A 57,671-nucleotide genomic window follows, 5' to 3' on the forward strand; every position below is an offset into this window, starting at 1 on the left:
GCGATATTGGCCACCATGTCCCCGATGAAAGGCGCCAGCCTGGGCGCTTGGGCCAGCACGGTGATGTCCGCGTTGCCCAAGGTAAAACCGGCCTGTCTGACGCGCTCGAACACGTCGCGCAACAGGATACGGCTGTCGATGCCGGCATAGGCCGCATCGGTATCCGGAAAATGGCGACCGATATCGCCGGCGCCGATGGCGCCGAGCAGGGCGTCACTCAGGGCGTGCAGCACCACATCACCGTCGGAGTGGGCCAGCAACCCCTGTGTATAGGGCACCGCTACCCCGGCCAGGATACAGGGCCCCTGACCACCAAACTTGTGCACGTCGAAACCGTGTCCGATTCGCATCATATCTTGCTCTCATTCATCTGCTGCAGAAAAAAACCCGCCAGGCCAAGGTCTTCCGGGCGGGTTATCTTGATATTGTCGGCACGCCCTTCCACCAGCCGGGGATGAAAACCGGCCCATTCCATGGCCGAAGCCTCGTCGGTAATGACGCAACCGGCCGCCAGGGCATCGCTCAACACCTGCCGCAAGGGGACGGTGGCAAAGCATTGTGGCGTCAGCGCATGCCAGAGTTCGTCCCGGGACACACTGGTGCTGATGGCTCCCTCACCGTCGCCCCGCTTCATGGTGTCACGTACCCGACAAGCGAGCACGGCGCCCTGAGGCTGCTGCCCCGCCGCCAGCACCGCATCGAGATCGAGCCGATGCAGGCAGGGCCGGGCCGCATCGTGTACCAGCACCCAGTCGGTCTCGACATGAGCCAGCGCATTGAGCACCGAATCGGCCCGTTCACGCCCGCCGGTCACTCGCAATATCCGAGGGTGGCGGGCAATAGCCAGCTGTTCAAACCAGGGGTCCTGCTCGGCGGTGGCCACGATAATGCGGCCGATGGCCGGGTGATCCAGCAGCCGGGCCAGGGTCTGTTCGAGCACGGTACGACCGCCCAGCGACAGGTATTGTTTGGGGATGTCGGCCGCCATGCGGCTGCCGATCCCGGCCGCGGGCACCACGGCGGTAAAAGACAGGTCAGAAATCATGGTGATGATGGTTCTTCCGCCAGCAGCAAGCGGTAAAAGGTCTCTCCGGGTTTGATCATGCCGAGGTCGTTGCGAGCCAGTTCTTCCACCGCCGCCAGGCCCTTGTTGAGATCTTCGATTTCCCGGTACAACAAAGCGTTACGCGTGACCAGTTGTTCATTATCGGTCATCTGGCGGGCAACATTGGCCTTGGCTTCGTTATATTCGGCCAAGCCGTTCTTGCCCCACCACAAGTGGTATTGCAGGGCGCCTAACAGGGCGAGCAGTATCAGCGTCAGGGTGCGCATCAATCCTCCAAAGGTAGCGCGCTAGTTTCCCATATTCGGGAGCCGAACAAAAGAAACCCCGCACGGGGCGGGGCTTCTGTTTCATTCAAGTCAGGTCGGCGGATTAAGCCTGGCCTTTCACCTCGGACAGACCGCGGTACGGAGCCTTGGCACCCAGCTCTTCCTCAATGCGGATCAGCTGGTTGTACTTGGCAACCCGATCGGAGCGGCTCATGGAGCCGGTCTTGATCTGGCCGGCGCAGGTGCCTACCGCCAGATCGGCGATGGTGGCATCTTCGGTTTCACCGGAACGGTGAGAAATCACCGCAGTGTAACCGGCGTCCTTGGCCATCTTGATGGCGTTCAGGGTTTCGGTCAGGGAACCGATCTGGTTGAACTTGATCAGGATGCTGTTGGCAATACCCTTGTCGATACCTTCTTTCAGGATCCTGGTGTTGGTGACGAACAGGTCATCACCCACCAGCTGGATCTTGTCACCCAGGATCTTGGTCTGGTAAGCAAAACCGTCCCAGTCGGACTCGTCCAGTCCGTCCTCGATAGACACGATCGGATACTGCTTGGTCAGCTCTTCCAGGTAATGGCTGAATTCCTGGGAAGAGAAGACCTTGCCTTCGCCTTTCAGGTTGTAGTTACCCGCTTCCTTGTCGAAGAACTCGGAGGCGGCGCAGTCCATGGCCAGCGTCACGTCTTTACCCAGCACGTAACCGGCCTGCTCTACCGCTTCCTTGATCGCAGCCAGGGCGGCAGCGTTGGACTCCAGATCCGGCGCGAAGCCACCTTCGTCGCCCACGGCGGTGCTCAGGCCCTTGGCCTTCAGTACCTTGGCCAGGTTGTGGAACACCTCGGCACCGATACGCAGGGCTTCCTTGATGTTTTTGGCGCCGACCGGCTGGATCATGAATTCCTGAATGTCGACGTTGTTATCGGCGTGCTCACCGCCATTGATGATGTTCATCATCGGCAGCGGCATGGAGTACTGACCGGGGGTGCCGTTCAGTTCGGCGATCCAGGCGTACAGAGGCAAGCCTTTGGCGGCGGCGGCAGCTTGGCAGTAGCCAGAGACACGGCCAGGATGGCGTTGGCGCCCAGGGTCGCCTTGTTGTCGGTGCCGTCCAGGTCAATCATGATCTGGTCGATTTCGGCCTGTTGGGTTGCATCCTTGCCTATCAGAGCGGCGGCGATCTGGTCGTTGATGTTGGCAACGGCAGTCTGCACGCCCTTGCCCAGAAAGCGGGACTTGTCGCCGTCACGCAGTTCCAGCGCTTCGCGGGAACCGGTAGAAGCACCAGAGGGTGCCGCGGCGCGGCCCATGAAACCGCCTTCCAGGAACACATCGGCTTCTACGGTAGGGTTACCACGAGAGTCGATGATTTCACGACCGATCACTTTAACGATCTTAGCCATTCTCTAACTTCCTCTTAGTTGAAAGGTAAAAACGAGATAAAGCACTAAAAATACGGCCAAGCCCTGCAGGCTCAGCCGTGGTGTCAGATTACTCCAGCTCGCCCTGCTGGTATTGTCCCGCCGCCTTCACGAAACCGGCGAACAGGCCGTGGCCATCGCGCGGGGTAGAGGTGAATTCCGGATGGAACTGGGCTGCCACAAACCAGGGGTGATCCGGGTTTTCGATGATCTCCACCAGTTTCTTGTCGGCGGAGCGACCGGTCACTTTCAGGCCGGCTGCTTCCATTTTGGGCAACAGGCGGTTGTTGACTTCATAGCGGTGGCGGTGACGCTCATAGATGGTATCCGAGCCGTACAGGGCGTGCACCTTGGAGCCTGGCTCCAGATGACACAGCTGGGCGCCCAGGCGCATGGTGCCACCCAGATCGGATCCTTCGTCACGCACTTCCACATTGCCTTCTTCGTCAACCCATTCGGTGATCAGACCCACCACCGGGTAAGGACTCTTGGGATCGAACTCGGACGAGTGGGCGCCTTCCAGGCCCGCCACGTTGCGGGCGTATTCGATCAATGCCACCTGCATACCCAGGCAGATGCCCAGATAAGGCACCCGGTTTTCCCGCGCATAACGGGCGGCCATGATCTTGCCTTCGACGCCGCGTTCACCGAAACCGCCGGGCACCAGAATGGCATCCAGACCTTCGAGCAGCCCCAGTCCTTTGCTTTCCAGATCCTGGGAGTCGATATATTTGATGTTGACGGTCAGCCGGTTTTTCAGGCCACCGTGCTTGAGTGCCTCGTTCACCGACTTGTAGGCATCGGGCAGCTCGATGTATTTACCAACCATGCCGATGGTCACTTCACCCATGGGGTTGGCTTCTTCATAGATAACCTGCTCCCACTCGGACAGATCCGAGGGCGGACACTCCAGACCGAAACGCTTGACCACCAGTTCGTCCAGACCCTGAGAGCGCAGCAGCGCCGGGATCTTGTAGATGGAGTCCACGTCTTTCAGGGAGATAACGGCCTTTTCGGACACGTTGCAGAACAGCGCTATCTTGCTGCGCTCGTTGGCAGGAATGGCCCGGTCGCTGCGGCAGATCAGGATGTCGGGCTGAATGCCGATGGACAGCAGTTCTTTGACCGAATGCTGGGTCGCTTGGTTTTAACCTCGCCGGCCGCCGCCATGTAGGGTACCAGCGTCAGGTGCATGAACAGGGTGTTTTCCCGGCCCACGACCACCGCCAGCTGGCGCAACGCTTCGAGGAACGGCAGCGATTCGATATCACCGACAGTGCCGCCGACTTCCACAATAGCCACCTGATGCCCTTCGGCACCGGCAATCACTCTGTCCTTGATGGCATTGGTGATATGCGGGATCACCTGAATGGTTGCTCCCAGGTAGTCGCCACGTCGTTCCTTGCGCAGCACATCCGCATAAACACGGCCGGAAGTGAAGTTGTTGCGGCGAGTCATCTTGGTACGGATGAAACGCTCGTAATGGCCAAGATCCAGGTCGGTTTCAGCACCGTCATCCGTCACGAAGACTTCACCGTGCTGGGTCGGGCTCATGGTACCCGGATCTACGTTGATGTAAGGATCCAGCTTCATAATGGTCACATTAAGACCACGAGCCTCGAGGATGGCCGCCAGGGAGCCGGCAGCAATGCCTTTACCCAGAGAGGAAACAACCCCACCAGTAACAAAAATATATTTAGTCGTCATGCAGAACCTGAAGAAAGCTAGGGAACGAATGAAATGTGGAATTCAAGACGGGGTAAAAGTATACGCAAGATGGCCGATAACGACAACGAAACAATGTACGGGTGCCGGCCGCGGAGTGATTATTCTTTGCCATTTTTCCCCCTTGTTCCCATGTGAGCGTTCATTCGAACCGGTTGACGACGACAGACTGGACGTCACTATAGCCGCACTTGTTGTTTTATTACAACAAAAAGAAAAGTTGAACCCTGACGCCCAACTGCTTACTCACTCTCCACACCATAACTAAGTCACTAATACAATTAAAGTTATAAGCCAGACAGTGTGAATTTCGGTGTGTGTGACATGGTGCAGCCCGCGCCACACACTTCGTTAACATACTTAACAATGACACGAGATGAGCTCTACTTCAGTGGTGTTAAACTCGACAACCCGCCACCATGGCGCGCCGGTATCGCGCACAATCTGTACACCGGATCGGCGACGGCCGCCTCACAGCATGCTTTTCAGCTCCGGCAGCACTTCGAACAGATCGGCGACCAGACCATAATCGGCCACGTCGAAAATGGGGGCTTCGGCATCCTTGTTGATGGCCACGATGATCTTCGAGTCTTTCATCCCCGCCAGATGCTGGATAGCGCCGGAGAGGCCCACCGCAATATAGAGTTCGGGCGCCACTATCTTGCCTGTTTGTCCCACCTGCATGTCATTGGCGGCAAAGCCCGCATCCACCGCCGCCCGGGTGGCGCCTACCGCTGCGGTCAGCTTGTCGGCCAGTTGCTCCAGCAAGGCAAAGTTCTCTTTCGAGCCCATTCCCCGACCGCCGGAAATAACCACCCGCGCCGCGGTCAGCTCGGGTCGCTCGCTGGTCGCCAGCTCCTCGCCGACAACGCGGCTGCCTCCGGGGCCAGCCACCGGCGTCAGCACTGCAAGTTCCGCCTGTCCGTCACCCGGCACCATGGCCTCGAAAGCGGTGGCACGCACCGTCAGTACCTTGACCGGGTCCAGCGACTGCACCGTGGCGATGGCATTGCCCGCATAAATAGGGCGGCGGAAGGTATCGGCTGTCTCGATGGCCATCACGTCCGACACCATGCCCACATCCAGCAGCGCCGCCACCCTTGGTAGCAGATTCTTGCCCTGGGTGGTGGACGCCGCCAGCACATGACTGTAATCACCGGCCAGCGACACCACCAGTGCGGCGCAGGGCTCGGCCAGCTGATGTTCGTAGCCGGCATCGTCTGCCAGCAACACCTTGCCGACAGCGAAGCCGGTACCGGCTTCGGCCACCGCCCGGCAGCCATGGCCCATCACCAGCAGATCGATCTCGCCACCCAGCTGGGTGGCGGCCGTCAGGGCATGCAGGGTGGCGGGTTTGAGGCCGGCGTTATCGTATTCTGCTATCACCAGTGTCGCCATCAGATCACCTTTGCATCGTTTCTCAGTTTATCCACCAGCTCGGCCACACCCTTGACCCGGATGCCCGCCTTACGCTCCGGAGGCGCCGTCACCTTCACCAACCGGGTATGAACCCGGGGTTCAACCCCCAGCTGCTCGGCGGTGAGGGTGTCCAGCGGTTTCTGTTTGGCCTTCATGATATTGGGCAGGGAGACATAACGCGGCTCGTTCAGCCGTAGATCCGTGGTCACCACCGCCGGCAGCGTCAGCGCCAGGGTCTGCAGACCACCATCCACCTCGCGGGTCACTCTTACCTCGTCGCCATCCCGTTCGATACGAGAGGCAAAGGTGCCCTGAGGCCAGCCGGTCAGTGCCGCCAGCATCTGGCCCACCTGGTTGTTGTCGGTGTCGATGGACTGCTTGCCGAGCAACACCAGCCCGGGCTGCTCCCGCTCCACCAGCTTTGCCAGCAGCCTGGCCACCGTCAGTGGCTCGACCACGCCATCGGCGGTCACCAGCAGGGCCCGGTCGGCGCCCAGCGCCAGCGCCAGGCGCAATTGCTCCTGCGCCGCCTGCGGACCGATGGACACGGCGACGATTTCCGATACCCAGCCCGCCTCCTTCATGCGCACCGCCTCTTCCAGCGCGATCTCGCAGAAGGGGTTGGCTGCCATCTTCACATTGCCCAGATCCACGTCGCTCTGATCGGCCCGCACCCGCACCCTGACGTGGTAATCGATAACTCTCTTGACCGTGACCAGCACCTTCATCCTTGCCTCCGGACGCTTTCGGATCTGCTTTAATATTACTCCATGAGCCCAGATCCTGCCGTTTTCACCTTTGTTAAATATCACAACCAATACAATACTTTAGCCATAGGTCAATCTGAACCATACCCAACACGAGCGGGGCCGGATGATGCAACGGGAATCGATGGAGTTTGATGTGGTGATAGTGGGAGCCGGCCCCGCCGGGCTGTCTGCCGCCTGCCGACTGATGCAACAGGCCGCCGATGCCGGCCTGACCCTCAGCGTCTGCGTGGTGGAGAAAGGAGCCGAGGTCGGCGCGCATATTCTGTCCGGTGCCCTGCTCGACACCCGCGCCCTGGCCGAGTTGTTTCCGGACTGGCACGCCCGGGGTGCGCCGATACACACCGCTGTGAACGACGACCGCGTCTACATGCTGACCAGCGACACCGGCGGCATCGAGCTTCCCTCCGCTCTGGTACCCGCTCCCATGCACAATCAGGGTAATTACATCATCAGCCTGGGCAACCTGTGCCGCTGGCTGGCGAGCCAGGCCGAGCAGTTGGGAGTAGCCGTCTTCCCGGGCTTTGCCGCCCAGTCACCGCTTTACGATGAGCAGGGGGCGGTATGCGGTATTCTCACCGGCGACATGGGGCTTGGAGCAGATGGCCACCCCAAGCCCAACCATGTGCCGGGCATGGAGCTGCGCGCCAGATACACCCTTTTTGCCGAGGGCAGCCGCGGTCATATCGGCAAGGAGCTGATTGCCCGTTTCGAGCTCGACCAGGGCCGGGATGCCCAGCATTACGGTCTCGGCATCAAGGAGTTGTGGCAGGTGGCGCCGGAACGCCACCGGCCCGGTCTGGTGATACACGGCAGCGGCTGGCCACTGGAGGACGCCCGGGGCGGATTTTTCATGTATCACGGCGATGACGGCCAGGTGGCGGTAGGCCTGATCGTGGATCTCGACTACAGCAACCCCTGGCTCAGCCCGTACGAGGAGTTTCAGCGGCTCAAGCATCATCCGCTGCTGGCTCGTCACCTTTACGATGGCAAGCGTCTCGCCTTTGGTGCTCGCGCCATTACCAAGGGTGGCCTGAACTCGCTACCGAGCATGACCATGCCCGGTGCCCTGCTGCTGGGCTGCGATGCCGGCACCCTGGATGGCGCCAGGATCAAGGGCATTCATACCGCCATGAAGTCCGGCATTCTGGCCGCCGACACCCTGGTGCAGAGCCTGGCCGGCGGCGACGCGGGTGCCAACATCCTCACCGATTTCGAGGCCGCCTTCAAAGACAGCTGGCTTTACCGGGAGTTGAGCCAGAGCCGAAATTTCGCTCCCGCACTGCATAAACTCGGTCCCTGGCTGGGCGGCGCCTTCAATTATCTGAATCACAACTGGCTGGGGGGGAAACTACCCTTTACCCTGCACGACAAGCGCCCCGATCACGCGACCCTGACGCCCGCCGACCGGGGTCGAAAAATCAGCTACCCCCGGCCCGACGGCCAGCTGTCATTCGACCGCTTGTCGTCGGTGTATCTGGCCAATACCGGTCACGACGAAGATCAACCCTGCCACCTGCTGCTGGCCGACCCCGAACTGCCGCTGCGCGACAACCTGCCGCGCTTCGGCGAGCCGGCCCAGCGTTACTGCCCGGCCGGGGTCTACGAAATCATCGATAATGCCGGCGAACCGCAATTTCAGATCAATGCCGCCAACTGTGTGCACTGCAAGGCCTGCGACATCAAGGATCCGGCACAGAACATTCGCTGGACACCACCGGAAGGCGGCAGCGGTCCCAACTACCCCAACATGTAACAAGCGGATATAAAAAAACCCCTAAGGCCGTGATCCCAATAACCTGTCGGAATCAATGCCTTCGGGGGATGGCAAAGCTTGTTATTATTTTTTGTCATTGGCTCTGTTGTAACGCAGGGGCACACCGGTTGCGTGTTCGTGTATGCACTGCAAAAACTTTACGCCCGGACTCCTCGTTACACAAGTCAGACTTTAGTCCTACAGCCGCAGGCCGCCGTCCATTTCCAGCACCCGGCCATGAAAATACTCGTTGTCGATAATGTACTGCAGACTGTGCACCAGCTCGTCGGTCTCGGCCAGGCGCCCGAGGGGAATATTTCGGGTGATACGCGCCATCGCTTCCGGTTTCATCTGTGCGGTCATGGGAGTGGCAATCACCCCGGGGGCAATACCCGCCACCCGGATGCCATAACGGCTCAGCTCGCCGGCCCAGCACACCACCAGCGACGCCACCCCGGCCTTGGTGGCCGCATAATTGCTCTGGCCGCGATTACCGGCCCGGGCCACCGAGGAAATATTGACGATAAGACCGCCCTCGCCCCGTTCGGCCATGATAGCCGCCGCCTCCCGTCCGCAGAGAAAAGTGCCGGTGAGGTTGACATCCACCACCTGCTGCCACTGTTGCAGGCTCATCCTGTTGACCACCTTGCCCTCTTCCAGCTTGACCAGCAGGGCATCGCGCATCAGCCCCGCATTGTTGACAAGTACTTTCAGGCCGCCCAGCTCCCGTACCAGATGACCGAAGGTTTCCGTCACCCGGGTTTCATCGGTGATATCACACAGATAGACCCCCACCCGGCGCCGGTGGCCGCCACCATTTCGCCGCTTTTGGCAGATCCTTCTCGTTGTTGTCGATCAGCGCCAGCGTCGCGCCCTTGCGAGCCAGATGGTGCGCCATCGCCTGCCCCAGCCCCCGGCCCGAGCCGGTAATCGCCACTACCTTGCCTTTGATGTCCATGACTACTCACCTCCCTCGATCGGCCGGAATAACCTCAGCAGGCTGGAAAAATCCAGTTCATCAAAGCCCGCCACCTGATGCAGGTTGAACAAGGCTCTGGCGGCCGACCCCATGGGAACCGGAGAGCCGCTGCCCTGGCTAAGCTCCATGGCGAGATTCAGATCCTTGCACATCAGCCGAACCTGAAAGCCCCCCTGATAACCACGGGATGCCGGCACCTTGTCCATCACCCCCGGCACCGGGTTATACAACTGCAGCACCCAGTTGTTGCCCGAGCTCTGCTTGATGATCTCCGACAGCACCTTGGGATCCAGGCCGTTGTTGACACCCATGTTGAGCGCCTCGCAGGTGCCCGCCATCTGCACCGCCAGCAGCATGTTGTTGCAGGCCTTGGCTATCTGGCCCGCCCCGTGTTCACCCGCATGCAGGATCTTCTGCCCCATCTGGCTCAATATCGGTTCGGCCCGGGCAAATTGCCCTGCCGTACCACCGACAATAAAGGTGAGGGTACCGGCCTCGGCGCCGGCCACCCCGCCGGAGACCGGCGCGTCGATAAACTCCAGCCCATGGGTCATGGCCTGGGCGGCCGTGGCCCGGGCGGTGGCCGCATCGATGGTAGAACAGTCGATCACCAGGGTGCCCGCCGCCAGATGATCGAACAGGGGATCCGGACCGCTCACATAGAGGGAGTCTACCTGAGTGCCGCTTTGCAGCATGGTGATCACCACCTCCGCCTGCTGCACCGACTCGGCGGCAGACCCGGCCGCCATGGCACCCTGCCCGGCAGCCCGGTGAACGGCTTCGGGTTGCAAATCGTATACCCGCACCCGATGCCCGGCCCTGAGCAGGTTCACCACCATGGGGCTGCCCATGTTGCCCAGACCGATAAATGCGATGCTTGCCATAATGCCTACCTCCGTTACAGACTCGTCAGCGGATTGACCGGCCAGGGTGATTCAAACAACGCCGTCAATATCCCTTCGTCCACCTCATCCAGGCTGCCGAAAGTCCAGTCGGGCCTGTTGTCCTTGTCGATCAGCCGCGCCCTTACCCCCTCGGCAAACTCCCGAAACCGACACAACTGCACCGACAGCGCCAACTCCTGGCGAAACACCTCTACCAGCGAACTGTGCCGGCTACGATGCAGCTGCCCGGCAATCACCGCCATGGCCAGCGGGCTGCCCGCTGCCAGGCTTTGCCGGGCCTTGTGATACCAGGGATCCTCACACTCGGCCTCGAGTATCGCCGCCACCTTCTCCTTCAGACTGTCTTTGTCCAGCAGACGGCGGATCCGTGGCTGATACTGCCGCAAGGGGGACGGCAACCCGGCGAAAGCTCCCACCGAGTCAACCTCCAGCTGGCGCAGCACGGCATTCACCGCCGCCGCAGGATTGCTCCAGTCCGCCACCGCCAGCAAGGCCGGCAGCAACTCGCCCCGCTTGCCGGCGGCGATGGCTCTGTTGCCCAGTCCCAGCCAGTGGGCGTCGTTCCCGTTGATGGCGCACCCGGTCAGGGCGATAAATTCCCCCAGCCCCGGCGGTAAACGATTGAGAAACCAGCTACCGCCCACATCCGGATACAGCGCTATGGTCACTTCCGGCATCGCCAGGCGGCTGGTTTCGGTGACGATGCGGTGCGAGCTGGCGCTGAACAATCCCATGCCGCCGCCCATCACGATGCCCCCCCCCCAGCACAACACCGGCTTGTCGAAGGTATGCAGCAGGTAATCGAGCCGGTATTCCTGCTCGAAGAAGCGCGCCGCCAATTCGGGAACCGGCGTCAGCCCCCGTTCATCGGCAGGCCCGGTTGCTCGAATGGCATGATACAGACTCACCACATCACCGCCGGCGCAGAAGGCTTTGTCGCCGACGCCATCGAGCAGCACCGCCACCAACTGCGGATCCTGCTGCCAGGCGCTCAGGGTCGGCAGCATCTGCTCGATCATCTCCAGCGTCAGGGCATTGAGACTGCGCTCGGCATTCAGCCTGATATGACCGATACGTCTGCCACCAGTGGTTGGATACTCATCAATGATCAGGCCACTCATGCATTCTCCTTATACCGAAGCTTCAGAGGCCACAGGGCCACCTCCCCCGACACGCTGCAAGTACATCCATGTAAGCTCACCCATGCCATCCATGGCATGTGATGGTCGGCTGAGGCAATCCCTGTGGCCTCTTGAACGACTTGGAGCTGTCTGTTGAAGGTGCCATCCGGAGACTCCGCTGTCCCGAGGAGGACAAAGGGATCTGCTCCGACGACCTTCCGTTTCAGGGACGAAACGGAGAGCGTACATGGACGTATCCACAGCGTGTCGGAGGATCAGACCCTTTGTCCGACTGACGTCCCCTTTTCCACAACCGCCATCACAACTCCCCACTCCCTTCCGCCAGCACCCGGCGGGCGATCAGCAATTTCATGATTTCGTTGCTACCTTCCAGAATACGATGCACCCGGGTATCGCGCAGATAACGCTCCAGCGGGTATTCCCGGATATAACCGTAGCCGCCATACAACTGCAGCGCCTGATCGCACACCCTAAACCCCACATCGGTGGCAAACCGCTTGGCCATGGCGCAATAGGTGGTGGCGTCCGGGTGGCCGGCATCCAGCCTGCAAGCGGCCAGTCGCACCAGCTGGCGGGCCGCCACCAATTCGGTGGCCATGTCGGCAATGGTAAATTGCAGCGCCTGAAACTCGGCCAGTTTACGGCCGAACTGACTACGCTCCTGCAGGTACTGCCGCGCCTTGTTCAGTGCCTGCTGGGCCGTGCCCAGCGAGCAGCTGGCAATATTGACGCGCCCGCCATCCAGCCCCTTCATCGCTATCTTGAAGCCCTCTCCTTCCCGTCCCAGCAACTGCCCGGCCGGTACCTTTACCCCCTCGAAAGTAACGGTGCGGGTCGGCTGGCTGTTCCAGCCCATCTTGTCCTCGGGCCGGCCATAGCTGATGCCCGGGGTGTCGGCATCCAGCGCGAAGGCGGAAATGCCGCCGGCGCCCTCGACACCGGTACGGGCCATCACCACCAGCACCTGGGTACTGCCGGCGCCGGAGATAAACATCTTGCTGCCGTTGAGCTCGTAATGATCACCGACCCGACGGGCACTGGTTTTCAGGGCGGCGGCGTCGGATCCGGCATTGGCTTCGGTCAGGCAGTAGGATCCCAGCAGGCGGCCACTGACCAGTCCTTCGCCCCAGCGGGCCCAGCCGTCCTCTGCTCCGAAGCTCGCCACCATCCAGGTGACCATGTTATGGATGGTGAGGAAGGCGGTGGTGGAGGTGCAACCCGTGGACAGGCGTTCGAAGATCAGGCTGGCGTCGAGCCGGCTCAGACCCAGGCCACCGGCCGACTCCGGAGTGTAGAGGCCGCAGAAGCCGAGCTCGCCGGCCTGTTGCAGCACCTCGACCGGAAAGTAATGATCCCGATCCCAGTCGGCGGCATGGGGCTCCAGTTCGTTACGGGCAAAGTCATCGGCCAGCTCGACGAAGGCGCGCTGTTCGTCACTCAGTTCAAAGTCCATAAGCTCTCCCTCCGGTCAAAAAAAGATGCTGGCTTGTCGAGCTCAGAGGCAGCAGGGTTGCCTCCTCCGACACGCTACAAGTACATCCATGTAAGGCTCACACATGTCATCCCTGACATGTGATGGTCGGCCGAGGCAATCCCTACAGCCTCATTTTGAGCCCGAGCTAACTGTTGGCATCACAAACAAGCGATGCCGGGTTTCAGGGAGGACAAAGGGATCTGCTCAGCCGACCATCCGCACCATGAATGGTGCGGCTGAGCCCCCTGGGCTGGGTTCACGGCGTGTCGGCGGAGCTGGCCCTTTGGCCTAAGTGCAAACATTGAGCTAAAAACCAAGCTGTTCTCCTAATCTGGATATGTGACCAAGGGACAGACTTTGCTGTCATTTCAGGTGAATCGACATATTGGGGTCGGCCACGACGTCGTCGTCGAACCAGCGAGCGGTGATGGTCTTGGTTTCGGTGTAGAAACGCACCGCCTGCTTGCCGTAGGCATGCAGGTCGCCGTAGAAGGAATTGCGCCAGCCGGTGAAGGAAAAGAACGGCAACGGCACCGGTATGGGCACGTTGATGCCCACCTGACCGACCTGGATCTCGTGCTGGTATTTGCGCGCCGCCGCCCCCGAGGCGGTAAAAATCGAGGTGCCGTTGCCATAGGGGTTGGCGTTCACCAGGGCGATGGCCTCATCCAGCTGTCCGCCGTCATCACCAACAGCACGGGGCCGAAGATCTCTTCCTTGTAAATGGTCATGTCGGTGGTCACGCCTCTGAACAGCGTCGGCCCCAGCCAGTTGCCGTCCGGGTAGCCGCTGACCTGAACCCGGCTGCCGTCGAGCAGGCAGTCGGCCCCCTCGCTCTTGCCCCTAGCGATCAGCTGCAATACCCGCTGTTTGGCCGACGGACTGATCAAGGGGCCATAACCGGCCTTGGGATCGATCCAAATGCCGGGATGCACCTTTTCCATCGCCGCCTGCAGCTCGGGGATCAGGCTATTGGCTTCCCCCACCAGCACCGCCACCGAAATGGCCATGCAACGCTGACCGGCAGCACCGACCGAGGCCCCGACCAGGTTATTGACCGCCTGCTGCCGGTTGGCATCGGGCAACACCACCATGTGGTTCTTGGCGCCGCAGAAGGCCTGTACCCGCTTCAGATGGTCGGTGCCGGTGCGATAGATATGCTGGCCCGCCGCCACCGAGCCGACGAAGGAAATGGCGCGCACATCCGGGTGCACCAGCAGCAAGTCGACCACCTCCTTGCCCCCGTGTATCACCTGCAACAGGCCGTCGGGTGCCCCCGCTTCCATGAACAACTCCGCCAGCCGCATCGGCACCAGGGGATCCTGTTCCGAAGGCTTGAGCACGAAGGTATTGCCGCAGGCAATGGCCATCGGAAACATCCACAACGGTATCATGGCCGGAAAATTGAACGGCGTGATCCCCACGCAGACCCCCAGCGGCTGGGTAACGCTGTAACAGTCGACCCCGCGCGCCACGTTTTCCTGGGTTTCCCCCATGCTGAGCGAGGCGATATTGGCGGCCTGCTCCACCACCTCGATACCGCGCCACACATCACCTCTGGCATCCTCGAGCGTCTTGCCGGTATCCTGGCTGAGCAGCCGGGCAATTTCATCATGGTGTTCTTTCAGCAATGCCTGATAACGCAGCATCAGACGGCCCCGCTCCGGCACCGGCGTTTCTTTCCAGTCAAGAAAGGCGGCGCTGGCCGCCGCCACCGCCGCCGCCACTTCTGCCCCGGTGGCACAAGGCAGAAGAGCAATCACCTTCTGGGTGGCCGGATTATTCACCTCCAGCCACTGTTCGGTGCAGCTGGCCACCATTTTACCGTCAATAAGCAGTGGAACCTGATATGCCATGGCGTTACTCCCTCCGGATTCAATAAGCTCTGGGTTCGATAGGCTCCAAGGTCAAATCAGCTCCAGTGCCACCGCCGTGGCTTCCCCCCCGCCGATGCACAACGCCGCCACACCTCGTTTCAAGCCCCGCCGACGCAGGGCGTGGAGCAAGGTCACCACAATGCGGGCACCGCTGGCACCGATGGGGTGGCCCAGGGCGCAGGCGCCACCGTTGACGTTCACTCTGGCTGCATCGAGCCCGAGCTCGTTGATCGCCAGCAGGGTCACCACCGCAAAGGCTTCGTTGATTTCATAAAGGTCCACCTCGTCTGCCTGCCAGCCCACCTTCTCGAGTACCTTACTAATGGCGCCAACCGGTGCCAAAGTGAACTCTGCCGGCAATCGGGCATGAGTGGCGTGCGCCAGCACCCGGGCCAGGGGGGCAAGTCCCAGCATCCGGGCGTGCTCGGCGGTGGTCACTACCAAGGCGGCGGCGCCATCGGAAATGGAGCTGGAATTGGCGGCCGTTACGGTGCCGTCTTTGGCGAAGGCCGGCCTGAGCTTACGGATTTTATCCGGCTTGGCCTTGCCCGGCTGTTCGTCTGTGGCCACCGCCACCGTGTCGTGCCGATGCTCGACCAGCACGGCGGCAATTTCCTCGGTGAAGGCCCCCTCGGCCATGGCGCGCCGTGCCCGGCTCAGAGACTCGAACGCGAAGTCATCCATCGCCTCCCGGCTAACGCCATACTGGTTCGCCGTCTGCTGGGCAAAGCTGCCCATCAGGCCCCCTTCGTAGGCGTCTTCCAGGCCGTCGAAAAACATATGATCGAGCAACTGGGCGTGCCCCATGCGCAAGCCTGCACGCGCCTTCGGCAACAGGTAGGGCGCCAGGCTCATGCTTTCCATGCCGCCGGCTACCATCAGTCCGGTGCTGCCCGCCCTGAGCTGATCATGAGCCAGCATCAGCGCCTTCATGCCGGAACCACACATCTTGTTGACCGTGGTGCAACCGGTGCTCACAGGCAATCCCGCCGCCAATGCCGCCTGCCGGGCCGGCGCCTGCCCCAGCCCTGCCGCCAGCACGCAGCCCATCACCACTTCATCTACCTGCTCCGGCGCCACTCCGGCCCGTTGCAGGGCGGCGGCAATGGCTGCAGCCCCAAGCCGGGGGGCTGGCACCGTACCCAGTTCTCCCTGCATCGCCCCCATCGGCGTGCGGGCCGCGCCCACTATCACTATCTCGCTGTTTGTCATGCTGGCTCCATCCACCTAATCCCCTCACCCCGAATACTTATTCAAGCTTAGCCAACCCTCGCCCATCTCATTGCACTATAGTTAATGCGGCAATATCGGCAGCAAACGAGGCCAAAACCTCCACAGCTTCACCCGAGACCATCCCTTGAAGAGGAGGACGCCATGACCCCCTACTCGCCCCTGAATATCGGCCTGGACGACACCCTGACCATGCTGCAAGAGCAGGTGGCGGCCTTCGCCGGGCACGAAATCGCCCCCCTGGCCGACGCCATCGACAGAGACAACCGCTTTCCCGCCGAACTCTGGCCCAGGCTGGGTGACATGGGGCTGTTCGGCATCACGGTGGCGGAAGAGCATGGCGGGGTGAACATGGGCTATCTGGCCCATGTGCTGGCGATGGAAGAAATCAGCCGGGCCTCGGCGGCGGTGGGATTGTCTTACGGCGCCCATTCCAATCTGTGCGTCAACCAGATCCACCGCCACGGCAGCGAAGAGCAGAAACAACACTACCTGCCGCCCTTGCTGAGCGGCGAACACGTCGGCGCCCTGGCCATGTCCGAGCCCAACGCGGGATCCGACGTGGTGTCGATGAGTCTGCAGGCCCGGACGGATGGCGACCACTTCGTGCTGAACGGCACCAAGATGTGGATCACCAACGGTCCCGAAGCGAACGTGATAGTGGTCTACGCCAAGACCGAGCCTAAGGCCGGGGCCCGCGGCATCAGCGCCTTTATCGTGGAACGCGACACGCCCGGCTTCAGCCATGCCCAGAAGCTCGACAAGCTCGGCATGCGCGGCTCCAGTACCTGCGAGCTGGTGTTTCAGGACTGCCGTGTGCCCGGAGCCAATCTGCTCGGCCCTCTGAACGGCGGGGTGGAAGTGCTGATGAGCGGCCTCGACTACGAACGGCTGGTGCTGGCCGGTGGCCCGCTCGGCATCATGCAGGCGGTCATGGATCTGGTGCTGCCCTATGTACGGGAGCGCAAACAGTTCGGCCAGGCCATCGGCGACTTTCAGCTGGTACAGGGCAAGCTGGCGGACATGTACACCAGGATGAACGCCGCCCGCTGTTATACCTATATGACTGCGATGGCGGCAGACCGGGGCCAGCTGTCCCGCAAGGATGCCGCCGGTGTGATACTGCTGGCCTCCGAAAGCGCCACCCAGATGGCATTGGACGCCATTCAGCTGCTCGGCGGAAATGGTTATATCAACGAGTTCCCCGCCGGCCGCCTGCTGCGGGATGCCAAGCTGTACGAAATCGGCGCCGGCACCTCGGAGATACGCCGCATGCTGATCGGCCGGGAACTGGTACAGAATCGGTGAGGGCAGAAATGCGGCTAAAACAATTAACCATAAATGTGAAACACAGCTCCAGCGAACATCGGCAAAAGGGCCAACTTTGCGACTCGCCGTGAACCCATCCATGGGGGCTCCGCCGCGCCATCCCTGGCGCAGAGGGTCGGCAAAGTCGATCCCTTTTACCTCTCTTTCTGCTCCGAGTTATCTGCCTGGGAGTAAATAATGACTATTCTGCCCAATAACATTAATCCCGAATCGGACCGGTTTCAGGCCAATCATGAGGCCATGGCCGCCGAGGTGGTGGCAATGCGTGAACGGGTGGCAGTCATCGAGCGGGGCGGCGGCGAGAGCAGCCGAAAACGACATACCGACAGAGGCAAGCTGCTGCCCCGGGAGCGGGTACGCCAGCTGCTGGACCCGGGGGCGCCCTTTCTCGAGCTGTCCCAGCTGGCGGCCCTGGATGTCTACGACGACGCCGTGCCGGCGGCGGGGCTGATCGCCGGCATCGGCCGGGTCAGCGGGGTCGAGTGCATGATAGTGGCCAACGACGCCACGGTAAAAGGTGGCACCTACTACCCGCTAACGGTCAAGAAACACCTGCGCGCCCAGGAGATTGCCGAACGTTGCCGCCTGCCTTGTATTTATCTGGTCGACTCGGGCGGCGCCCACCTGCCCAGCCAGGCAGAAGTATTCCCGGACCGGGAGCACTTCGGACGCATCTTCTTCAATCAGGCGCGGATGTCCGCCGCCAACATTCCCCAGCTGGCGGTGGTGATGGGGCTCTGTACCGCCGGCGGCGCCTATGTGCCGGCCATGGCGGACGAGTCCATCATAGTGCGCCATCAGGGCACCATCTTCCTGGGGGGGCCGCCACTGGTACGCGCCGCCACCGGCGAGGTCGTCAGCGCCGAAGAGCTCGGTGGCGCCGAGGTGCATATCCAGACCTCGGGTGTGGCGGATCACGCCGCCGAAGACGACGCCCATGCGCTCTGGCTGGCTCGTCGGCTGGTCGCCAACCTCAACCGTTCGCCGTTACCCGCTCCGCATCATGCTCCGCAGCCGCCCCGGTACCCCGCCGAAGAACTCTATGGCATCGTCGGCACCGACTTGCGCAAGACCTTCGAAATACGCGACGTCATCGCCCGGTTGGTGGACGACTCGGCCTTCGATGAGTTCAAGCGCGACTATGGCACCACCCTGGTGACCGGCTTCGCTCGCCTGCACGGCTATCCGGTCGGCATTGTCGCCAACAACGGCATCCTGTTCAGCGAATCGGCCCAGAAAGGCGCCCACTTCATCGAATTATGCTGCCAGCGCCGGGTGCCGCTGCTGTTTCTGCAGAACATCACCGGCTTCATGGTGGGCAAAAAATACGAGGCCGAGGGCATCGCCAAGCACGGCGCCAAACTAGTAATGGCGGTGGCCTGCGCCAATGTGCCCAAGATAACCCTGATCATCGGCGGCAGCTTCGGCGCCGGTAACTACGGCATGTGCGGCCGGGCCTATGATCCGGACTTTCTGTGGACCTGGCCCAACAGCCGCATCTCGGTGATGGGCGGCGAACAGGCCGCCGAAGTGCTGGCCCGGGTGAAACGCGATGCCAGGGAAAAGGCCGGTGAATCCTGGAGCGACGCCGACGAGGCGGCCTTCAAGGCGCCCATCGTCGCGCGCTACGAGCAGGAAGGACATGCCTGGCATGCCAGCGCCCGGCTGTGGGATGACGGCGTCATCGACCCCATAGACAGCCGGACTGTGCTGGCCATGAGCCTGGCACTGGCCCTGAACCGGCCCATGGACGAGCCCCGCTTCGGGATCTTTCGCATGTAGGAGGCCTCATGAGCGAGTCCGTACAGCTTGAAGAGCGCAACCCCGGTATCTGGGAGCTGATACTGAACCGGCCCGAGCGCCATAATGCCTTGGACGAGCGTCTGATTGCCGCCATGAGCGAGCGGCTGGACCAGGCCGCCCACCAACCTGGTCTGCGCCTGCTGGTGCTGCGCGGCACCGGCAAACACTTCGGCGTAGGCGCGGATCTGGGCTGGATGCAACGAGCTGCCACCCTCGATGATCAACAGAATCTGGCCGATGCTCGTCAATTGGCGCAGCTGTTACGACAACTGGATACCTTCCCCCACCCGACTCTGGCACTGGTGCAGGGCGCGGCCTATGGCGGCGCCCTGGGGCTGATCGCCTGCTGCGATCTGGTGGTGGCGACAACGAATAGTCGCTTCTGTCTCAGCGAGGTAAAACTGGGCCTGATCCCCGCCACCATCAGCCCCTATGTGCTGCGTGCCCTGGGGCCACGCCAGGCCCGCCGCTACATGCTCACCGCCGAGGTCATGGATGCCGCGGTGGCCGAACGGCTGGGGCTGGTCCATCTGCTGGCCGCCCCCGACCAAAGTCTGGATGAGGCGGCGGAGCCCCTGATCCGGACGATAATCCGCAATGGCCCCCATGCGCTCACCGCCGCCAAGCAGCTGATACGGGACTTCACCGGACACACCATCGACGAGACGCTGATAGACAGCAGCGCCCGTCGCCTCGCCCGGCTTCGCCTCGGTGCCGAGGCCCGGGAAGGGCTCGCCGCCTTTCTCAACAAGCGCCCGCCGGCCTGGGAGGACAAGGATGTTTAACAGGATACTGATCGCCAACCGGGGCGAAATTGCCTGCCGCATCATCCGTACCGCCCGCCGGCTCGGCATCGAGACGGTAGCGGTCTATTCCGACGCCGATGCCCGGGCGGCGCATGTGGAGCTGGCCGACGAGGCCTGGCGTCTGGGGCCGGCCCCGGCCGCCGAGAGTTATCTCCGCCAGGATAAGTTGCTGGATATCGCCAAGGCCTGTGGTGCCGAGGCCATTCATCCCGGCTACGGCTTTCTGTCGGAGAATGCCGGCTTCGCCCACGCCTGTGCCGAACAGGGGCTTGTCTTTATCGGCCCGCCCGCCACCGCCATCGAAGCCATGGGTTCCAAGTCCGCCGCCAAGGCACTGATGGCCGCCGCCGGGGTGCCGGTGGTGCCCGGTTATCACGGTGCCAATCAGGACGCCGAACAATTGCGCCGAGAGGCGGAACGATGCGGCTTTCCGCTGCTGCTGAAGGCGGTGGCCGGCGGCGGCGGCAAGGGCATGCGGGTGGTACATGGCATCGATGAGTTCGACGAGGCACTGGCGGCGGCCCGCCGCGAGGCCAACGCCGCCTTCGGTGACGACGCCATGCTGCTCGAGCGCTACCTGCCCAAGGCCCGCCATGTGGAGGTGCAGGTGTTCTGCGACCAGTTCGGCCACGGCATCTATCTGTCGGAACGGGACTGCTCGGTGCAGCGCCGTCACCAGAAGGTACTGGAAGAAGCCCCCGCTCCCGGCCTGTCGCCACAAATCCGGCTTGCCATGGGCGAAGCCGCGGTCAAGGCGGCGTTGGCCATCAACTACCGGGGCGCCGGTACCCTGGAGTTTCTGTACCAGGCCGACGGCCGCTTCTACTTCATGGAGATGAACACCCGCCTGCAGGTGGAGCACCCGGTCACCGAGCTGGTCACCCACCTGGATCTGGTGGAGTGGCAGTTGCGCGTCGCCGCCGGTGAGCCACTGCCACTGACTCAGGAACAGGTGAAGATCCGGGGTCACGCCGTGGAGGCACGGGTGTATGCCGAGGATCCGGAGCACGACTTCCTTCCCGCCGCCGGTACCCTGCACCATCTGCACGAGCCCGCCACCGGCGCCGATATCATACCCGGTGCCATAATACGACTGGATACCGGCGTGCGTCAGGGCGACGACGTCGGGATCTTCTACGACCCGCTGATCGCCAAGCTGATCGTCTGGGCCGAATATCGAGATCAGGCCCTGCGCCAATTGACCCGCTCTCTGGCTCAGTATCGCATCGGCGGGGTGCGCACCAACCTGCGCTTTCTTCATGCCCTGGCCGGGTCGGCGCCGCTGCGGGCCGCCGAGCTGCATACCGGTTATATCGAACAGCATGGTGAGTGGCTGTTTGCTCCGCCCGGCCTGGAACCAGCCCGGCTGCTGGCGCTCTGTGCCGCCTTTGTGCTGCTCAGCGAACCGCAACCGGCCCCCTCCCCCTTTGCCGGCCACCGGGGCTGGTGGCTCAACCTGCCGGCCCGACGACAACTGGCATTCGAGTATGAAGGCGAGGCTCATCGACTCGATATCAGGAGCGAGTCCGATGAGTATTTGATAACGCTCGACAACCGGCAGCACCGCCTCACCGCCGAGTTACAGTGGGAACAATTACAGGCGGTGATCGACGGCATGCCGCTGCGTTGCCACCTGGCCCGACATAATGACCAGCTATGGCTGTTTTATCGCGGCGAGCGTTTCGACGTACGGCTGCACACTCCCGATTACGAACAGCAGTCAACACATCATGGCGGCGGCCTCTGTGCCCCCATGCCCGGGGTGATCAGCCAGCTCAAGGTGGCGGTGGGCGACCCAGTTGTCGCCGGCCAGACCCTGTTAATCCTGGAGGCGATGAAAATGGAACACCCCATTGTCGCCCCCACCGCCGGTCGAGTGGCCGAACTGTATTACCGGGAAGGTAGCCAGGTTGGTGAAGGCGCCGAGCTGCTGCGACTGGAGCCCGAACAGGATCGAGAGCAGGAGCAAGAGGCACCATGAGCAACAAGGTCAGGCTGGTGGAAGTCGGCCCCCGGGACGGGCTGCAGAATGAGCCGGGTTCGGTGCCATCCGCCATCAAAATCACGTTGGTCGAGCGGCTGGCCGACTGCGGCCTGTGCCATATCGAGGCCGCCAGTTTCGTCTCGCCCAAGTGGGTGCCGCAGATGGCCGACGGCCACGCGATACTCACCGGCATTCGACGCCAGCCTGGCGTGATCTACAGCGCCCTGACCCCCAACCTCAAGGGACTGGAGGCAGCGATAGCCGCCGGTGTTGACGAAGTGGCGGTGTTTACCGCCGCCTCCGAGTCATTCTGCCGGCGCAACATCAACTGCTCCATCGACGAGAGTCTGGCCCGCTTCACCCCACTGCTGGCAAAGGCCCGGCAACACCGGCTCAAGGTTCGCGGCTATGTGTCCACCGCGCTCGGCTGCCCCTATGAAGGCAACATTGCCCCCGCCGCCGTGGCCCGGGTAGCCGGCGCCCTGTATCGGATCGGCTGCATGGAAATCTCCCTCGGCGACACCATCGGCACCGGCACGCCGAACCAGGCCTGCGCCATGCTGGCCGCAGTACGTCAGGAAGTGCCCATCACGCAGCTCGCCGTGCATTTTCACGATACCTACGGCCAGGCTCTGGCCAACATTTATGCAGTGCTGGAACAAGGGATTCGCATCATCGACAGCTCGGTCGCCGGCCTCGGCGGCTGCCCCTACGCCCCCGGCGCCTCGGGCAACGTCGCCACCGAAGACGTGGTTTATCTGCTCAACGGGCTGGGCATAGATACCGGGGTGGATCTCGGCCGGCTGGTGGATACCGGCCGCTGGATAAGCCAACAGCTGGGTCGGCCCAACGGTTCAAAAACAGGCCGCGCCTGGAAGAATGAGAGCTGAAAGCATCGTAATACGAAGCAGCAGCACGGTTGCGCTACGCCGACACGCTTCAAGCCCATCCATGGGACGCTCGGCAAATGTCATCCATGACATTTGACGGTCGGCTCCGGCAATCCCCACTGTTGTTTCGAACAACTTCGACGCCGCCAGGAAGCTGTCAGTCAGTAGTGGGGCCTCAACAATGCCGGAATTCGCGATGCTCATTCCAGCCTGCGCCCCTCTGGTCCCTGCTCCCAAGTCCCCAATCCCTGCTTTCAAAAACAAAAAGGGAGCCGAAGCTCCCTTTTTCACCGGAACGAATTCGAACCTTACTGGTTGACGAACTCGACACCCTTGACGATATCGCCTTTCAGGGTTTCCAGCATGCCGTCCATCGCGGCCTGTTCGAAGGCGCTGATGTCGCCGTAAGGCAGCACTTTTTCCACGCCGTTCTTGCCCAGCAGCACAGGCTGTGCGAAGAACTGAGCGTGCTCGCTGCCGCCGTCGACATAGGTGCATTCAACCACGTTGGCTTCACCCTGCATGGCCTTGACCAGAGACAGCGCGAAACGACAGGCAGCCTGACCCATGGACAGGGTGGCGGAGCCGCCGCCGGCCTTGGCTTCAACGACTTCGGTACCGGCATTCTGGATGCGGTAGGTCAGCTTCTCGATTTCTTCATCGGAGAAAGAAGCGCCTTCAACCTGAGACAGCAGCGGCAGTATGGTCACGCCGCTGTGGCCACCGATAACCGGCACCTTGACGTCGGACACGTTCAGGCCCTTGGCTTCGGCCACGAAGGTCTCGGCGCGGATCACGTCCAGAGTGGTGATACCGAACAGCTTGTTCTTGTCGTAGACACCGGCTTTCTTCAGCACTTCGGCGGCGATCGGCACAGTGGTGTTCACCGGGTTGGTGATGATGGCGATACAGGCCTGAGGACAGGCAGCAGCGGCTTTTTCGATCAGGTTCTTGACGATACCGGCGTTCACATTGAACAGGTCGGCACGGTCCATGCCCGGCTTGCGGGCTACACCGGCGGAGATCAGCACGATGTCGGCGCCTTCAAGCGCAGGAGTCGGATCTTCACCACCAAAACCAACAACGCTCACTGCGGTCGGGATATGGCTCAGATCGGCGGCAACACCGGGAGTTACGGGGGCGATATCGTACAGGCTTAATGCAGAACCGGCAGGCAGGTTGTTTTTCAACAGCAGGGCCAGAGCCTGGCCGATACCACCGGCGGCTCCAAGTACGGCAACTTTCATGACTGAACTCCGTTATTATTGGGTTATTAGGCGTTTCCTAGGGCTTAAGCAACATAGCGAAAGCGCCACAGAAAAACAATGATTAAGGGATGCCGAATATGCCGTTCTGTGAGACAGCGCCGCTCATCCCTGAGTCTGGAACACCAGTGCCCGCCGTTCCAGCAGACGGAACAAAAAGGTCAGCAGGCCATTCAAGGCAAGATAAATGGCGCCCGCCATCCCGAACACGGCCAGGGTATCGTAGGTCTGTCCATTGAGTCGCTGGGCCAGTCCCATGATTTCCATGATCGAGATGGTACTGGCCAGGGAACTGCCCTTGAGTACCAGCACCACTTCGTTGGAATAGGCCGGGATCACCCGCCGTCCGGCATGGCGCAGCTTGACACTCAAGGTCTGCCAGCCATTCATGCCCAAGGCCTGGCAGGCCAGGGTTTCACCTCTCGGCACCGCGTCCAGCGCCCCCTTGAACAACCGGCAGGTATAAGCACCGGCATTCATGCCCAGAGCCAGAATGGCGCAGAACATCGGCTCCCGGAAATAGGTCCATGCCCAGCTGTTTTTCATCCAGTCGAACTGGGCCGGCCCGTAGTAAACCAGAAAAATCTGTACCAGCAGCGGGGTGCCGGTCAGCAGCAATAAATACCCTTCCGTCAGCTGGGCCAGCACCGGCACCCGACGCTCCAGGATCCAGGTCAGCACCAGGGCAATCACCAACCCCAGCAACAGACCGGCGCCGGTGATGCTCAGGGTGATTTTAACCCCTTGCAGCAGGGTCGGCAGGTAGTCGAGCCAGTTAGTCATAATGGGTTACTCTCGCACGCAGCCGCTTCACCTTCTGCCCGCAGGACAACGGCAGATAGTCGAGTCATATCAGTCATAACGGGTTACCCTCGTTTTTAACCGCTTCAGCCCCTGCTGGCTGAGCACGGTGATCGCCAGATAGATCAGTGCCGCGATGCCATACCAGGTGAAGGGTTCATAGGTACGAGCGGCAACCGCCTTGGCCTGATACATCAGGTCGTGCACCCCGATCAACGACACCAGAGCGGTATCTTTCAGCAGGATCAGCCACTGGTTGCCGAGCCCCGGCAGCGCATGGCGCCAGGTTTGCGGCAGCACGATCCGCATAAAGGTGTACAAGGGTGGCAACCCCAACGCCTGGGCCGCCTGCCGCTGTCCCTGAGACACCGCGTTCAGCGCTCCGCGCAGGGTCTGGGCGGAATAGGCGGCAAACAGCAGTGACAAGGCCGTCACCCCACACCAGAAGGGACTGAATTCAAGGTACTCGCCGGTCAGCAGAAACAACAGCTGGGTGGAGCCGAAATAGATGAAAAATACCACCAGAATTTCGGGCAGGCCGCGTAATACCGTGGTCAGCAACGTCGCCGGCCAGCGCAAGGCGGCAAAGCGGCTCATCTCGGCCCCACACAGCAACACGGCCAGCACCAGGCCGGCCGCCAGTGACGTCAATGCCAGCCCCAGGGTCATCAGGGCGGCATTCATCAGATGGGTCAACATATTACTGGGGGAAATACTTTTGGTAGAGGCGGTCGTAGCTGCCGTTGGCCTTGAGCTCGCTCAGGCCCTGGTTCAGCTTGTCGAGCAGTTCCTGATTGCCTTTGGTTACGGCGATGCCGAAGCCGGTGCCGAAGTAATCATTATCGGTGATACGCTCGCCCAGTACCGCATAACCGTCATTCTTGCCCAGCCATTCGCCTACCACGGCGGTATCCGCAAACACGGCGTTCAGACGACCGTTGGTCATGTCCAGCAGCGCATCCTGCACGCTCTGATAGGGGCGAGACTTCAGGCCTTCGCTTTCCAGCTTGTCCTGAACGTATTTCTGGTGCGAGGTGCCGTTCTGCACGCCCACGGTCTGATCGTTCAGCTCGTCGATGCTGTCGAACTTGCCGGTCGGGGCCACGAATACCGCGGAGTTTTCATAATAGATATCGCTGAAGTCAACCTGCTCGGCCCGCTCCGGGGTAACGTCCATGGCGGCGATGGCGGCGTGGTAGCGACGGAATTTCAGACTCGGGATCAGGCTGTCGAAGGCCTGGTTATGGAAGCTGCACTCCAGTTCGGCCACGTCACACAACGCCCGGGCCAGATCGAGATCGAACCCCTGCATCTCGTTGTTTTCGTCAACAAACTCGAACGGAGGGTAGGCCGCATTGGTCACAAACTTCACTTCTTCTGCCTGAGCCGTGCCGAACGCCGCGAGCAGTGCCAGGGATAACAGGGTCTTGTTCATGATGATGTCCTTGTAGTCATTAATGAGTCAGAAACTCGGCCAGCCGCCGAGTCTGGGGATGATCGAGCAGTCCGGCATCGCCGTATTCCACCAGGCGGCCCTGTTCGAGATAGGCCACCTTGGTTGCCACCCGCCGGGCGAAGCCGACTTCGTGGGTCACAATCACCTGGGTAATGCCGGTTTGTCCCAGTTGCAGGATGATCTCCGCCACTTCCTTGGTAATCTCCGGATCCAGCGCCGCCGTCGGTTCGTCGAACAGCAACACCGAAGGATTCATCATCAGCGCCCGGGCGATGGCGACCCGCTGCTGCTGACCGCCGGACAGGGAACCCGGCCAGGCGTGACGCTTGTCGGCCAGCTTGAGCTGGCTCAACAGGTAACCCGCTTTATCCTGCGCCTGTTTCTTATCCATGCCCAGCACCTTGAGCGGTGCCTCCAGCAGGTTCTGCTCAACCGTCAGGTGCGGCCACAGATGATACTGCTGAAACACCATGCCCACCTTGCCGCGCAACTGCTGTGCGCGTTTCTGCAATTGGCCCGTTTGGGTGTCGGGAAAGGAAAAGGTTTCTCCGGCAATGGTCAGCTGGCCGGAATCCGGAATATCCAGCAGGTTCAGTAGCCGTAAAAGAGAACTTTTTCCTGCGCCGCTAGGACCAAGTAGCACTAATGTCTCTCCGGCATCGCATTTAAGCGAAACCTGGCTTAAAATTTCCTGACCAGCCCAGGACTTGCAAATGCCGCTGAATTCTATGCCCATGCGCTATGTTCACATCATCTGTCAGAGTGTTCGGCTGATTTTATTTTGCATTGATGTTAATGCAAGCTAATTTTGCATCCTTATGCAAAATAAATGACTAATCCTTGATAAAATATGGCCACGGATAGACAATATGCACCATTCAACCACGCTCAGTCGGCTGCAAAAAATGAACGAAAAGCAAGAACAACTGATCAAGGCCTTCAAAGCCCTGCTCAAGGAAGAACGCTTCGGCTCCCAGGCAGAGATTGTGACTGCGCTGCAGGACCTCGGATTCGATAATATCAACCAGTCCAAGGTCTCACGCATGCTGAGCAAGTTTGGCGCCGTGCGTACCCGCAATGCCAAGATGGAAATGGTCTATTGCCTGCCGGTCGAACTGGGCGTGCCTACCAGCAGCAGCCAGCTGAAAAACCTGGTGCTGGATGTGGGTCACAACAGCGCGCTTATCGTCATTCACACCAGTCCCGGCGCCGCCCAGCTGATTGCCCGCATGCTCGACTCGCTCGGCAAGGCGGAAGGTATTCTCGGCACCATCGCCGGCGATGACACCATTTTCATCACCCCCACCAAAGATACCCCGATCGAGACCCTGTTCCAGAGCGTACTGGAGCTGTTCGAGCAATACGTTTAAGCAAAAAAACCGGCGAGGGGGTAAGGCGAGAGCAGCAAGCAGCCCCCTACCCGCCGTGTTTATTTCCCCCCCTCGTTACTCATCCTTCACGCCTCACCACCGATACTTTTACAGATCTCCCTGTGTTGCCAGCCACTCTTCCGACGGCGCGAAGAAAGCGGCCCCGGTTTCAGCCTGGGTAAACAGCGTCAGATGATCGAAAGCTCCGGCTTCGTCGGGCTGAAACATGCTCTCCAGCATGCGACTGAAATGTAAGGGAGTGTTGCAGCAGGAAATAAACACCAGTCCCTGCTCTGCCGCCGAGCCCCAGGGCATGCTCTGGCGCAGAATCTCCATGCTGTTGCCGGCGGCATCCTTGAGACTGGTTCTCTTGGTGTGGGCAGTCGGGGCCTTGTGGGCCGACTCGTACTCGATATTGTCGGACTTGGTGCGGCCGTAGATGTCTTCCTGAGCCTTTAGCGCCAGCTTCTGCCACCGGGCCATCTTGTGCTTGTAGCGCTGCACATGAATATAACTGCCGTCGGCAAAGCGACCTTCCGCCACCAGCGCCACGGCGGCCCGGTTTTCACCCTGAGGGTTTTCGGTACCGTCCACGAAGCCGGTCAGATCACGGCTGTCGAGATAGCGAAAGCCCTGGCGCTCGTCTTTCAGCTCAACCTTGCCTGCCAGCCGCGCCATGATTCGCTGTACGGCGATATAAGCCACGTCCAGCCGATCGGCCCGCAGCTGAAAAAAGAGATCGAAGGGCGTTTCGGGCGCACTGCGCTGGCCTTCCTGCTGAGCCGGAAAAGGTGCCAGCTTCGCCGGCCGGGCGCCGGGGTAGAGCTCATCCCAGGCCTCGTTTCCTACCGCGACCAGGCCGGAGAAATCGGCATCCGGGTACTCCTGACACAGGCTCTGCCACAAGGCGGGCACCTCGGCAAGGGCGGCGCGAACCGCCTCGAAAGCATCTGGCTTGATGTCGAACATCAGATAATAGGCGTGAAGATTGGGTTCGGCGCAAATGCCGGCTTGTGCTGTCATCGTCTGCTCTTCCATTGCTTCGAAAGAGGCCAGTATAACGACAAAAACGGGGACTGGGGACTGGCTTTTACGAGTCCCCAGTCACGAATCCCCGGTCCCCAAGGTCAGGCCACGGCGCGCTGGCCTTCGGAGTCGGGGAAAAAAGTCAGTGCATGGGGCACCACCTTCACATTGACCTGGCTCACCGCCGGCAAGGGTTCGTTGATGCTCACTTCCAGCCGCAGGTTCTGGCACTCGACCACGCAGCGGGTATGGGTGCCGAGAAACTGCTGCTCCAGCACCCGGCCATTGCCCTGCTCGGTGAGCGACAGCTGAATCTGCCGCGGACGCAACATCAGCTGGCCACTGGTGCCGGGGGCGGCATCGAGTGCCGCCTGACTCACGATGGGGCCCATGGCGGTGAGCAGGGTGCACTTGTCGAGCACGCTGGCGGGCACGTAATTGGCCTGACCGAGAAAATCGGCCACAAAACGGCTTTGCGGATGCTGATACAGGGTTTGCGGCCGCCCCACCTGCTCGATGTGACCGGCGCGGAACAGCGCCAGCCGGTCGGAAAAGGCGAACGCCTCTTCCTTGCTGTGGGTCACGAAGATGGCACCGATCCCCTGCCCCTTGAGCAGGGCGCGAATTTCGCCGATCAGACGCATCCGCACCTGGGTGTCGATATTGGAAAAGGGCTCGTCGAGCAGCATCAGACCGGGCTGGCAGATCATGGCTCGGGCGATGGCTACCCGCTGCTGCTGTCCACCCGACAGCTGATGCGGATAACGAGCACCCAGCTCGGCCAGATTCACCAGTTCCAGCACCTCGGCCACCCGCGTATTGATGCGGGCCTTGTTGCTTTCCTTGCTCTGCAGGCCGAAGGCCACGTTCTGCGCCACATTCAGATGCGGAAACAGGGCGTAGTCCTGAAAAATCATGCCGATGTTACGCCGCTCGGGCACCACTTCCACCCCACCGCCGTTCATCTTCCGGCCGTGGATATGGATCTCGCCCCGGGTCACCGGCAGCAAGCCCGCCACCGCCTTCAGCAGCGTGGTCTTGCCGCAACCGCTGGCGCCCAGCAGGCACATGATTTCGTTCTCGGCCACCTGCAACGACAGGTTATCCAGTATGGCCTTGCCGTTATAACTACAGCGAATGCCGTTTACATCCAGTGCCGCCATCAGTGATGCTGCTCCAGTGATCGGTTCAGGAAAATCAGCGGTATCAGTCCCACCAGCACGATGACAATGGCGGGCAGGGCCCCCACTTCCAGTTGCTCGTCGGACACAAACTGATATACATAGGTCGCCAGGGTCTGAAAGTTGAAAGGCCGCAGCAACAGGGCCGCCGGCAGCTCTTTCATGCATTCGATAAACACCAGCAGGGCGCCGGCCAGCATGCCCTTGCGGATCAGCGGCATATGCACCTTCATCATCATGGCGCCCGGGCCATAGCCCATGGTCTGGGTCACCATGTCCAGCGACGGCGACACCTTGCCGAGGCTGCTTTCCACGGCCCCGATGGCCATGGCGCCGAAACGAACCAGATAACCGAAGGCGATGGCGGTCATGGTGCCGGTCAGCAACAGGCCCGGCTCGCTCAGTCCCAGCCACAGCGCCAGATCGTTGATGGCAAAATCGAGACTGGTCAGCGGCACCAGCACACCAATCGCCAGCACGGTTCCCGGCAGGGCATAGCCCATGCTCGCCAGCCGCATGGGCAGCGCCGTGTAGGTTTTGCCGGTCAGTCGGTGGGTCATGCCCAGTAACAGGGCGATCATCAGCGCCAGTCCCGCTACCAGCGCCGACAGTACCAAGCTGTTCATGCTGTACTCGAAGAAGCGTGCATTCCAGGACTGCTCGAAGTAATGGATGGCGTGATAACACAGAATGACGAAGGGCAGCAGGAAGCCCAGCACCACCAGCCCCCAGCAATACGCCAGCGCGCCCCATTTCGACACCCCATCGAGCCGATAACCGATTGCCTGTTCGTGCCCCATGCTTTTCTGGAACATCTGCTGTCGCTTGCGACTGCTGCGTTCCAGACTCAGCAACAGCATCACCACCAACAACATCATGGCGGCAATCTTGGCGGCGGCATTGAGGCTGCCATAGCCCAGCCAGGTATCGTAGACCGCCGTGGTCAGGGTGTTGACCGCAAAGAAGTTGACGGTACCGAAATCGGCCAGGGTTTCCATCGCTACCAGCGACAGCCCCACCGCGATGGAGGGCCGCGCCAGCGGCAAACTGACGCGTTTGAAACTCTGCCAGGGGGTGCAGCCCAGCAGACGGCTGGACTGGATCAGACTGGTGGACTGCTCCAGAAAGGCGGTGCGCGCCAGCAGGTAGACATAGGGATACAACACCAGCCCCAGCATCAGGGCGGCGCCGCCGAGGGTACGGATAGGCGGAAAATAATAATCGGCGGACGACTGCCAGCCAAACCACTGTCGCAATGCGGCTTGCACCGGGCCGGAAAAGTCCAGCAGGTCGGTATAAACGAAGGCAACAATATAGGAAGGCATGGCCAGCGGCAGGATCAGTGCCCACTGCAGCCAGCGCTTGCCGGGGAGTTCACACATCGCCATCAACCAGGCGGCGGGCACCCCGCACAACAGGCTGAAGACCATGACCAGCAGCACCAGCCAGAAGGTATTGCCGATATACGCAGAAAGCACCGTGCCCCACAGATGACGAAAGAGATCTTCTGCGGGTAACAGTGCTTCATAAATCAATGCCATCACAGGCAAGGTCAGCAACAGAGCCAGGGCCCAACTGCCGACCGTCCAACCAGGTCTTTTCATCTACAGCTCAAAACGGGGGACAGACCCCCGTCTTTTTACAGATCGTATTGGACTTCGTCCACCAGTTGCACCGCCTGTTTGGCATGTTTTGCCACATCGGTCAGCGGACGCGGGTCAGACTTGAAGTCACCCCAGCCCTTCACCAGCTCGGACGGCTCCACGCCGGGCTTGACCGGATACTCGTGGTTGGCAGAGGCGTACAGGTGCTGCGCTTCGTCACCGGACAGGAATTCCATCAGCTGAACCGCCGCATCCTTGTTCTTGGCATGCTTGGTCAGCGCCACGGCGGAGATGTTGACGTGAGTGCCGCGATCATTCTGATTGGGGAAGTTGATATAGGCAGACTCCGCCCACTCACGCTGCTTGTCATCGGTCAGCATCACGCCGTAGTAGTAGCTGTTGCCCAGCGCATAGTCACAGACGCCGTCCTTGATGGCCTTGACCTGATCCCGGTCACCGCCCTGAGGCTTGCGTGCCAGGTTGGCCTTGAGACCTTCCAGCCAGGTCTTGGTGTACTCTGCACCGTGCTCGTCAATCATGGAGGCCGTCAGTGCCACGTTGTAAGGGTGCTTGCCGCTGCGGGTACAGATCTTGCCCTTGTACTTGGGATCGGCCAGCTCTTCATAGGTAATGTCGTCACGCTTGCCAACCCGCTCTACCGAGCTGTAGATGGCACGGGCCCGGGTGGTCAGGGCAAACCATTTTCCGTCTGCATCACGGTACTGGGCCGGAATGTTCTCTTCCAGCACCTTGCTGTCAACGGACTGGGTCAGATCCTTGTCGACCACATCCATCAGTCGGCTGACGTCGACGGTCAGTACCAGATCGGCCGGTGACAGACGCCCTTCACGCTGCAGACGCTCACCCATACCATCCTTGATGAAGACGACATTGACGTCGATACCGGTTTCTTTGGTAAAGGTGTCGATGATCGGCTTGATCAGAAAGTCCTGGCGATTGGAGTAAACATTGACTTCTTCGGCCAAGGCCTGGCTGGTGAAGCTGGTCACCAGCAACGCCGCCGCCGACAGGAAAAATTTGTTAGACATCATCCAGATCCATTTAGTTGAGTGAGAATAGTTACTGTTCAGGAGTATACCTAGACGCGACTCGGAATCAACAAGCAACCGACATCTAAATAATAAAAATTTTCATCTGCAATACGATACCAGAGGCTGCCGCACTTTTTTTGAGCCGGATCGGTTCACCCATAAAAAAGAGAGAGCCCAGGCTCTCTCTTCACAATACGCGACAGTGTTATCCGCGAGAGGCTCAGCTCCGCTTCAGGCTCACGAACTCGGGATAGGCATCGACACCGCAGTCGATCATGTCCATACCGGACTGCTCTTCGTCTTCGCTGACACGAATACCCATGACCTGCTTCAGCACATACCAGACCAGCAGGCTGGCACTGAATACCCAGCCACCGATCACCAGGATACCGGCCAGCTGTGCCCACAGTGTGGCATCGGCATTGGCCACCGGTACCAGCAGCAGACCGAAGATACCGCACACGCCATGCACCGAGATGGCACCGACAGGATCATCGATACGCAGCTTGTCCAGAGAGATGATGGCATACACCACCAGCACGCCCGACAGCAGACCGATGGAAGCGCCCCACAGGTGACTGGGCGACAGCGGGTCGGCGGTAATGGCCACCAGACCGGCCAGGGCGCCATTCAGTACCATGGTCAGATCGGCCTTGCCCCAGGTCATCTTGGTTACCAGTAGGGCGCCGATGGCACCGGCGGCAGCGGCGGCATTGGTGTTAACGAAAATCTTGGCCACAGCGGTCGAGTTTTCCACATCGGACAGCAGCAACTGGGAACCACCGTTGAAACCGAACCAGCCCATCCACAGGATAAAGGTACCCAGGGTCGCCAGCGGCATGTTGGAGCCGGGGATCGGATGAATGGAACCGTCCTTGCCGTATTTGCCTTTACGGGCACCCAGCAGCAGCACACCGGCCAGGGCGGCAGCAGCGCCAGCCATGTGCACGATGCCGGAGCCGGCGAAGTCGGTGAAGCCCCACTCAGACAGGAAACCGCCACCCCAGGTCCAGTAACCTTCCAGCGGGTAGATGAAGGCTGTCAGTACCACCGAGAACGCCAGGAAGGCCCACAGCTTCATCCGCTCGGCTACCGCACCGGACACGATGGACATGGCGGTCGCCACAAACACCACCTGGAAGAAGAAATCGGATTCCAGCGCATGGTCGGCACCATCGGCCTGGCTGCCGATCAGGGCGCCCAGGCTCGGCAGCCAGCCGCCTTCGGCATTGTCCACGTACATGATGTTGTAACCCACCAGCAGGTACATGGTACAGGCGATGGCAAACAGCAGAATATTCTTGGTCAGTATTTCGGTGGTGTTCTTGGCGCGCACCAGGCCCGCCTCCAGCATGGCGAAACCCGCCGCCATCCACATCACCAGCACACCGGACATCAGAAAATAAAAGGTGTCCAGGGCAAACTTCATTTCGGTCAATGTATCCATCATCCATTCCCTCGCTTAAATCGCTTCCATGTCCCGCTCGCCGGTACGGATACGCACCGTCTGCTGCAGGTCATAAACAAAAATCTTGCCGTCGCCGATCTTGCCGGTATAGGCGGTTTCGGTAATCGCTTCGATCACCAGTTCTACCTGATCGCTCTGGGTGGCGATCTCCAGCTTGATCTTGGGCAGAAAGTCCACGGTGTATTCGGCCCCGCGATACAGTTCGGTGTGTCCCTTCTGACGACCGAACCCTTTGACTTCCGATACCGTCATGCCATCGATGCCGACATGAGCCAGTGCCGAACGCACGTCATCGAGCTTGAAGGGTTTGATAATGGCGCAAATCATTTTCATGGCAATCTTCCTTGTGTGTCTGGATTGATCAATAGACAAACAAGCTTCGTGCCATCTTTTTTTATTCTTTAACTTTCAATATATTAGCCGATAATGCCGGATGATTTTCGAAGGCATGATATGATGTTGGTGCAGTAGATACACTAAAAGCACCAAGACGGTGCAATGGAGTCACGATGCTATCTCTATCGGCCCGGGTGCAGATCCCCGAGCAGGAACTGGAATTTATTACCATGCGCGCCAGCGGTCCGGGTGGCCAGCACGTGAACAAAACCGACTCGGCGGTGCAGCTGCGTTTCGACTACGTCAACAGCCCCAGCCTGCCCGACAGCTACAAGGCGGCGCTGCGGCAAATGAAGGACAACCGGATACTGGCATCGGGCTGGATCATGATCCGCAGCGAGAGCCATCGCAGCCAGCTGATGAACAAGGAAACCGCCAAAGAGGCGTTAATCGCCCTGCTGCAGGAAGCCGGCAAGCCGGTGAAGGTTCGCCGGGCCACCAAGCCGAGCAAGGCCGCCAAACGCAAACGGGCCGACAGCAAGACCCACAGAGGAAAAATCAAGAGCGGACGGGGGAAGGTAAAGCTTTAACGATTACTGCAGAAGTCCCGCCATTGCTCCAACACCCGGACCAGGTCGTCCAGGCCGCAGCCGGCATACAGCTCGTCATCATAATAGGCCATGCCGTCTTCCATCTCGTCGGTATCGAAGGCCAGGGCATGAGCACTGAGCTCCGCCTCTTCCCGGGTCAGCAGCAAGGTACATTCGGGGTAGTTCTTCTTGAACTCCTGCGCTTCACCCGCTTCGAGGGTCTTGATGGTCGCGAGCAATGCCGTCGCCTCGGCAATGCTGACTTCATCGGTCAGCCACTGGCCCATCACCTCATGCCCCATGGTAAAACGGGCCCGGTGATGGCCATTCAAATCCCGAAAAAACTCAAACTCCACAGGCACCTCCGACAATAAAGCTGGCGATTCTACTCCCGCGAGCCGGCACTGAACAGGACTGTTTCAGCCAGCCGGATCCAGCGGCGGCCGCCGACCGACCAGTCGCAACCGAAAACGATCCCGTAACCGGCTGAACGTCAGGATAAAGGGCAGAAAGACCAGCGCCCACAGGCTGCGATAACGGTTGTTTTCCGGCTTGCCTGCACCAAAGGTCAACGGCTCCGGCTGCCAGCCGGTGACATAGAGGGTGCCGAACATCCAGTCCCAGACCGACAGGTTGGTGCCGAAATTCCGGTTGAAATGTTTGGGGTCGTTGCTGTGATGGATCTGGTGCTGGGCCGGACTGTTGATCACATGCTCGACAACCGGGCCGAACGACAGCCAGATATGGGTATGCCGCAGGTTGGCGGCCAGGGAGTTGAAGGTCAGTACCAGGTAGCTGGAACCGAACAGGGTGTATTTGCTGACGCTGCCGCCACAGAGGTAGTAAAAAGCTCCCGCGTAGGCACCGATAACCCCCCCCTTGACCAGCTTCTCCACCACCTTTTCCACCACATGGATACGGCTGGCGGTGGCCGGCACCATTACCTCCGCCGAATGATGTACCTTGTGAAACTCCCATAGCCATCGACAGTGAAAGGCCCGGTGCACCCAGTAATGCACACAGTCCGCCACCAGGAACAACCCCAGACCATAGAGCATCATCAGCCCCATGTTTTCGCCCAGGCGCGGCCGTTCCCCCCAGACCCGTTCGAAGAAGCCCACATAGTCCCGGGATTCCCAGATAAAGGGGTCCACCAGCCCCACCACCGGCAGCACAAACAGCAACTTGAGCACCCCGCGCAACAGATAGTACTGATGGTCCAGCAAGGCCGATGGGTGCAGCCACACCTCACGACCACCGATAAAGCGCCAGTAGCTGGTGGCGGTCGTGGTGCCATCCTGCAGCCGCAACCGATAGAGCAACAGCGCCGCCAGGTAGGAGATACCGATAAAGACCACCGAAAAACGGCCATTGAGATCGAATACGCCAACCAGCCTGCTGCTCAACGGTTCCAGCAGGAACAAATGCACCCAGGTAAGCAGCCCATCAAACAGTTCCATTATCCCTCTCCGCACGATTGGTCCGGTCCGGCATCCACGACACCCAACCGCACGGGATTCTAAAAGAAAACCATTCGCAACACTATTACAAACACGACAAATGCTTGTTGCCGGTGCGCCCCTCCTCCCCTGAAACGACCTGAACCATCAACAACACTGTTCACAATAAAATCATGCCCATTCTGTTCAGGGTAAACTGGCCTGAGGTATTTATCTCCAGTATCCTATGCCGCCGCTCTCAAACAGAGGGAATATCCGGTCATATTTTAAATATGCAGATAAAAATTCTTCACATAAAGAATAACTGACCCGACAGACAGGCCGACAATAAAAATAACAAGCCGAAATTCCAATAAACTGTATACAATAATGGAACGCAGATACCATGAGTCATGACCCGCACCATCAGACCAACCAACAGGAACTGGTCTACAAACTGCACGACAAACCGCCCTTCGTGCAGTCCCTGTTCGCCGCCATCCAGCACCTGCTGGCGCTGTTCGTGGCGGTGATCACGCCGCCGCTGATCATCTGCCAGACTCTGGGTATTCCCGCCGCCGACACCGCCCAGATCATCAGCATGTCACTGTTCATTACCGGGGTGGCTTCCTTTATCCAGATGAAACGCGTCGGTCCCGTCGGCACCGGCCTGTTGTCGATTCAGGGCACCAGTTTCAACTTTCTCGGTCCCATCATCGCCAGCGGCCTGGCCATGAAAGACGGTGGCGTCACCACCGAAGCCATGCTGGCGGCCATTTTCGGCACCGCCCTGCTGGCCGCCCCCACCGAGATGATCCTCTCGCGCTTTCTGCATCTGGCCCGTCGTATCATTTCACCGCTGGTCAGCGGCATTATCGTTACCCTGATTGGCCTGACCCTGATCCAGCTGGGCCTGACGTCCATCGGCGGCGGTTTCGGCGCCATCTCCGGCGGCACCTTCGGGGCACTCGACAACCTGGCGCTGGCCGGCACCGTGCTGGGCATCATCATCGTGATGAACCGCAGCCGAAACCCGTATATCCGACTGTCGTCCATTCTGGTGGCCATGGTCACCGGCACCCTGCTGGCCTGGTACATGGGCAAACTGGCGCCGCTGGAAGGCAACCTGCCCCCCATGACCTTCCCCATCCCGCTGCAATACGGTCTGGGCTTCGACGCTTCGCTGTTTATTCCGCTGGTACTGGTGTATCTGATCACGGCGCTGGAAGGCATCGGTGATACCACCGCCACCTCGGAAGTGTCCGGCGAGCCGGTATCTGGCCCGGTCTACATGAGTCGTATCAAGGGCTGTGTGCTGGGTGATGGCGTCAACTCCTCGCTGGCATCAATTTTCAACACCTTTCCGGTCTCGACCTTCAGCCAGAACAACGGCGTGATCCAGATGACCGGCGTCGCCAGCCGTCATGTCGGCTTTTTCGTGGCCGGCATTCTGGTGCTCATGGGGCTGTTTCCCGCGGTCAGCACCATGGTGCAGCGCATTCCCGAGCCGGTGCTGGGCGGTGCCACCCTGGTGATGTTCGGCTCCATCGCCGCCGCCGGAGTACGCATCCTGTCACGCGAGCGCCTGGATCGTCGCGCCCTGTTTATCATGGCCATCTCCTTCGGCATGGGCCTGGGCATCTCCCAGCGTCCGGATATCCTGCAATTCATGCCGGAACTCATCAAGAACGTGTTCTCTTCCGGCATCGCCGCCGGTGGTATCACCGCCATCCTGATGAACATCATCATGCCGCTGAGCCATCCGCAGGCAGACACTGAAGAGCAACAGCTCGAGCAGGCCAGCTGAACCGGCGGCTTACCCCGCTTGCAGGACCGGTAAACTCCGGTCCATTAGTCCGAACCGGGGCTGCCAGACTGAGTGGCAGCCTCTTTTGGTCAGTCATCCAGCCACGATCAACATCCATCATATAAAGAACACATCGGCGAACCAGTCACCGCTCTTTTCCGGGTATCGCATTCATCCGCGGCCAGCCTCACCCGTCGCCCCCTCGCTCCTCTTCGCAGCCCCTCCGGCGCCATCATGGTGCATAGAAAACAAGTTCTGCCCTCACGCCGGGCAGGGGAACACTATGGAAGCCACCTCAAAAACAGTAAATCATTGAAAAATAATCAATCTCCTCATCAGGCACAGGGTTTGCACATTCTTGTAGAGAAATTTTTATAACTATAAATATTTCCTAATATGGACATTCCAGCACTCGCTTCAGCTCATAACATATCAAAGACATGAGGATTGAACCTATGGAACAGGAACCCACTCTGGCTGAATTCTGCCTGATCTGCGCGATACGGATGTATCGCGCACCTTATCTCTGAAGGAGTATCACCATGACATCGATATTTCGGCTAGCAACGCCGTCTCAATGGGGCATCAAGGCCCTCGCCTTTACCTGCCATGATCTCGATAACCAACGGCTCGACGACGCCCTGCAGCAGCAGCTGAGCAGCCTGAGAGCACAGTTCGATGCGCAGCATGCCCTGGCCATGCAGCAGGGCTTTATCGAGCTCCGTCAGCAGGTCGGCCGATCGATCAAACGTTTTCCACCCTCGCCCCTGGCCCTGTACCAGCAGTTCGAACGCAAGGGACAGCTGCAGGCAATTTCGCCGCTGGTGGATCTCTACAACCAATGGTCGCTGAACAGCGGCCTGTCCATTGGTGCCCACGATCTGCAGCAGTTACAACTACCGGTCAGGCTGGATATGAGCCGCGGTGGCGAGGAATTTATGGCCCTGGGCAGTGCACAGGCCAGGCCGCTCCCTGCCGGTGAATATGGCTACTTCGATGGCGGAGATCAGGTACTGTGTCGAATGGAGTATCGCCAGGCCGCCGCCACCGCCCTGCAGGCCCATACCCGGGCGGCACTGTTTATCGTGCAGGGCCATGCCCAGACCTCCGACAGCTACCTGCAGGACATCGCCGCCGGCCTGAAACAGGATCTGCAGCGATATTGCCAGCGTCGCAAGATAGCCTGACGGGTACAGGATGCACTAGCGATTCCCCCCGCGGCAATACCGAACAGCAGGCATCCAGTCACCGCTCCGCTTCAGTCTGAACCCATCAAAGGTTGCCGGCGCTCACGCCAGTTCGGTGCCACCGACCAGCTTGAGCCCGACCACGCCGGCAATGATCAGCATCAGACAGGCCAGTCTGCCGGCATTGGCGGCCTCCCCCAGAAACAGCATGCCATACACCGCCGTGCCCACAGCGCCGATTCCCACCCACACCGCATAGGCCGTGCCCACCGGCAGGGTACGCACGGCCTGCGCCAGCAGATACATGCTGAGACAGATAAAAAAGGCACAGTATAGGGTCGGCCACAACCGGGTAAACCCCTGGGTTTTCGGGATCACGGCGGCGTAGCAGATTTCACTGATGCCGGCCCCCAGCAGGAACCACCAGCCTGCCCCCAAGCCATTGAACATATAAGCGTCTCCCCTATCGTCAATCTCGACAAAAAATGTGCGGTCACACCTCGCCGGGATAGGGAGGCTCACCGCCATGCCGAACAGATCTCGTCAAGACAACAAAATGGGCGGCCACATCCCGTGTGCCGCCCTGCGTGCTGATTCATACCCCGGTTAACCGGGCGCCAGGCCTCAGCCCTTGGCGGTGCGCTTGGTCTTCTCCGGATCATCAAACGGCATGGTGTGGGCGATGGCCTGCACCTGCAGGCTGCCCCGCACTTCCAGCGGCACGCCCTGCTCGGCATAGGGCACATCCAGCCGGGCAATGGCCATGGATTTTCCGGTCAGGCGCGAATACATGCCTTCGGTAATCACACCGACCTGCTTGCCGTCGGCCCACAGGGTATCGCCGGCGCCTGCCGCCTGCTCGCCCTCGAGCAGTACCCCGAAGATCCTGAAGCGCTCCTTGCCCTTCAGCCGCGCATGTTCGTAACCGCCCCGGAATTCGCCCTTGCTCGGCGACACGGTAAAGTCCAGCCCCAGCTCCCACAGGGTATCGCCGGACGCTTCATCCGCGAAGGGATAAAGCTCGGAGTTGTCGAACGGATAGAACAGCAGACAGCTTTCCACCCGCAGCTGGTCCAGGGCGCTGAACGCGCAGGGGATGATGCCCAGAGACGCGCCCTGCTCCAGGATGGTGTCCCAGATTTTCGGGGCATCGGCCGCCTTGCAGAAAATCTCGTAACCGCGCTCGCCGGTATAGCCGGTGCGGGAGATCATCACCGGACAATCGAACAGCCGGGTCTGCACATGATGAAAATAGGGCAGGTCGCGAATACCCGGCACATGCTCGGCCAGAAAGTCCACCGCCAGCGGCCCCTGCAGGGACAGATCATGCAGATCGTCATCAAACAGCACCGCCACCTGCCGCCCCTGGGCGGAGCGCACCAGCATCTCGTGTCCGGCCCCCGTACCGTGCACCACCATGAAGGCATTGGGTCCGGTACGGTAAATCACGCAATCGTCGACGAACTTGCCGGCTTCATTGAGCATGGTTGCGTAGGACGACTTGCCCGGATATATCTTGGAGATATCCCGGCTGGTGGCGTATTCCAGCAGAGACTCCGCATGCAGGCCCACGTAGTGCACCTTTTTCAGGCCGGAGACGTCCATCAGTCCGGCACGGGTACGGATCGCCTCATGCGAGTCGGCCACGTCCCCGTCATAGGTCCAGGCCGTGCCCATGCCGTTCCAGTCTTCGAGCTTGGAACCCAGTGCGCGGTGACGATCGCCAAGGGCAGAAAAACGCCAGGAATTTGCCATGTAGTACTCCTTGTAGTGTCATATACGCGCCAGAGCCATCCTCTGGCTGCGCGCTTGTTCGGCTGAGTTATCGGTTATTGGCATCCGGATCGAACTGGCTGAGCCAGTCGACCACGGTCTGCCGATAGAGGGTCAGGCCCTTGTAGTCGGCAATGGCCTCGGGCAGGTCGCGCAGCACCCGATGCAGCCGACAGGCCCAGACCGGATTGGTCACCAGCTCTTCGAGGCTGATCAGGTAGGTTCGGATGCCGAAAAACAGCGCATTGCTGCGTGGCAGGCGCGCCATAAACTGCAGCTCGACCCTCAGGTGTACCAGCCGGGCGACGTTTTCCGGGGTCACCAGGCCGCGTTCATGGCCCCATTCGTGAAAGGTTTCCGGGGAGGAGTCCAGGCGCGGGTTGATGGTCATGGTCCAGTTCAGGCGGCGTACCGGGCTGTCGACCTGAATATTGAGCAGGTATTTAAGGGCCCGATCGAACACCCCCAGCTGATGGGCCATGGGCACGGGGGCATGCCATTGCTTGAAGCTCATCCCCGCATCGAAGGCCAGCGACCAGTCCGCCGGGCAGGTCACCATGCCCGCATCCATGAACAGGTCATTGTCACGCTGATCCAGCAGGGCCACGTCACCCTGGATCTGGCGGGTAATGTACTCCAGCGGCTCATAGGGCAGGGTGTCGGAATCACCGAAGGTAAAGTGCTGGCAGATATCCAGCGCATGGTTCTCCCAGATCCACCGATCACCGTTACGTGTCAGACGGAACCATTCGGGGTAATCGGCGGCCAGGTGGGTCATCAGCATCTCCAGCGTGTCCCAGGCCGCCTGCTGCATGTGCGGCATCACCAGGCAACGGCGCGGGTCCATCTCCAGTACCCGGGCCCGCTCCACCACTTCGGAGCGGTAATGCTCGTCGATATCGAACCAGTGTTCGAACACGGATCCGGGATCCCGCGGCGTGGCCGGCTCGATATTGACCGAATACATATAGCTGTCTTCGGGAAAGGGAAACGGAAAGCGAGCAATCGCCTCCGGGCTGTTATGAAAGCTGAAATCGCCCTGATAGCTTTCCAGCGCTTTAAAGGTCACAGACATGGGTACTCCTACAGATCGAGCAATAAAGACTGGCCGCCACATGCACGGGAGACACAGGGCATCAGCTGGCTGGCGCGTTCGTGAGGGTCAAGAAAACTGTCCCTGTGGTCCACCTCCCCGGCCAGATAGCGGGTCGAGCACTGACCACAGACGCCGCCCCGGCACAGGTTGGGTACTTCAATTCCGGCCTGCTCCAGCGCTTCCAGCAGGCTGTAATCTGCCGCGACCTCGATACGCCGGCCACTGCCGGCCAGTTCGGCCACAAAGGGCTCGCCCGGCTCGGCCGAGGCGAAGGCTTCCCAATGTATTCTTCCCTCTTCCCAGCCGAGCCCGACCGCCGTCTGGCGCACCGCCTCCAGCAGGGATTCGGGACCACAGACATACAGGTGGGTGCCCAGCGGCTGTTCGCCGAGCAGGGCAGACAGATCCAGCCGCTCCCCCGCTGCGCCATCGTAGATATGCAGATCATCACCCAGGCGCTCGGCCAGCTCGTCCCGATAGGCATCGGTCAGGCCGCCGCGACAGGCATAGTGCAGGCTCAGGCTGGCATCACCACCACTGAGCTCGGCGATATAGGCCAGGAAAGGGGTAATGCCGATGCCGCCGGCGATCATCAGGTGATGGCGCGCCAGGGAGTGAGGGGCAAACAGGTTGGCCGGCGGCGACAACTGCAGGCGATCCCCCACCCTGACCTGCTCATGCATGAAACGTGAACCGCCACGGGAGTCCTCCTGCAGCCTGACCGCGATTCGGTAATGTCCGCTGTCGGCAGGATCGCCGAGCAGCGAATAGGCGTTACGCAGGGTGCGCTCCCCGAGGGGCATGTTCACCTGCACATGGCTACCGGCAGAGAAGCCGGGCAGGCGGCCGTTGCGGCCTTCAAGGGTGAATTCCCGGATCAGCGGCGTCAGCTGGTGTATGGCCGTGACCCGGACCTCGAGCAAACCATTCATGACGCCTCCTCCCACGGCTGTTCCGGGTCGGCACACACCCCCATGTATGCCCCGAGTCGGCGGGAGAAATGCTCTCGCACCAGCAGCCGCACACCGCAGCCACCGCAGCGTACCTGCTGCTGCTGACCGATGTGCTGGAGCGTAGAGCAATGCACACAATACAGATCCCGGCGTTGACCGCTCCTGATCATCGTTATCTCGTTACTCTGCAGGCCACCGGCACAGGCCATTCGATGTACCTGCCAGAGAAAGCTTTCATCACCACAGACATACAGGCGGGTACCGACTGCCGCCGTTGACAACAGGCTCCGCAGGCGAATAGCCAGACATTCCAATGCCCGCGCACCACCATAGCCATGCTTTTCATCCAGAAAAAGGTGTTGCGGCGGAGCTCCGTCGGCGCTCAGCCTGCGATATAACTCGGTCGCCTCATTCAGGTTCATCGCCTGGCTGACCAGCAGGTGCCGGGTACCGGAACCGGCCACCCCCGCCACCGACTGATATACCGGCGTGCTGTGCATCACTTCCGCAGCGTCGCTCGTCATCTTCAATCCCTCGTTTGACCCGATTGCACGAGACCATCCCAGATCGTCCCCAACAAATAATTCTTCATAAGAATTATTTGTTCCCACAAAGAAAGGCAAGAGCTATGCCACATAAAACAAGCCATTGATTTTAAATGGATTTATTTATGACTCTCTATTTTGGGGAACGGGAAGGGCCAAAAACTGCACTATTGGCGGGCAGGCTGCACAAAAAAGAGACACGAATGCAGCCTGAAGCGCTTGAGCCGACAACAAAAAAAGGCCCCGCAGGGCCTTTGAAACAGAGCGGGAAGGGATTACTTGCGGATCTGATCCGGACCAAATTCGGGATAGGCGTGCATGCCACACTCGTGCACATCCATGCCCTCGGCTTCTTCCTCGGCACTGACCCGCAGGTTCATCACCCGCTTGAACAGCCACAACACCACCATAGTGGTGCCAAACATCCAGGCGAAGACGACGACAGTCCCGGTCAGCTGCACCAGGAAACTGGCATCGGGATTACTGAACATCACGGCAAAAATCCCCCAGATACCGGCGCTGCCATGCACGGAAATCGCCCCCACCGGGTCATCCAGCCGCAGCTTGTCCAGTGCAGCACCGACAGCACCACCACCACGCCGCCAACCGCGCCGATCAGGGTCGCCAGTCCGGCAGAGGGTGCCAGGGGTTCGGCGGTAATGGCCACCAGGCCGGCCAGGGCGCCGTTGATGGTCATGGTCAGGTCGGTTTTCTTGAACAGGGCCCGGGCGAACAATGCCGCCACCACCATGCCGGCCGCCGCCGCCGCATTGGTGTTCACGAAGATCTTGGCGACCGCGTTGGCTTCTTCCACATTGGCGATTTTCAGCTCGGAGCCGCCATTGAAGCCGAACCAGCCCATCCACAGAATAAACATGCCCAGCATCGCCATCGGCAGGTTGGCACCGGGTATGGGTCGTATCTCGCCCTTGGGACCATATTTTCCGTTACGCGGACCGACCATGATCACCGCCGCCAGGGCGGCGGCGGCACCGGCCATGTGCACCACTACCGAACCGGCAAAGTCCTGGAAGCCGAGTTGGTCGAGGAAACCACCGCCCCATTTCCAGTACCCTTCAACCGGATAGATAACCGCCACCATGACCACCGCAAACAGCAGGAACGGCCACAGCTTCATGCGCTCGGCCACGGCGCCGGACACAATGGACATGGTGGCGGCGGCAAACACGGCCTGAAAAATAAAGTCGGCCATGGTGGAGTAGTAGGGCGCATCCTCTCCACCGGCGAGCACGGCGGCCGTGGTGTTGTCGCTACCCAGCAAAAAGTCGAGGCCGGGAATCACGCCATTGAGCGGCGTCGCCGGGTACATGATGTTGTAGCCGACCGCCAGGTAGACAATGCAGGCGATGCTGTACAACAACGCATTCTTGTTGAGGATTTCGACCGTATTCTTGCTGCGCACCAGGCCCGACTCCAGCATGGCGAAGCCCGCCGCCATCCACATCACCAGCACGGTACACATCAGAAAATAAAACGTATCCAGGGCATAGCCCAGTTCCAGTACCAGATTTTCCATTTGAGTTGCTCTCCATAGTCACTATGATCAATTCATCTGTAACGGAAGCAGGCGGCCATCGCCGCCTGCTGCTACCGAGGCCAATCAAGCTGCTTCCGGACCACCGGCCAAGTTCAAAATCCCTTGCCGGGGATCCACTGAGTACCGGCCAGCGGCACCCGCGCCATGGCCGCGGATTCAACGGTCAGCGCCACCAGATCTTCAGGCTCCAGGTTGCGCAGGTCGTTCTTGCCGCAGGCCCGGGCCAGGGTCTGCGCTTCCAGCGTCAGCACCCGCAGATAGTTGGCCAGCTTGCGGCCGCCTTCGACCGGATCGAGACGCTTCATCAGCTCCGGATCCTGGGTAGAGATACCGGCCGGATCCTTGCCTTCCTGATAGTCGTCGTAGAAACCGGCCGCCGAACCCAGCTTGTTGAACTCTTCCTCGTACTTGGGGTTGTTACAACCGAGGGCAACCAGGGCCGCCGTGCCTATCGCCACCGCATCGGCCCCCAGAGCCATGCACTTGGCCACGTCGGCACCGTTGCGGATACCGCCGGACACGATCAGCTGAACCTTGCGATGCATGCCCATTTCCTGCAGGGCCTGCACCGCCTGGGGAATGGCCGCCAGGGTCGGAATCCCCACATGCTCGATAAAGACTTCCTGGGTCGCCGCCGTGCCGCCCTGCATACCATCCACCACGATAACATCGGCTCCGGCCTTGACCGCCAGCTTGACGTCATAATAGGTGCGGGTGGCGCCGACCTTGATGTAGATCGGCACCTGCCAGTCGGTGATTTCGCGCAGTTCCTGAATCTTGATCGCCAGATCATCAGGACCGGTCCAGTCCGGGTGACGACAGGCGGAACGCTGATCGATACCCTGAGGCAGGTTGCGCATTTTGGCCACGCGGTCGGTGATCTTCTGGCCCAGCAGCATGCCGCCGCCGCCCGGCTTGGCGCCCTGACCCAGCACCACCTCGATGGCGTCGGCCTTGCGCAGATCGTCCGGGTTCATGCCGTAGCGTGACGGCAGGTATTGATAGACCAGCTTCTTCGACTGGCCCCGCTCCTCGGGAGTCATGCCGCCATCACCGGTGGTGGTGGAGGTGCCGGCGATCGATGCGCCACGGCCGAGGGCTTCCTTGGCGTTGGCAGACAGGGCGCCGAAGCTCATGCCGGCGATGGTGACCGGAATATCGAGCACAATCGGCTTCTTGGCGAAGCGGGTGCCGAGGGTAACCGAGGTGTTGCACGTCTCGCGGTAGCCTTCGAGCGGATAGCGGGACATGCTGGCACCGAGGAACAGCAGATCATCGAAATGGGGCAGCTTGCGCTTGGCACCGAAGCCGCGGATATCATAGATACCGGTCTCGGCGGCACGACGGATCTCCGCCATGGTGGTGCGATCGAAGGTGGCGGACTCACGCAGTCCGGTATGTGCTTGGTTGTCTTTACTCATCTTCAAATCCTCTCACAAACAGGCTCAGTAGGCGGACGCGTTGTCGACCTTGAAGGTGTACAGCTGACGCGCAGATCCGTAGCGACGGAATGCCTTGGGATCTTCATCCAGGCCGGCACGGTTGAGCAGGGTGGTCAGCTCCTCGATGTGTTCGGCGCGCATATCCTTCTCGATACAGTCGGCACCCAGCGATTTGACCTGTCCCTTCACATAGATATGTACTTCATACAGGGAGTCACCCAGAGCATCGCCGGCATCACCGCACACCACCAGGGATCCGGACTGGCCCATAAAGCAGCTCATGTGCCCGACGCTGCCCTTGACCACGATGTCGACCCCTTTCATCGAGATGCCGCAGCGGGCGCCAGCATTGCCTTCTATCACCAGCAACCCGCCCTGGGCGGTGGCACCGGCGGCCTGCGAGGCATCACCCTTGACCCTGACGGTGCCGGACATCATGTTCTCGGCCACGCCCTGACCGGCATTGCCGTGCACCACCACATGGGCCTTCTTGTTCATGCCGGCACAGTAGTAGCCCGCATGGCCGTGTATATCGACCGACAGATTCTGATCAAGACCCACCGCAATATTGTGCTGCCCCTTGGGGTTGAGTACGGCCCACTCGCGTTCGGTAGCCTCTACCGCCTGGTCGTGCAGCCTCTGGTTCAGTTCCCGGACACTGAGTTCTGCTAAATCAATGGATTTCATCTTTGTTGACTCCTTAAGCGCTACGTTCCCAGATATAGAAGGTGGCCGGTTCCGGCTCCCAGACGCGGGCGTTTTCGATGCCCGGCAGTGTGGTCAGTGCCTGATATTCCGAGGCCATGGCGACATAGTCATCCGTTTCTGCCAGTACCGCCGGCTTGCAGGCGATGGGATCGCGCATCACGGCGAACCCGTTGCGGGTACCGATGGTGAAGGTGAAGAAACCATCCAGGTCATCCAGCGCATGCTCCAGCGCGGTCTGCAGGCTGTCGCCCTGACCCAGCCGCCAGGTCAGGTAGCCGGCGGCCACTTCGGAGTCGTTCTGAGTCTGGAAGCTGATGCCTTCCCGCTTGAGGTTTTCACGCAGGCGATTGTGGTTGGACAGGGAACCGTTGTGCACCAGGCACAGATCCATGCCGGTGGAGAAGGGATGACTGCCCTCCATGGTCACCGCCGACTCGGTCGCCATCCGGGTGTGGCCGATGATGTGGCTGCCTTTCATGCCGGCCAGGTTGAACTTGGCGGCAATCTGCTCCGGCAGGCCGATTTCCTTGAGGATTTCAATGGACTGACCGATGCTGAGGATCAGCACTTCGGGCGCCATTTCCTGCAGGAATGACCGTATGCTTTGTTCGTCGGCAGCGACCTTGAACACGGCCACGTTGGCATTCCTGAACCAGCTCAGCTCGGTTTTCAGGTTGACCCTGATGCTGTCGGCCAGATCCCCCCAGTCGAAGTCCTGGTTGGGGTGACGCAGGGTCAGCTTGACCCCGCCATCTGCCACTTCGTCGCCATAGATGGCGAACCCGGCGCTGTCCGGACCCCGATCGGTCATGGCAATCAGCATCGGCTCAAACAGCTCACCCAGCTTGCTCTCCAGTGCCGGATTTTTCAGATAGAGTCCAACAATTCCACACATAAAATATTCCTCTTGTTACACCCGATTCAGAAGAATTCGGCGTACTGTTTCAGTTCCCAGTCGGACACATGCCGGCTGTATTCAATCCATTCGGCCCGCTTGACCTTGATAAACTCGCCGACCACCTCCTGGCCCATCTTCTCGACAAACAGGGTGTCTGCCTCGAGTGCATCCAGTGCCTCGTTGAGGTTTTGTGGCAGGATTTCGATGCCCTGCTGCCGGATATCGTCAAGGCTCAGGTCATAGAGGTTGATGTTCATCGGCGCCGGTGCGGCCAGTTCCCGCTCGACCCCGTCCATGCCCGCGGCAATCAGGGCCGCATGAACCAGATAGGGGTTACAGCTCGAGTCCGGCAGACGGAATTCCAGCCGGCCATAGGGAATGCGCAGCATGGCCGAGCGGTTGTTGTCGCCGAAGCAGTTGTAAACCGGGGCCCAGGTTGCACCAGAGCCGTTGCCCCCCACCACCAGCCGCTTGTAGGAGTTCACGGTGGGGGCGGCAAAGGCACAGATGGCCTTGGCGTGGGCCAGGATGCCGGCGATAAAGTGATACGCCAGTCGAGACAGCCCCATGCCCTGGGGGTCACTGGCATCGTGGAACAGGTTGCGGCCTTCCTTGTCGGTAATCGACAGGTGAAAATGCATGCCGTTGCCGCTCTGGGTGGAATCCGGCTTGGGCATGAATGAGCACATCATGCCCAGCTTGTTGGCAATCTCGCCGGCGGCCATGCGCACGAAGGTAAAGCGGTCCGCCGAGGTCAGGGCATCGCTGTAGGTGTAGTTGATCTCGAACTGGCTATTGGCGTCTTCATGGTCGATCTGGTAGACATCGAAATCGACGGCCTGCAGTGCTTCGACCAGCTGCTCGAGGAACTCCCGTGAGCGGGACAGTCCCTTGTAGTCATAACAGGGTTTGGTCAGCACATCGGTATCGTCGACCGGTACCAAGGCGCCGTCATCGGTGCGGTGGAACAGGGAGAATTCCGGCTCCAGGCCGGTATTCAGGGTCCAGCCCCGCTCGGTCAGTCCGGCCAGCTGCTTCTTCAGCACCACCCGGCTGCAATAGGGATGGGGCTGGCCGTTGACATAGCCGTCACAGACAATGCGGGCATAGCCCGGTTGCCAGGGCACCAGGCTCAGGGTGTCCAGATCGCCGCGGGCGATAAAGTCGGGGCCATGCGGCTCCATCCCCAGCCCCCATACCGCAAACCCGGCAAAGCCCGCCCCTTTTTCCACCACATCCATCAGGCACCGTGCCGGCACCGACTTGGCCTTGGCCACCCCGTGAATATCGACAAACTGAGCCAGTACATACTTGATCTCGTTATTGTCGATCAGTTGCTTTATTTCCGAATAATCCATCATTCATCTCCGTTTGAATCATCGCTATCGTCGAATTCGCTCGCTACCATGGGTAAGGCTTGCTGCAGATGATTGGCATAACCGGAATCAATGTAATATTGACGACCGTGCCGGGTGTGTTTGGTCATGCCCCACCTTTATTTCCCCTGGAGAAATAAATCTTCATGCAAGGAAAAGCAAACAGCTTGCCAACTTTGAAGCTGGCCAGGCTCGTCGACACAGAAAAATTCAAGTGATTGTTTTTAAAGGAAATGCACTGGTGATAATTTAAATTTACCAAAGGGAATAAGTTGTTGGGGTATACTGGTTCCTGGCCATCTCCCTGTTTGCAGGGACTCTGCCGCACCAAACCTGTGCGATGGTGCACCCTTATCGGGAGACGGTGGCTTGCGGTAACGAGGATGAACGTCGGTCACAACACAGTTATACCGGGCCATGCTCGATGGGCCGTCGGCGGCGAAGGGGCACTGGCCTGCAACAACAACAAGAAGTGAGCAAACCATGGATGATATAAACGACCCTCAGCTTAAGCTGAAGCAATACATCGCCATCAAGGTCAAGCGCAAGCGGGTGGAGCAAGGGCTGAAAATCACCGATGTGGCGCGTATCGCCGGCCTGAGCCAGGGCATGATTAGCAAGATAGAGAATGCCCAGGTCTCAACCAGCCTGGAAACCCTGAGCAAGTTATGTGATGTCATCGGGCTGCCCATCTCCCAGCTGTTCAGCGATTACGACCGCCCCACCGGCGGCGCCCAGCTGACCAGGGCAGGAGAAGGCATGGAGGTGGTGCGCCGGGGTACCGAAATCGGGCATACCTATCAGCTGCTCAGCTACCACAGGGGAAAGAAGAAAAGTTACGAACCCTTCCTGATCACCATGGACGACGCCAGCGAAGTCTTCCCGACCTTCTCGCACCCGGGCCAGGAGTTCATCTACCTGCTGGAAGGACAAATCCTCTACCGGCATGGCAATCATCTTTATGAGATGTCTCCGGGCGACTCCCTGTCATTCGATGCCGAGATCCCCCACGGGCCGGAACGACTGGTTGAAGTCCCCATCAAACTGCTGTCCATTATTCATTACGACGATGAGCACTGAATCAACCGTCATTCCGGATTCAGTCATCATTTGCAGGCGTCGGCTCTCGCGCACAACAAAAAAGCCAGCCCGAAGGCTGGCTTTGACATTCATGCGGTGACGTGACCGGCTCAGATGGCCTGCTGGAAGATCACCGTGTCGGCTTTCTCCACGTAGCTGTCCAGCTCGTCGAAGTTCAGGTAACGGTAGGTATCCGCCGCGGTCGCGTTCAGCTCCCGGGCGTAGGCCTGGTATTCCTCGACCGTCGGCAGCTTGCCGTGGATGGCGGCCACGGCGGCCAGCTCGGCAGACGCCAGATAGACGTTGGCGCCCTTGCCCAGACGGTTGGGGAAGTTACGGGTCGAGGTGGATACGACGGTGGTGTTGTCCCCTACCCGCGCCTGGTTACCCATGCACAGGGAGCAGCCCGGGATTTCGATGCGGGCACCGACCCGGCCGAATATGCCGTAGTAGCCCTCGGCGGTGAGCTGATCCTTGTCCATCTTGGTCGGCGGCGCGACCCACAGCTTGGTCGGCAACTGGCCCTTGTACTTGTCGAGCAGCTTGCCGGCGGCGCGGAAGTGGCCGATGTTGGTCATGCAGGAGCCGATGAACACTTCATCGATCTCCTCGCCGGTCACGTCGGACAGCAGACGGGCATCGTCCGGATCGTTGGGCGCACACAGGATCGGCTCCTTGATCTCGCTCATGTCGATTTCCAGCACATGGGCGTACTCGGCATCGGCATCGGCTTCCATCAGCTCGGGATTGGCCAGCCACTCTTCCATGCCCTTGATGCGGCGCTCCAGGGTACGCTGGTCACCATAGCCTTCGGCGATCATCCACTTCAGCATCACGATGTTGGAGTTCAGGTACTCGGCCACCGGCTCTTTATCCAGCTTGATGGTACAACCGGCGGCGGAGCGCTCGGCGGTGGCATCGGCCAGCTCGAACGCCTGCTCAACCTTCAGCTGGGGCAGACCTTCGATCTCCACCACCCGGCCGGAGAATTCGTTGATCTTGCCTTCCTTGGCCACGGTCAGCAGACCATGCTGAATGCCGTAGTAGGGAATGGCATGCACCAGGTCACGCAGGGTGATGCCGGGCTGCATTTCGCCCTTGAAGCGCACCAGTACCGACTCCGGCATGTCCAGCGGCATCACGCCGGTGGCGGCGGCGAAGGCCACCAGACCGGAGCCCGCCGGGAAGGAGATACCGATGGGGAAACGGGTGTGGGAGTCACCGCCGGTACCCACGGTATCGGGCAGCAGCATGCGGTTCAGCCAGGAATGGATAACACCGTCACCCGGACGCAGCGACACGCCGCCCCGGTTCATGATGAAGTCCGGCAGGGTATGGTGAGTGGTCACGTCCACCGGCTTGGGATAGGCGGCGGTGTGACAGAACGACTGCATGGTCAGATCGGCGGAAAAGCCAGGCAGGCCAGGTCCTTCAGCTCGTCCCGGGTCATGGGGCCGGTGGTGTCCTGGGAGCCGACGGTGGTCATCCTGGGCTCGCAGTACTGGTTGGGACGCACGCCCTTCACGCCACAGGCCTTGCCCACCATCTTCTGGGCCAGGGTGTAACCCTTGCCGGAGTCGACCACCGGGGCCGCACGCTTGAACACGGTAGAGGCGTCCAGACCCAGCGCTTCGCGGGCCTTGTCGGTCAGGCCGCGACCGATGATCAGCGGAATACGGCCGCCGGCGCGGACTTCGTCGAGCAGCACGTCGGTCTTCAGCTTGAAGGTGCTCAGCACCTCGTCGGTACCCTGACGGCAGATCTTGCCCTCATAGGGGTAGATGTCGATCACGTCGCCGGTGTTCAGCCTGGTGACGTCACATTCGATGGGCAGGGCGCCGGCATCTTCCATGGTGTTGAAGAAGATGGGGGCGATCTTGTTGCCGATACAGATACCGCCGGCGCGCTTGTTGGGCACGAACGGAATGTCGTCGCCCATGTGCCACAGCACCGAGTTGGTGGCGGACTTGCGGCTGGAGCCGGTACCGACCACGTCACCCACGTATACCAGCGGGAAGCCTTGTTCTTTCAGGCTGTTGATGGCGGTGATCGGGCCAATCACACCGTCTTCGTCCGGTTCGATACCCGGACGGGCGTTCTTGAGCATGGCCTGGGCATGCAGCGGGATGTCCGGGCGGGACCAGGCATCCTGGGCCGGCGACAGATCATCGGTATTGGTTTCGCCGGGCACCTTGAACACGGTCATGGTGATCTTGTCGGCCAGTTTGGGGCGCTCGAGGAACCACTCGGCGTCGGCCCAGGACTGCATCACCTGCTTGGCGAAGGCATTGCCGGCCTTGGCCTTTTCGTCCACGTCGTGGAAGGCGTCGAACATCAGCAGGGTGTGGCTCAGGGCCTTGGCGGCGATCGGCGCCAGGGCGTCGACGTCCAGCAGCTCGACCAGCGGTGCGATATTGTAGCCGCCCTGCATGGTGCCCAGCAGCTCGGTGGCCTGCTCGGCAGACACCACCGGCGAGCTCACTTCACCCTTGGCGACGGCGGCGAGGAAACCGGCTTTTACATAGGCGGCTTCGTCAACGCCCGGGGGGATGCGGGTAGAGAGTAATTCGTAAAGGAAGGATTCTTCGCCGGCGGGGGGATTTTTAAGTAACTCAACCAGGGCGGCAACTTGCTCTGCGTCGAGGGGTTTGGCAACCACTCCCTCGGCGGCACGTTCTTCGACGTGTTTACGATAGGCTTCAAGCACGACTGTATCCTCTTATTATCATTCGCCACCAGGGGCGGAAATGTCCTTGTTGGGGCTGGTACCTTGGTACAGACACCCGCGCGGATGCCGCAGCAGTATATAAGTTTTAACAGGGAATTAAAATCAGCCCCCTCCCCCCTTTGGTCTAACCCAAGGTTAAACAAATGTTTTTAAACGTGATTTTCTATGCCACCGCCAACCAAACATCATAAAACAACCCATTAACATCAAAAACTGAACAGATTGCCGAAATACAAATAAACACTGTTTTTATCTCCTTCACCCTGGCCATACGCCAGATACAAGGGGCCCCAGTTGGTGTCAACACCGATGAAAATACTGCCCGCCATCAATGCCGACTCCCAGCCGACATCGCGCCGGCATTCCAGACTCCGCCCCGTTCGAGCGAGCCGCCCAGATACACCGGCGAACGGAAGGCCCCGAAGTCGTTGTCAAACCAGCGATAATGATAAAGCAGGCCGCCGAAGCCGCTGTAACGTCCGTTGAGCTGATCGCGCTGATAGCCGGACAGATTGAACAGCCCTCCCAGGCTGCGGGCAAACACCGGCACGGCCTGCTCGGCACTGGAGCCGCCGAATACCAGCTTGCCGATGAAAGTATGCCGGTCGATACGATAGGGCCTGAGCCACTCCAGCTCGTAATCCAGTCCGCTGACACTCTCTTTGCCGCCAGCGATATCCAGGCTGTTGCGGAAATAGCCCAGTCGCAGCTCGGCCGCCTCCCCTCTGGTCGGGAAAAACACGTTATCCAGGGTGTCGTGGCTGAAGCGCAGATAAGGACCGACCGAACCGATATCCAGCCGGGTGTCGATATTGCGCGCGTCGATATCGCCCACCAGCCCCTGCACTCCCAGCGCCAGCTCGCTCCAGGGGTTGAGGTTGTAACCCAGCTCACTGTTCAGGCCCCAGGTGGCATAATCAAAGTCCAGACTGGTCAGTGGCCGGAACAACTCATACTGGGGATCGGTGGTATCGAAGAAGAAGCTGCGACTGCGCTTCTGATACTCGCCGCGCAGCGACCAGAACACATCATAATCGGTGTCCAGCGGTGTATAAAATTCGGAAGCCAGCTGCTTGTTGCTGCCGAAGGTGGTTTCCACCAGCCATTCGCCGCCCAGCATGTTGATATTGGTGCGTCGGAACTGGGCGCCGATTTCGTAGTTGGAGCGAGTGGAAAAATCGTCTTCCAGCGCAAATTTCAGGTCGACAAAACCCGGCCCCCAGCCTTTTTCGCTGGTTTGTACCGTCAGCACCTGCTCGCCTTCCTGCTCTTCGATGCGATAGCTGACCCGCTCGAAGGCATCCAGGGCATAGAGCCGGCGCACCCCTGCTTCCAGCTCTTCCGTGCGATGGAACTGCCCCGGCACCACCCCCAGCACGTCACGCACCACCTCTTCGCTGAGCCCGGAGCGATTGTCCACCTGGATCCGGTCCAGATAAACCGCATCGGAACGTTGCAACCTGGCCCGTCTATCGAGCTTGCCGGACTGATAGGCAAAATAGTCATCCGCACTCAGCGACAACGCCTGCAATTGTGGCAACAGCCGTTGTGCCGCCTCCTCACCCCGGAGAATGGCCTCGGGCATCAGCTCGAAATCACCGACGCCGATGCCCTCGATGGCGGGCGTGATCAGGAGGTCATCTGCCGACATCAGGGCAACCTGACGTTGCGTGCTGGAACGGGTCAGATAATTGGTGAGCTGGCTGACCATGGCCAGGGCACCATCCAGTTGCTGACGGGACAGCATGGCATCACCGATATCGACCGCAATCACGATGTCGGCGCCAAGCTCCTGTGCCACATCCACCGGCATGTTGTTGACCACGCCGCCATCGGCCAGCAGCCGACCGTCTATGACCACCGGTTGCAACACCCCGGGCACCGACATGGAGGCCTGCATTACCGTCGCCAGATGTCCCTCGTTCAAGACCACAGGCGTCACTGTTTCCATGTCGGTCGCCACCGCCCGGAAGGGAATGGGCAGGTCATCGAAGCTGTGCAGGCCCGGCAGATTGAGGGTGCTCTGGCGCAGCAGGGCGCCCATGGCCTGGCCCTGAAAAAAGCCGCCGGGCAGGCTCAGCTGCCACTGCCGATCGACGCCGATATCGGTACGCAGCAAAAACTCGTCATTCTGGCGCTTGCGCCGGAGCGACAACTCGTCTCGCCCCACCTTGTCCTGATAACCCTGACTCCAGTCCAGCTGCAACAGCTGCCGCTCCAGCTCGTTCGCATCCAGCCCCAGGGCATACATGCCGGCCACATAGGCGCCCATACTGGTGCCGGTGACGATGTCCACCGGAATACGCAGTTGCTCCAGCACCCGTATCACCCCGATGTGGGCCGCCCCCTTGGCCCCGCCGCCGCTGAGCACCAGCGCAATTTTGGGCCGCTCGGGCTGGGCCGGAACCTGGGAATAGGCCGGGAAACAGCTCAACACCAACAGCAGAGGCAACAGATAACGGTGCATGGGGGAAAATCTCGACGGCAGCAGGTGCGGCCATTGTAGGGCGGGACGGTATCGGCGAAAAGCAAGAAAACGGTGGTGTCGGCCATGCATCAGCAGAGGCGGAAGCAGGGCCTTGCGCTCCCGGAGTACCGGGAGCGCAAGGGGCATGGCGTCAGGCGGGTAGCCGGAAGCGCCCGATCAAGCGCTGCAGCTCGGCACTCTGGCGAGCCAGTTCGGCGCTGCTGGCGGCGGTTTGCTCGGTAGCGGCGGCGGAATGCTCAGACACCTCCCGAATGCTGAACACCGAGCGGTTGATCTCTTCCGCCACCGAGCTTTGCTGCTCGGAGGCGGTGGCGATCTGACTGTTCATCTGCTGAATATCCGAGACCGAGCGAGTAATGGCATGAATGGAGGCGCCGGCCTCGTTGGCAACGGCGACCGTCTCGCTGGCCATGGTGGTGCTCCGATCCATCATGATCACCGACTCCTGGGCCTTGCTCTGCAGCCCCTGGATCAGCGCTTCAATCTGCGCGGTTGCCTGCTGCGTGCGCTTGGCCAGGGCGCGCACCTCGTCGGCCACCACCGCAAAGCCCCGCCCGTGTTCGCCGGCCCGGGCGGCTTCTATCGCCGCATTCAGCGCCAGCAGATTGGTCTGCTCCGCCACGCCCTTGATCACATCGAGAATACTGCCGATATTCAGGCTCTCACTTTCCAGCTGATGGATGGTTTCGAGTGAATGGCGAATTTCATCTGCCAGGCTGTTGATCTGGCTGATGGTCAGACCGACCTTGTGGTCACCGGCACTGGCATCGCTGTCGGCGGAACGGGCTGAGCCGAAGGCGGTTTCCGCATGGCGGGCCACTTCCTGTACGGTCGCGGCCATCTCGTTCATGGCGGTGGAGACCTGCTCCAGCTCCAGCCGCTGCTGATTGACCCCGCTGCGGGTCTGCTCCGAGACCGCCGACAGCTCCTGCGCCGAGCTGGCAATGTGACTGGCGCTCTGGTCAAGCTCGCCGACCAGTTGACGCAGGTTCAGGGTCATGGTCTGCATGCAGTCCATCAACCCGCCCAGTTCATCCTTGCGTCGATGCCGGATATCCAGACTCAGATCCCCGTCGGCGATGCGGTTGGCCTGCAACACCAGCAGCTTGAGCGGGTTGACGATGCCGCGGGTGATCAGCCAGGCAAAGAGCCCCCCCATCACCAGCGCCGCCAGGGTCACCGCCAGGATAATCATCTTGGCCGCATTGCTGTCCCGGTGCATGCTCGCCTGCTGCCTCGACACCAGGGTGTCGATACTGCCGGCAATGGTCTCGGCCGCCGTATCGATGCGTCGCTCGACCTCCACCAGGCCGTTAACCGCATCAATAAAACCCTGCTGCTGCTGCTGGAACTGTTTGAGCAAGTCGTACAGCTCCCGGACGTCGGCATCCTCCTGCATATGCAGCCGGTTTTCCAGGGTCGCCAGCAGGCCACGCAGGCGGGAAGACAGCTGCATGGCGTCGACCTCATTCCGGCTCAGGGCAAAGTCTTTCTGGGTCAGACGAATACCCACCAGCCGCACCAGCCAGCTCATGGCACTGGTGTCATTGGCACTGAGATATTCGGCCCGTTGCTGGGCGGAAAAACCCAGACCGTTCAGCTCG

47 protein-coding genes and 6 pseudogenes (2 of these 53 running past the window's edge) are annotated in these 57,671 nt (G+C 60.5%); 11 read left to right on the top strand and 42 right to left on the bottom strand.

What is annotated here, in order from left to right:
- The 7 genes and pseudogenes from ispF to BFR47_RS05530 form a co-directional block, all read right to left on the bottom strand.
- A protein-coding gene (ispF, locus tag BFR47_RS05500) for a 2-C-methyl-D-erythritol 2,4-cyclodiphosphate synthase (RefSeq protein ID WP_071472128.1) crosses the window boundary here: on the bottom strand, positions 1-353 show its 5' portion. The gene continues 124 nt to the left of window position 1, outside the view; 353 of the gene's 477 nt are visible here — the first part of the coding sequence; its start codon is at positions 351-353; its stop codon lies off the left edge, out of view.
- On the bottom strand, positions 350-1,042 hold the full coding sequence (ispD, locus tag BFR47_RS05505; RefSeq protein WP_071472225.1) for a 2-C-methyl-D-erythritol 4-phosphate cytidylyltransferase: 693 nt from the start codon (positions 1,040-1,042) through the stop codon (positions 350-352). The genes ispF and ispD overlap by 4 nt, the downstream gene beginning before the upstream one ends.
- On the bottom strand, positions 1,042-1,332 hold the full coding sequence (gene ftsB, locus BFR47_RS05510; RefSeq protein ID WP_071472129.1) for a cell division protein FtsB: 291 nt from the start codon (positions 1,330-1,332) through the stop codon (positions 1,042-1,044). The genes ispD and ftsB overlap by 1 nt, the downstream gene beginning before the upstream one ends.
- 103 nt (positions 1,333-1,435) lie before the next feature.
- A pseudogene (eno, locus tag BFR47_RS05515) lies at positions 1,436-2,736 on the bottom strand (phosphopyruvate hydratase).
- Positions 2,737-2,824: 88 nt separating this feature from the next.
- A pseudogene (gene pyrG / locus BFR47_RS05520) lies at positions 2,825-4,461 on the bottom strand (glutamine hydrolyzing CTP synthase).
- Between the two features lie 489 nt (positions 4,462-4,950).
- A complete protein-coding gene (locus BFR47_RS05525) occupies positions 4,951-5,877 on the bottom strand; it encodes an electron transfer flavoprotein subunit alpha/FixB family protein (RefSeq protein ID WP_071472130.1) in 927 nt (308 codons plus the stop codon).
- Positions 5,877-6,626: an electron transfer flavoprotein subunit beta/FixA family protein gene (locus BFR47_RS05530; RefSeq protein WP_071472131.1), complete on the bottom strand. Its 750-nt coding sequence runs from the start codon at positions 6,624-6,626 to the stop codon at positions 5,877-5,879. Before BFR47_RS05530 ends, BFR47_RS05525 begins: the two co-directional genes overlap by 1 nt.
- Positions 6,627-6,774: 148 nt before the next feature.
- On the opposite strand from BFR47_RS05530, the gene BFR47_RS05535 reads away from it, so the two are divergent.
- Entirely contained in the window at positions 6,775-8,421 is a 1,647-nt protein-coding gene (locus BFR47_RS05535; protein ID WP_071472226.1) for an electron transfer flavoprotein-ubiquinone oxidoreductase, read from the top strand.
- Positions 8,422-8,619: 198 nt separating this feature from the next.
- Here the strand turns inward: BFR47_RS05535 and BFR47_RS05540 are convergent, their stop codons facing one another.
- From BFR47_RS05540 to BFR47_RS05565, 7 genes and pseudogenes are all read right to left on the bottom strand, one after another.
- The gene (locus BFR47_RS05540; protein ID WP_281245944.1) at positions 8,620-9,216 is read right to left on the bottom strand and encodes an SDR family oxidoreductase; all 597 of its coding nucleotides are present in this window, start codon (positions 9,214-9,216) and stop codon (positions 8,620-8,622) included.
- A complete protein-coding gene (locus BFR47_RS19075; RefSeq protein ID WP_281245945.1) occupies positions 9,197-9,379 on the bottom strand; it encodes an SDR family NAD(P)-dependent oxidoreductase in 183 nt (60 codons plus the stop codon). The genes BFR47_RS05540 and BFR47_RS19075 overlap by 20 nt, the downstream gene beginning before the upstream one ends.
- Positions 9,380-9,381: 2 nt before the next feature.
- Positions 9,382-10,284, bottom strand: coding sequence for a 3-hydroxyisobutyrate dehydrogenase (gene mmsB, locus BFR47_RS05545; RefSeq protein ID WP_071472132.1), 903 nt, complete (start codon positions 10,282-10,284; stop codon positions 9,382-9,384).
- 14 nt (positions 10,285-10,298) lie between these two features.
- The gene (locus BFR47_RS05550) at positions 10,299-11,426 is read right to left on the bottom strand and encodes an enoyl-CoA hydratase/isomerase family protein (protein ID WP_071472133.1); all 1,128 of its coding nucleotides are present in this window, start codon (positions 11,424-11,426) and stop codon (positions 10,299-10,301) included.
- Between the two features lie 319 nt (positions 11,427-11,745).
- Complete coding sequence (locus BFR47_RS05555) at positions 11,746-12,900, bottom strand: acyl-CoA dehydrogenase family protein (protein WP_071472134.1); 1,155 nt, start codon at positions 12,898-12,900, stop codon at positions 11,746-11,748.
- 384 nt (positions 12,901-13,284) lie between these two features.
- Positions 13,285-14,777: pseudogene (locus tag BFR47_RS05560) on the bottom strand (CoA-acylating methylmalonate-semialdehyde dehydrogenase).
- 51 nt (positions 14,778-14,828) lie between these two features.
- A complete protein-coding gene (locus BFR47_RS05565; RefSeq protein ID WP_071472135.1) occupies positions 14,829-16,010 on the bottom strand; it encodes an acetyl-CoA C-acyltransferase in 1,182 nt (393 codons plus the stop codon).
- 162 nt (positions 16,011-16,172) lie between these two features.
- Between BFR47_RS05565 and BFR47_RS05570 the strand changes: the two genes are divergently transcribed.
- The 5 genes from BFR47_RS05570 (at position 16,173) to BFR47_RS05590 (ending at position 22,840) form a co-directional block, all read left to right on the top strand.
- Positions 16,173-17,336, top strand: coding sequence for an isovaleryl-CoA dehydrogenase (locus BFR47_RS05570; RefSeq protein WP_071472136.1), 1,164 nt, complete (start codon positions 16,173-16,175; stop codon positions 17,334-17,336).
- 198 nt (positions 17,337-17,534) lie between these two features.
- Positions 17,535-19,139 carry a carboxyl transferase domain-containing protein gene (locus tag BFR47_RS05575; protein ID WP_071472137.1) on the top strand — a complete coding sequence of 535 codons (1,605 nt, stop codon included), beginning with the start codon at positions 17,535-17,537 and terminating at the stop codon, positions 19,137-19,139.
- 8 nt (positions 19,140-19,147) lie between these two features.
- A complete protein-coding gene (locus tag BFR47_RS05580) occupies positions 19,148-19,945 on the top strand; it encodes an enoyl-CoA hydratase-related protein (RefSeq protein ID WP_071472138.1) in 798 nt (265 codons plus the stop codon).
- The gene (locus tag BFR47_RS05585; protein WP_071472139.1) at positions 19,938-21,947 is read left to right on the top strand and encodes an ATP-binding protein; all 2,010 of its coding nucleotides are present in this window, start codon (positions 19,938-19,940) and stop codon (positions 21,945-21,947) included. Before BFR47_RS05580 ends, BFR47_RS05585 begins: the two co-directional genes overlap by 8 nt.
- A complete protein-coding gene (locus tag BFR47_RS05590) occupies positions 21,944-22,840 on the top strand; it encodes a hydroxymethylglutaryl-CoA lyase (protein WP_071472140.1) in 897 nt (298 codons plus the stop codon). Before BFR47_RS05585 ends, BFR47_RS05590 begins: the two co-directional genes overlap by 4 nt.
- Here the strand turns inward: BFR47_RS05590 and BFR47_RS17730 are convergent.
- From BFR47_RS17730 to BFR47_RS05615, 6 genes are all read right to left on the bottom strand, one after another.
- The gene (locus BFR47_RS17730; protein WP_139215104.1) at positions 22,805-23,044 is read right to left on the bottom strand and encodes a hypothetical protein; all 240 of its coding nucleotides are present in this window, start codon (positions 23,042-23,044) and stop codon (positions 22,805-22,807) included. The genes BFR47_RS05590 and BFR47_RS17730 overlap by 36 nt on opposite strands.
- Before the next feature lie 104 nt (positions 23,045-23,148).
- Positions 23,149-24,087, bottom strand: coding sequence for a malate dehydrogenase (gene mdh, locus BFR47_RS05595; RefSeq protein WP_071472141.1), 939 nt, complete (start codon positions 24,085-24,087; stop codon positions 23,149-23,151).
- Between the two features lie 123 nt (positions 24,088-24,210).
- On the bottom strand, positions 24,211-24,888 hold the full coding sequence (gene artM / locus BFR47_RS05600) for an arginine ABC transporter permease ArtM (RefSeq protein ID WP_071472142.1): 678 nt from the start codon (positions 24,886-24,888) through the stop codon (positions 24,211-24,213).
- 69 nt (positions 24,889-24,957) lie between these two features.
- Positions 24,958-25,605 (bottom strand): arginine ABC transporter permease ArtQ, encoded by a 648-nt coding sequence (artQ, locus tag BFR47_RS05605; protein WP_071472143.1) that lies wholly within the window; start codon positions 25,603-25,605, stop codon positions 24,958-24,960.
- A 1-nt stretch (position 25,606) separates the two neighbouring features.
- Positions 25,607-26,341, bottom strand: a complete 735-nt coding sequence (locus BFR47_RS05610) for a transporter substrate-binding domain-containing protein (protein WP_071472144.1) — start codon at positions 26,339-26,341, stop codon at positions 25,607-25,609.
- A gap of 19 nt (positions 26,342-26,360) precedes the next feature.
- Entirely contained in the window at positions 26,361-27,098 is a 738-nt protein-coding gene (locus BFR47_RS05615) for an ATP-binding cassette domain-containing protein (protein WP_071472145.1), read from the bottom strand.
- 133 nt (positions 27,099-27,231) lie between these two features.
- Between BFR47_RS05615 and argR the strand changes: the two genes are divergently transcribed.
- Positions 27,232-27,732, top strand: coding sequence for a transcriptional regulator ArgR (argR, locus tag BFR47_RS05620; RefSeq protein ID WP_071472146.1), 501 nt, complete (start codon positions 27,232-27,234; stop codon positions 27,730-27,732).
- A 108-nt stretch (positions 27,733-27,840) separates the two neighbouring features.
- Here the strand turns inward: argR and BFR47_RS05625 are convergent, their stop codons facing one another.
- The 6 genes from BFR47_RS05625 to BFR47_RS05650 all read right to left on the bottom strand — a co-directional run bounded on the left by BFR47_RS05625 (position 27,841) and on the right by BFR47_RS05650 (position 34,396).
- Entirely contained in the window at positions 27,841-28,755 is a 915-nt protein-coding gene (locus BFR47_RS05625; RefSeq protein ID WP_071472147.1) for a Dyp-type peroxidase, read from the bottom strand.
- 104 nt (positions 28,756-28,859) lie between these two features.
- Positions 28,860-29,921 carry an ABC transporter ATP-binding protein gene (locus BFR47_RS05630; RefSeq protein WP_071472148.1) on the bottom strand — a complete coding sequence of 354 codons (1,062 nt, stop codon included), beginning with the start codon at positions 29,919-29,921 and terminating at the stop codon, positions 28,860-28,862.
- Positions 29,921-31,543 (bottom strand): ABC transporter permease, encoded by a 1,623-nt coding sequence (locus tag BFR47_RS05635; protein ID WP_071472149.1) that lies wholly within the window; start codon positions 31,541-31,543, stop codon positions 29,921-29,923. The genes BFR47_RS05630 and BFR47_RS05635 overlap by 1 nt, the downstream gene beginning before the upstream one ends.
- Before the next feature lie 35 nt (positions 31,544-31,578).
- Entirely contained in the window at positions 31,579-32,592 is a 1,014-nt protein-coding gene (locus BFR47_RS05640) for a Fe(3+) ABC transporter substrate-binding protein (protein WP_071472150.1), read from the bottom strand.
- Positions 32,593-32,815: 223 nt separating this feature from the next.
- Complete coding sequence (locus BFR47_RS05645) at positions 32,816-34,042, bottom strand: ammonium transporter (RefSeq protein WP_071472151.1); 1,227 nt, start codon at positions 34,040-34,042, stop codon at positions 32,816-32,818.
- A 15-nt stretch (positions 34,043-34,057) separates the two neighbouring features.
- A complete protein-coding gene (locus BFR47_RS05650; protein WP_071472152.1) occupies positions 34,058-34,396 on the bottom strand; it encodes a P-II family nitrogen regulator in 339 nt (112 codons plus the stop codon).
- Between the two features lie 176 nt (positions 34,397-34,572).
- On the opposite strand from BFR47_RS05650, the gene arfB reads away from it, so the two are divergent.
- Positions 34,573-34,989 carry an alternative ribosome rescue aminoacyl-tRNA hydrolase ArfB gene (arfB, locus tag BFR47_RS05655; protein ID WP_071472153.1) on the top strand — a complete coding sequence of 139 codons (417 nt, stop codon included), beginning with the start codon at positions 34,573-34,575 and terminating at the stop codon, positions 34,987-34,989.
- Here the strand turns inward: arfB and BFR47_RS05660 are convergent.
- Positions 34,986-35,345, bottom strand: a complete 360-nt coding sequence (locus tag BFR47_RS05660) for a YacL family protein (protein ID WP_071472154.1) — start codon at positions 35,343-35,345, stop codon at positions 34,986-34,988. The two genes, arfB and BFR47_RS05660, sit on opposite strands and share 4 nt — an antisense overlap.
- A 63-nt stretch (positions 35,346-35,408) precedes the next feature.
- Positions 35,409-36,449 carry a sterol desaturase family protein gene (locus BFR47_RS05665; protein ID WP_071472155.1) on the bottom strand — a complete coding sequence of 347 codons (1,041 nt, stop codon included), beginning with the start codon at positions 36,447-36,449 and terminating at the stop codon, positions 35,409-35,411.
- A gap of 385 nt (positions 36,450-36,834) precedes the next feature.
- On the opposite strand from BFR47_RS05665, the gene BFR47_RS05670 reads away from it, so the two are divergent.
- Positions 36,835-38,235, top strand: coding sequence for a uracil-xanthine permease family protein (locus tag BFR47_RS05670; protein WP_071472156.1), 1,401 nt, complete (start codon positions 36,835-36,837; stop codon positions 38,233-38,235).
- Positions 38,236-38,777: 542 nt separating this feature from the next.
- Positions 38,778-39,422, top strand: coding sequence for a B3/B4 domain-containing protein (locus BFR47_RS05675; protein WP_071472157.1), 645 nt, complete (start codon positions 38,778-38,780; stop codon positions 39,420-39,422).
- Between the two features lie 102 nt (positions 39,423-39,524).
- On the opposite strand, the gene BFR47_RS05680 is transcribed toward BFR47_RS05675, so the two are convergent.
- The 11 genes and pseudogenes from BFR47_RS05680 to BFR47_RS19080 form a co-directional block, all read right to left on the bottom strand.
- Positions 39,525-39,872: a DMT family transporter gene (locus BFR47_RS05680; protein ID WP_071472158.1), complete on the bottom strand. Its 348-nt coding sequence runs from the start codon at positions 39,870-39,872 to the stop codon at positions 39,525-39,527.
- Positions 39,873-40,046: 174 nt separating this feature from the next.
- Positions 40,047-41,177 carry an aminomethyl transferase family protein gene (locus BFR47_RS05685; RefSeq protein ID WP_071472159.1) on the bottom strand — a complete coding sequence of 377 codons (1,131 nt, stop codon included), beginning with the start codon at positions 41,175-41,177 and terminating at the stop codon, positions 40,047-40,049.
- 67 nt (positions 41,178-41,244) lie between these two features.
- Positions 41,245-42,270: a heme-dependent oxidative N-demethylase family protein gene (locus tag BFR47_RS05690; RefSeq protein ID WP_071472160.1), complete on the bottom strand. Its 1,026-nt coding sequence runs from the start codon at positions 42,268-42,270 to the stop codon at positions 41,245-41,247.
- Between the two features lie 8 nt (positions 42,271-42,278).
- On the bottom strand, positions 42,279-43,223 hold the full coding sequence (locus BFR47_RS05695) for a PDR/VanB family oxidoreductase (RefSeq protein WP_071472161.1): 945 nt from the start codon (positions 43,221-43,223) through the stop codon (positions 42,279-42,281).
- A complete protein-coding gene (locus BFR47_RS05700) occupies positions 43,220-43,768 on the bottom strand; it encodes a dimethylamine monooxygenase subunit DmmA family protein (protein WP_071472162.1) in 549 nt (182 codons plus the stop codon). Before BFR47_RS05700 ends, BFR47_RS05695 begins: the two co-directional genes overlap by 4 nt.
- Positions 43,769-44,064: 296 nt before the next feature.
- Positions 44,065-45,326: pseudogene (gene amt / locus BFR47_RS05705) on the bottom strand (ammonium transporter).
- 113 nt (positions 45,327-45,439) lie between these two features.
- Positions 45,440-46,768, bottom strand: a complete 1,329-nt coding sequence (locus BFR47_RS05710) for an FMN-binding glutamate synthase family protein (RefSeq protein WP_071472163.1) — start codon at positions 46,766-46,768, stop codon at positions 45,440-45,442.
- Positions 46,769-46,792: 24 nt separating this feature from the next.
- Positions 46,793-47,476 carry a GltB/FmdC/FwdC-like GXGXG domain-containing protein gene (locus BFR47_RS05715; RefSeq protein ID WP_071472164.1) on the bottom strand — a complete coding sequence of 228 codons (684 nt, stop codon included), beginning with the start codon at positions 47,474-47,476 and terminating at the stop codon, positions 46,793-46,795.
- A gap of 13 nt (positions 47,477-47,489) precedes the next feature.
- A complete protein-coding gene (locus BFR47_RS05720) occupies positions 47,490-48,392 on the bottom strand; it encodes a class II glutamine amidotransferase (protein WP_071472165.1) in 903 nt (300 codons plus the stop codon).
- Positions 48,393-48,418: 26 nt separating this feature from the next.
- Positions 48,419-49,756, bottom strand: a complete 1,338-nt coding sequence (gene glnT, locus BFR47_RS05725) for a type III glutamate--ammonia ligase (RefSeq protein ID WP_217645457.1) — start codon at positions 49,754-49,756, stop codon at positions 48,419-48,421.
- On the bottom strand, positions 49,753-49,881 hold the full coding sequence (locus tag BFR47_RS19080; RefSeq protein WP_281245946.1) for a hypothetical protein: 129 nt from the start codon (positions 49,879-49,881) through the stop codon (positions 49,753-49,755). Before BFR47_RS19080 ends, glnT begins: the two co-directional genes overlap by 4 nt.
- Before the next feature lie 373 nt (positions 49,882-50,254).
- Here BFR47_RS19080 and BFR47_RS05730 point away from each other — a divergent pair, with 373 nt between their 5' ends.
- Entirely contained in the window at positions 50,255-50,851 is a 597-nt protein-coding gene (locus BFR47_RS05730; RefSeq protein WP_071472167.1) for a helix-turn-helix domain-containing protein, read from the top strand.
- Between the two features lie 110 nt (positions 50,852-50,961).
- Here BFR47_RS05730 and acnB read toward each other — a convergent pair.
- The 3 genes and pseudogenes from acnB to BFR47_RS05745 all read right to left on the bottom strand — a co-directional run.
- Positions 50,962-53,558, bottom strand: a pseudogene (gene acnB, locus BFR47_RS05735) (bifunctional aconitate hydratase 2/2-methylisocitrate dehydratase).
- 227 nt (positions 53,559-53,785) lie between these two features.
- Positions 53,786-56,046: pseudogene (locus tag BFR47_RS05740) on the bottom strand (patatin-like phospholipase family protein).
- Between the two features lie 151 nt (positions 56,047-56,197).
- Positions 56,198-57,671, bottom strand: partial view of a HAMP domain-containing methyl-accepting chemotaxis protein gene (locus BFR47_RS05745; protein ID WP_071472168.1) — the 3' portion only. The gene runs 401 nt beyond the window's last position; only the last 1,474 of its 1,875 coding nucleotides appear in the window; the start codon falls outside the window, past its right edge; it ends in the stop codon at positions 56,198-56,200.

The sequence above is a fragment of the Oceanisphaera psychrotolerans genome (assembly GCF_001870485.1).
GTDB lineage: Bacteria > Pseudomonadota > Gammaproteobacteria > Enterobacterales > Aeromonadaceae > Oceanimonas > Oceanimonas psychrotolerans.

Coding starts and splice junctions, on each gene's coding strand:
- ftsB (WP_071472129.1), bottom strand. CDS start 1,332: ATGCGCACCCTGACGCTGATACTGCTCGCCCTGTTAGGCGCCCTGCAA.
- BFR47_RS05525 (WP_071472130.1), bottom strand. CDS start 5,877: ATGGCGACACTGGTGATAGCAGAATACGATAACGCCGGCCTCAAACCC.
- BFR47_RS05530 (WP_071472131.1), bottom strand. CDS start 6,626: ATGAAGGTGCTGGTCACGGTCAAGAGAGTTATCGATTACCACGTCAGG.
- BFR47_RS05535 (WP_071472226.1), top strand. CDS start 6,775: ATGCAACGGGAATCGATGGAGTTTGATGTGGTGATAGTGGGAGCCGGC.
- BFR47_RS19075 (WP_281245945.1), bottom strand. CDS start 9,379: ATGGACATCAAAGGCAAGGTAGTGGCGATTACCGGCTCGGGCCGGGGG.
- mmsB (WP_071472132.1), bottom strand. CDS start 10,284: ATGGCAAGCATCGCATTTATCGGTCTGGGCAACATGGGCAGCCCCATG.
- BFR47_RS05550 (WP_071472133.1), bottom strand. CDS start 11,426: ATGAGTGGCCTGATCATTGATGAGTATCCAACCACTGGTGGCAGACGT.
- BFR47_RS05555 (WP_071472134.1), bottom strand. CDS start 12,900: ATGGACTTTGAACTGAGTGACGAACAGCGCGCCTTCGTCGAGCTGGCC.
- BFR47_RS05565 (WP_071472135.1), bottom strand. CDS start 16,010: ATGACAAACAGCGAGATAGTGATAGTGGGCGCGGCCCGCACGCCGATG.
- BFR47_RS05570 (WP_071472136.1), top strand. CDS start 16,173: ATGACCCCCTACTCGCCCCTGAATATCGGCCTGGACGACACCCTGACC.
- BFR47_RS05575 (WP_071472137.1), top strand. CDS start 17,535: ATGACTATTCTGCCCAATAACATTAATCCCGAATCGGACCGGTTTCAG.
- BFR47_RS05580 (WP_071472138.1), top strand. CDS start 19,148: ATGAGCGAGTCCGTACAGCTTGAAGAGCGCAACCCCGGTATCTGGGAG.
- BFR47_RS05585 (WP_071472139.1), top strand. CDS start 19,938: ATGTTTAACAGGATACTGATCGCCAACCGGGGCGAAATTGCCTGCCGC.
- BFR47_RS05590 (WP_071472140.1), top strand. CDS start 21,944: ATGAGCAACAAGGTCAGGCTGGTGGAAGTCGGCCCCCGGGACGGGCTG.
- BFR47_RS17730 (WP_139215104.1), bottom strand. CDS start 23,044: ATGAGCATCGCGAATTCCGGCATTGTTGAGGCCCCACTACTGACTGAC.
- mdh (WP_071472141.1), bottom strand. CDS start 24,087: ATGAAAGTTGCCGTACTTGGAGCCGCCGGTGGTATCGGCCAGGCTCTG.
- artM (WP_071472142.1), bottom strand. CDS start 24,888: ATGACTAACTGGCTCGACTACCTGCCGACCCTGCTGCAAGGGGTTAAA.
- artQ (WP_071472143.1), bottom strand. CDS start 25,605: ATGTTGACCCATCTGATGAATGCCGCCCTGATGACCCTGGGGCTGGCA.
- BFR47_RS05610 (WP_071472144.1), bottom strand. CDS start 26,341: ATGAACAAGACCCTGTTATCCCTGGCACTGCTCGCGGCGTTCGGCACG.
- BFR47_RS05615 (WP_071472145.1), bottom strand. CDS start 27,098: ATGGGCATAGAATTCAGCGGCATTTGCAAGTCCTGGGCTGGTCAGGAA.
- argR (WP_071472146.1), top strand. CDS start 27,232: ATGCACCATTCAACCACGCTCAGTCGGCTGCAAAAAATGAACGAAAAG.
- BFR47_RS05625 (WP_071472147.1), bottom strand. CDS start 28,755: ATGACAGCACAAGCCGGCATTTGCGCCGAACCCAATCTTCACGCCTAT.
- BFR47_RS05630 (WP_071472148.1), bottom strand. CDS start 29,921: ATGGCGGCACTGGATGTAAACGGCATTCGCTGTAGTTATAACGGCAAG.
- BFR47_RS05635 (WP_071472149.1), bottom strand. CDS start 31,543: ATGAAAAGACCTGGTTGGACGGTCGGCAGTTGGGCCCTGGCTCTGTTG.
- BFR47_RS05640 (WP_071472150.1), bottom strand. CDS start 32,592: ATGTCTAACAAATTTTTCCTGTCGGCGGCGGCGTTGCTGGTGACCAGC.
- BFR47_RS05645 (WP_071472151.1), bottom strand. CDS start 34,042: ATGGATACATTGACCGAAATGAAGTTTGCCCTGGACACCTTTTATTTT.
- BFR47_RS05650 (WP_071472152.1), bottom strand. CDS start 34,396: ATGAAAATGATTTGCGCCATTATCAAACCCTTCAAGCTCGATGACGTG.
- arfB (WP_071472153.1), top strand. CDS start 34,573: ATGCTATCTCTATCGGCCCGGGTGCAGATCCCCGAGCAGGAACTGGAA.
- BFR47_RS05665 (WP_071472155.1), bottom strand. CDS start 36,449: ATGGAACTGTTTGATGGGCTGCTTACCTGGGTGCATTTGTTCCTGCTG.
- BFR47_RS05670 (WP_071472156.1), top strand. CDS start 36,835: ATGAGTCATGACCCGCACCATCAGACCAACCAACAGGAACTGGTCTAC.
- BFR47_RS05675 (WP_071472157.1), top strand. CDS start 38,778: ATGACATCGATATTTCGGCTAGCAACGCCGTCTCAATGGGGCATCAAG.
- BFR47_RS05680 (WP_071472158.1), bottom strand. CDS start 39,872: ATGTTCAATGGCTTGGGGGCAGGCTGGTGGTTCCTGCTGGGGGCCGGC.
- BFR47_RS05685 (WP_071472159.1), bottom strand. CDS start 41,177: ATGGCAAATTCCTGGCGTTTTTCTGCCCTTGGCGATCGTCACCGCGCA.
- BFR47_RS05690 (WP_071472160.1), bottom strand. CDS start 42,270: ATGTCTGTGACCTTTAAAGCGCTGGAAAGCTATCAGGGCGATTTCAGC.
- BFR47_RS05695 (WP_071472161.1), bottom strand. CDS start 43,223: ATGAATGGTTTGCTCGAGGTCCGGGTCACGGCCATACACCAGCTGACG.
- BFR47_RS05700 (WP_071472162.1), bottom strand. CDS start 43,768: ATGACGAGCGACGCTGCGGAAGTGATGCACAGCACGCCGGTATATCAG.
- BFR47_RS05710 (WP_071472163.1), bottom strand. CDS start 46,768: ATGAGTAAAGACAACCAAGCACATACCGGACTGCGTGAGTCCGCCACC.
- BFR47_RS05715 (WP_071472164.1), bottom strand. CDS start 47,476: ATGAAATCCATTGATTTAGCAGAACTCAGTGTCCGGGAACTGAACCAG.
- BFR47_RS05720 (WP_071472165.1), bottom strand. CDS start 48,392: ATGTGTGGAATTGTTGGACTCTATCTGAAAAATCCGGCACTGGAGAGC.
- glnT (WP_217645457.1), bottom strand. CDS start 49,756: ATGATGGATTATTCGGAAATAAAGCAACTGATCGACAATAACGAGATC.
- BFR47_RS19080 (WP_281245946.1), bottom strand. CDS start 49,881: ATGACCAAACACACCCGGCACGGTCGTCAATATTACATTGATTCCGGT.
- BFR47_RS05730 (WP_071472167.1), top strand. CDS start 50,255: ATGGATGATATAAACGACCCTCAGCTTAAGCTGAAGCAATACATCGCC.